At 64.3% G+C, this 56,591-nt stretch carries 50 protein-coding genes and 2 pseudogenes (1 of these 52 running past the window's edge); 29 read left to right on the top strand and 23 right to left on the bottom strand.

What is annotated here, in order from left to right:
* Positions 1-114: 114 nt before the first annotated feature.
* Positions 115-513 (bottom strand): ERF family protein, encoded by a 399-nt coding sequence (locus QRQ56_RS00005; protein WP_438736600.1) that lies wholly within the window; start codon positions 511-513, stop codon positions 115-117.
* 148 nt (positions 514-661) lie between these two features.
* The gene (locus QRQ56_RS00010) at positions 662-1,480 is read right to left on the bottom strand and encodes a YqaJ viral recombinase family protein (RefSeq protein ID WP_438740022.1); all 819 of its coding nucleotides are present in this window, start codon (positions 1,478-1,480) and stop codon (positions 662-664) included.
* Positions 1,481-1,844: 364 nt separating this feature from the next.
* Between QRQ56_RS00010 and QRQ56_RS00015 the strand changes: the two genes are divergently transcribed.
* Both QRQ56_RS00015 and QRQ56_RS00020 read left to right on the top strand, forming a co-directional pair.
* On the top strand, positions 1,845-2,057 hold the full coding sequence (locus QRQ56_RS00015) for a hypothetical protein (protein WP_438736602.1): 213 nt from the start codon (positions 1,845-1,847) through the stop codon (positions 2,055-2,057).
* A complete protein-coding gene (locus tag QRQ56_RS00020) occupies positions 2,054-2,422 on the top strand; it encodes an HAD-IIIA family hydrolase (protein WP_438736604.1) in 369 nt (122 codons plus the stop codon). Before QRQ56_RS00015 ends, QRQ56_RS00020 begins: the two co-directional genes overlap by 4 nt.
* Before the next feature lie 1,185 nt (positions 2,423-3,607).
* Here QRQ56_RS00020 and QRQ56_RS00025 read toward each other — a convergent pair.
* From QRQ56_RS00025 to QRQ56_RS00040, 4 genes and pseudogenes are all read right to left on the bottom strand, one after another.
* Positions 3,608-3,805: pseudogene (locus tag QRQ56_RS00025) on the bottom strand (AMP-binding protein); the annotation flags it as partial.
* Positions 3,806-3,870: 65 nt separating this feature from the next.
* Entirely contained in the window at positions 3,871-4,077 is a 207-nt protein-coding gene (locus QRQ56_RS00030) for a hypothetical protein (RefSeq protein WP_438736606.1), read from the bottom strand.
* Between the two features lie 1,275 nt (positions 4,078-5,352).
* A pseudogene (locus tag QRQ56_RS00035) lies at positions 5,353-5,682 on the bottom strand (recombinase family protein); the annotation flags it as partial.
* A 202-nt stretch (positions 5,683-5,884) separates the two neighbouring features.
* The gene (locus tag QRQ56_RS00040) at positions 5,885-7,108 is read right to left on the bottom strand and encodes a phenylacetate--CoA ligase family protein (RefSeq protein WP_438736607.1); all 1,224 of its coding nucleotides are present in this window, start codon (positions 7,106-7,108) and stop codon (positions 5,885-5,887) included.
* An 86-nt stretch (positions 7,109-7,194) separates the two neighbouring features.
* Between QRQ56_RS00040 and QRQ56_RS00045 the strand changes: the two genes are divergently transcribed.
* Entirely contained in the window at positions 7,195-8,346 is a 1,152-nt protein-coding gene (locus tag QRQ56_RS00045) for an AGE family epimerase/isomerase (RefSeq protein WP_438736609.1), read from the top strand.
* A gap of 60 nt (positions 8,347-8,406) precedes the next feature.
* On the opposite strand, the gene QRQ56_RS00050 is transcribed toward QRQ56_RS00045, so the two are convergent.
* The 7 genes from QRQ56_RS00050 to QRQ56_RS00080 form a co-directional block, all read right to left on the bottom strand.
* Entirely contained in the window at positions 8,407-9,246 is an 840-nt protein-coding gene (locus QRQ56_RS00050; RefSeq protein WP_438736611.1) for an ABC transporter ATP-binding protein, read from the bottom strand.
* A gap of 131 nt (positions 9,247-9,377) precedes the next feature.
* Complete coding sequence (locus QRQ56_RS00055) at positions 9,378-10,661, bottom strand: ABC transporter substrate-binding protein (protein WP_438736613.1); 1,284 nt, start codon at positions 10,659-10,661, stop codon at positions 9,378-9,380.
* Positions 10,662-10,704: 43 nt separating this feature from the next.
* Positions 10,705-11,778: a branched-chain amino acid ABC transporter permease gene (locus QRQ56_RS00060; RefSeq protein WP_438736615.1), complete on the bottom strand. Its 1,074-nt coding sequence runs from the start codon at positions 11,776-11,778 to the stop codon at positions 10,705-10,707.
* Positions 11,779-11,781: 3 nt separating this feature from the next.
* Positions 11,782-12,675 (bottom strand): branched-chain amino acid ABC transporter permease, encoded by an 894-nt coding sequence (locus QRQ56_RS00065; protein ID WP_438736617.1) that lies wholly within the window; start codon positions 12,673-12,675, stop codon positions 11,782-11,784.
* A complete protein-coding gene (locus QRQ56_RS00070) occupies positions 12,672-12,788 on the bottom strand; it encodes an ABC transporter (protein ID WP_438736619.1) in 117 nt (38 codons plus the stop codon). The genes QRQ56_RS00065 and QRQ56_RS00070 overlap by 4 nt, the downstream gene beginning before the upstream one ends.
* A 5-nt stretch (positions 12,789-12,793) precedes the next feature.
* The gene (locus QRQ56_RS00075; RefSeq protein WP_438736621.1) at positions 12,794-14,725 is read right to left on the bottom strand and encodes a long-chain fatty acid--CoA ligase; all 1,932 of its coding nucleotides are present in this window, start codon (positions 14,723-14,725) and stop codon (positions 12,794-12,796) included.
* Entirely contained in the window at positions 14,722-15,543 is an 822-nt protein-coding gene (locus QRQ56_RS00080; RefSeq protein ID WP_438736623.1) for an ABC transporter ATP-binding protein, read from the bottom strand. Before QRQ56_RS00080 ends, QRQ56_RS00075 begins: the two co-directional genes overlap by 4 nt.
* A 336-nt stretch (positions 15,544-15,879) precedes the next feature.
* Between QRQ56_RS00080 and QRQ56_RS00085 the strand changes: the two genes are divergently transcribed.
* On the top strand, positions 15,880-16,554 hold the full coding sequence (locus QRQ56_RS00085; protein ID WP_438736625.1) for a Crp/Fnr family transcriptional regulator: 675 nt from the start codon (positions 15,880-15,882) through the stop codon (positions 16,552-16,554).
* Between the two features lie 9 nt (positions 16,555-16,563).
* On the opposite strand, the gene QRQ56_RS00090 is transcribed toward QRQ56_RS00085, so the two are convergent.
* The gene (locus tag QRQ56_RS00090) at positions 16,564-17,826 is read right to left on the bottom strand and encodes an MFS transporter (protein ID WP_438736627.1); all 1,263 of its coding nucleotides are present in this window, start codon (positions 17,824-17,826) and stop codon (positions 16,564-16,566) included.
* Positions 17,827-18,201: 375 nt separating this feature from the next.
* Here QRQ56_RS00090 and QRQ56_RS00095 point away from each other — a divergent pair, with 375 nt between their 5' ends.
* Positions 18,202-21,333, top strand: coding sequence for a tetratricopeptide repeat protein (locus tag QRQ56_RS00095; RefSeq protein ID WP_438736629.1), 3,132 nt, complete (start codon positions 18,202-18,204; stop codon positions 21,331-21,333).
* A 12-nt stretch (positions 21,334-21,345) separates the two neighbouring features.
* Here the strand turns inward: QRQ56_RS00095 and QRQ56_RS00100 are convergent, their stop codons facing one another.
* Positions 21,346-22,185: a uroporphyrinogen-III synthase gene (locus tag QRQ56_RS00100; protein WP_438736631.1), complete on the bottom strand. Its 840-nt coding sequence runs from the start codon at positions 22,183-22,185 to the stop codon at positions 21,346-21,348.
* Positions 22,186-22,332: 147 nt separating this feature from the next.
* Between QRQ56_RS00100 and purU the strand changes: the two genes are divergently transcribed.
* Complete coding sequence (gene purU / locus QRQ56_RS00105) at positions 22,333-23,196, top strand: formyltetrahydrofolate deformylase (protein ID WP_438736633.1); 864 nt, start codon at positions 22,333-22,335, stop codon at positions 23,194-23,196.
* 40 nt (positions 23,197-23,236) lie between these two features.
* Here purU and QRQ56_RS00110 read toward each other — a convergent pair whose 3' ends face one another.
* Positions 23,237-23,521 (bottom strand): hypothetical protein, encoded by a 285-nt coding sequence (locus tag QRQ56_RS00110; RefSeq protein ID WP_438736635.1) that lies wholly within the window; start codon positions 23,519-23,521, stop codon positions 23,237-23,239.
* 529 nt (positions 23,522-24,050) lie between these two features.
* Here QRQ56_RS00110 and QRQ56_RS00115 point away from each other — a divergent pair.
* From QRQ56_RS00115 to QRQ56_RS00140, 6 genes are all read left to right on the top strand, one after another.
* The gene (locus QRQ56_RS00115) at positions 24,051-25,229 is read left to right on the top strand and encodes an ABC transporter substrate-binding protein (protein WP_438736637.1); all 1,179 of its coding nucleotides are present in this window, start codon (positions 24,051-24,053) and stop codon (positions 25,227-25,229) included.
* Positions 25,230-25,393: 164 nt separating this feature from the next.
* Positions 25,394-26,263, top strand: coding sequence for a branched-chain amino acid ABC transporter permease (locus QRQ56_RS00120; protein WP_438736638.1), 870 nt, complete (start codon positions 25,394-25,396; stop codon positions 26,261-26,263).
* Positions 26,264-26,271: 8 nt separating this feature from the next.
* Positions 26,272-27,300 (top strand): branched-chain amino acid ABC transporter permease, encoded by a 1,029-nt coding sequence (locus tag QRQ56_RS00125; protein ID WP_438736640.1) that lies wholly within the window; start codon positions 26,272-26,274, stop codon positions 27,298-27,300.
* Positions 27,297-28,052: an ABC transporter ATP-binding protein gene (locus QRQ56_RS00130; protein ID WP_438736642.1), complete on the top strand. Its 756-nt coding sequence runs from the start codon at positions 27,297-27,299 to the stop codon at positions 28,050-28,052. Before QRQ56_RS00125 ends, QRQ56_RS00130 begins: the two co-directional genes overlap by 4 nt.
* On the top strand, positions 28,045-28,761 hold the full coding sequence (locus QRQ56_RS00135; RefSeq protein ID WP_438736644.1) for an ABC transporter ATP-binding protein: 717 nt from the start codon (positions 28,045-28,047) through the stop codon (positions 28,759-28,761). Before QRQ56_RS00130 ends, QRQ56_RS00135 begins: the two co-directional genes overlap by 8 nt.
* Positions 28,762-28,781: 20 nt before the next feature.
* The gene (locus tag QRQ56_RS00140; protein ID WP_438736646.1) at positions 28,782-29,900 is read left to right on the top strand and encodes a cobalamin-independent methionine synthase II family protein; all 1,119 of its coding nucleotides are present in this window, start codon (positions 28,782-28,784) and stop codon (positions 29,898-29,900) included.
* A 181-nt stretch (positions 29,901-30,081) separates the two neighbouring features.
* Here the strand turns inward: QRQ56_RS00140 and QRQ56_RS00145 are convergent, their stop codons facing one another.
* The gene (locus QRQ56_RS00145; RefSeq protein WP_438736648.1) at positions 30,082-31,800 is read right to left on the bottom strand and encodes a caspase family protein; all 1,719 of its coding nucleotides are present in this window, start codon (positions 31,798-31,800) and stop codon (positions 30,082-30,084) included.
* 171 nt (positions 31,801-31,971) lie between these two features.
* On the opposite strand from QRQ56_RS00145, the gene QRQ56_RS00150 reads away from it, so the two are divergent.
* The 7 genes from QRQ56_RS00150 to QRQ56_RS00180 all read left to right on the top strand — a co-directional run bounded on the left by QRQ56_RS00150 (position 31,972) and on the right by QRQ56_RS00180 (position 39,590).
* On the top strand, positions 31,972-33,327 hold the full coding sequence (locus tag QRQ56_RS00150) for a hypothetical protein (protein WP_438736650.1): 1,356 nt from the start codon (positions 31,972-31,974) through the stop codon (positions 33,325-33,327).
* 61 nt (positions 33,328-33,388) lie between these two features.
* A complete protein-coding gene (metK, locus tag QRQ56_RS00155; protein WP_028143345.1) occupies positions 33,389-34,585 on the top strand; it encodes a methionine adenosyltransferase in 1,197 nt (398 codons plus the stop codon).
* A gap of 123 nt (positions 34,586-34,708) precedes the next feature.
* A complete protein-coding gene (gene ahcY / locus QRQ56_RS00160) occupies positions 34,709-36,130 on the top strand; it encodes an adenosylhomocysteinase (protein WP_438736652.1) in 1,422 nt (473 codons plus the stop codon).
* A gap of 165 nt (positions 36,131-36,295) precedes the next feature.
* A complete protein-coding gene (locus QRQ56_RS00165; RefSeq protein ID WP_438736653.1) occupies positions 36,296-36,712 on the top strand; it encodes a nuclear transport factor 2 family protein in 417 nt (138 codons plus the stop codon).
* Between the two features lie 53 nt (positions 36,713-36,765).
* A complete protein-coding gene (locus QRQ56_RS00170; protein WP_438736655.1) occupies positions 36,766-38,232 on the top strand; it encodes a flavin-containing monooxygenase in 1,467 nt (488 codons plus the stop codon).
* Between the two features lie 136 nt (positions 38,233-38,368).
* Entirely contained in the window at positions 38,369-38,524 is a 156-nt protein-coding gene (locus QRQ56_RS00175) for a hypothetical protein (protein ID WP_438736657.1), read from the top strand.
* 136 nt (positions 38,525-38,660) lie between these two features.
* Entirely contained in the window at positions 38,661-39,590 is a 930-nt protein-coding gene (locus QRQ56_RS00180) for an aspartyl/asparaginyl beta-hydroxylase domain-containing protein (protein WP_438736659.1), read from the top strand.
* 119 nt (positions 39,591-39,709) lie between these two features.
* On the opposite strand, the gene QRQ56_RS00185 is transcribed toward QRQ56_RS00180, so the two are convergent.
* Positions 39,710-40,258: a Spy/CpxP family protein refolding chaperone gene (locus QRQ56_RS00185; RefSeq protein ID WP_438736661.1), complete on the bottom strand. Its 549-nt coding sequence runs from the start codon at positions 40,256-40,258 to the stop codon at positions 39,710-39,712.
* A gap of 163 nt (positions 40,259-40,421) precedes the next feature.
* Here QRQ56_RS00185 and QRQ56_RS00190 point away from each other — a divergent pair, with 163 nt between their 5' ends.
* A complete protein-coding gene (locus tag QRQ56_RS00190; protein ID WP_438736663.1) occupies positions 40,422-40,880 on the top strand; it encodes a YybH family protein in 459 nt (152 codons plus the stop codon).
* 119 nt (positions 40,881-40,999) lie between these two features.
* Here the strand turns inward: QRQ56_RS00190 and QRQ56_RS00195 are convergent, their stop codons facing one another.
* The 3 genes from QRQ56_RS00195 to galE all read right to left on the bottom strand — a co-directional run bounded on the left by QRQ56_RS00195 (position 41,000) and on the right by galE (position 44,671).
* Complete coding sequence (locus tag QRQ56_RS00195) at positions 41,000-41,701, bottom strand: fumarylacetoacetate hydrolase family protein (RefSeq protein WP_438736664.1); 702 nt, start codon at positions 41,699-41,701, stop codon at positions 41,000-41,002.
* A 35-nt stretch (positions 41,702-41,736) separates the two neighbouring features.
* A complete protein-coding gene (locus tag QRQ56_RS00200; protein ID WP_438736666.1) occupies positions 41,737-43,539 on the bottom strand; it encodes an ABC transporter ATP-binding protein in 1,803 nt (600 codons plus the stop codon).
* Between the two features lie 118 nt (positions 43,540-43,657).
* Positions 43,658-44,671, bottom strand: a complete 1,014-nt coding sequence (galE, locus tag QRQ56_RS00205) for a UDP-glucose 4-epimerase GalE (protein ID WP_438736668.1) — start codon at positions 44,669-44,671, stop codon at positions 43,658-43,660.
* A gap of 126 nt (positions 44,672-44,797) precedes the next feature.
* Here galE and QRQ56_RS00210 point away from each other — a divergent pair, with 126 nt between their 5' ends.
* The 3 genes from QRQ56_RS00210 (at position 44,798) to QRQ56_RS00220 (ending at position 46,690) form a co-directional block, all read left to right on the top strand.
* Positions 44,798-45,835: a glycosyltransferase family 4 protein gene (locus tag QRQ56_RS00210; RefSeq protein WP_438736670.1), complete on the top strand. Its 1,038-nt coding sequence runs from the start codon at positions 44,798-44,800 to the stop codon at positions 45,833-45,835.
* 175 nt (positions 45,836-46,010) lie between these two features.
* Positions 46,011-46,307, top strand: coding sequence for a type II toxin-antitoxin system HigB family toxin (locus tag QRQ56_RS00215; RefSeq protein WP_438736672.1), 297 nt, complete (start codon positions 46,011-46,013; stop codon positions 46,305-46,307).
* On the top strand, positions 46,307-46,690 hold the full coding sequence (locus QRQ56_RS00220) for a helix-turn-helix domain-containing protein (RefSeq protein WP_438736674.1): 384 nt from the start codon (positions 46,307-46,309) through the stop codon (positions 46,688-46,690). The genes QRQ56_RS00215 and QRQ56_RS00220 overlap by 1 nt, the downstream gene beginning before the upstream one ends.
* A 33-nt stretch (positions 46,691-46,723) precedes the next feature.
* On the opposite strand, the gene waaF is transcribed toward QRQ56_RS00220, so the two are convergent.
* Positions 46,724-47,824 carry a lipopolysaccharide heptosyltransferase II gene (gene waaF / locus QRQ56_RS00225; RefSeq protein WP_438736676.1) on the bottom strand — a complete coding sequence of 367 codons (1,101 nt, stop codon included), beginning with the start codon at positions 47,822-47,824 and terminating at the stop codon, positions 46,724-46,726.
* Between the two features lie 160 nt (positions 47,825-47,984).
* On the opposite strand from waaF, the gene rfaD reads away from it, so the two are divergent.
* From rfaD to QRQ56_RS00255, 6 genes are all read left to right on the top strand, one after another.
* Positions 47,985-48,965 carry an ADP-glyceromanno-heptose 6-epimerase gene (gene rfaD / locus QRQ56_RS00230; protein ID WP_438736678.1) on the top strand — a complete coding sequence of 327 codons (981 nt, stop codon included), beginning with the start codon at positions 47,985-47,987 and terminating at the stop codon, positions 48,963-48,965.
* 24 nt (positions 48,966-48,989) lie between these two features.
* Positions 48,990-50,462 (top strand): D-glycero-beta-D-manno-heptose-7-phosphate kinase, encoded by a 1,473-nt coding sequence (rfaE1, locus tag QRQ56_RS00235; protein ID WP_438740024.1) that lies wholly within the window; start codon positions 48,990-48,992, stop codon positions 50,460-50,462.
* Positions 50,459-51,745: an O-antigen ligase family protein gene (locus QRQ56_RS00240; protein WP_438736680.1), complete on the top strand. Its 1,287-nt coding sequence runs from the start codon at positions 50,459-50,461 to the stop codon at positions 51,743-51,745. Before rfaE1 ends, QRQ56_RS00240 begins: the two co-directional genes overlap by 4 nt.
* Before the next feature lie 84 nt (positions 51,746-51,829).
* Complete coding sequence (locus tag QRQ56_RS00245; RefSeq protein WP_438736682.1) at positions 51,830-53,743, top strand: SDR family NAD(P)-dependent oxidoreductase; 1,914 nt, start codon at positions 51,830-51,832, stop codon at positions 53,741-53,743.
* Between the two features lie 2 nt (positions 53,744-53,745).
* Entirely contained in the window at positions 53,746-54,978 is a 1,233-nt protein-coding gene (locus tag QRQ56_RS00250) for a glycosyltransferase family 4 protein (protein WP_438736684.1), read from the top strand.
* Positions 54,975-55,922: an NAD-dependent epimerase/dehydratase family protein gene (locus QRQ56_RS00255; protein ID WP_438736685.1), complete on the top strand. Its 948-nt coding sequence runs from the start codon at positions 54,975-54,977 to the stop codon at positions 55,920-55,922. Before QRQ56_RS00250 ends, QRQ56_RS00255 begins: the two co-directional genes overlap by 4 nt.
* On the opposite strand, the gene QRQ56_RS00260 is transcribed toward QRQ56_RS00255, so the two are convergent.
* A protein-coding gene (locus QRQ56_RS00260; protein ID WP_438740026.1) for an MraY family glycosyltransferase crosses the window boundary here: on the bottom strand, positions 55,910-56,591 show its 3' portion. It continues 296 nt past the right edge of the window; 682 of the gene's 978 nt are visible here — the last part of the coding sequence; its start codon lies beyond the right edge, outside the window; its stop codon occupies positions 55,910-55,912. The two genes, QRQ56_RS00255 and QRQ56_RS00260, sit on opposite strands and share 13 nt — an antisense overlap.

Raw genomic sequence — 56,591 nt, forward strand, 5'->3', positions numbered from 1 at the left:
CGACCGGGACAAGCAAGCAAATCAGGCTGCCTGAGTGACCGCTACGCGGTCCTCACCGGATGCTTACGCTGATCCTGGCACAGGTGAGCAGCTCATCGTTGTCCTCCTGGGCGGCTAGCTGGCCCAGGAGCCGGTCCAAGAGTTCGGCGGAGCCGTCGGGCGGCAAGACCAAGGTCTGTTCAGTACGCCGCCAGACGTCCTTTTTTTCGGTCGTGACGCAGCCTGCGGCTGGGTCGCCGCGGGAGGCTCGGTGGCGACATCGGGCGCGTCCAATTCATCCTCTCCGGCGATCCCGACCAGGGCGAACAGGGCATACCGGCGGGCATACGTCAGCGCGGAGCCAATCCGGTGCGGCGCCTCGACCTCCTTGGTGCCGCAGACCGGAAGGTCGGAGGAGATCCATTCCCCGGAGGCGTGGGCGAGCGGGGTGGTGAAATGGATCTGACCTGTGACCTGCTCGATCCGGGTAGTCTGTATGGTGGCGATCTCCCGCTGGCTCAGCGTCTTTCGCACGCTGTCCAGGCGCTCGCGAGGGAGGCGTAGCGGAAGGCCCGATCATCCTCCCGCGGGAAGCGTGACGTGATGATGGCCGTCAGGGTCTTTTCGGGTCGCCAGTTCAGCCTGGGCCCGGGCGAAGGCGGCTGCGATGGTCCCGATGTGCTCACTGGACTGATGCATGAGAGCCCTCAGCCAGCCGAGCCTCGAAGCTGATCGTGCCTGATTTCGAACGTTTGGCTTTGATGCCGTGGCCGGTGGCCTCCTTGGGATCCTCAGGCATGAGCTTCTTCAGATCCGCTTTGGCCGTCTCGTGCTCGCCGTGGGCCTCTCGGGTCCGCAGGTAGATCGCCGCCAGTTCAGCCCATTGATTGGACGTGGACATATCGACGACTTTGACCGCCTCCAGTCTCGGGCGGGGCGCCTCGATATTGAAGAGGATAGGCCGTTCGCCGCTTTGGACGCAGCGCCAGAACTTCTTCTCGGCCGTGAGCAGGAGGTGCTGGTACAGCGGATCAGCGTGGAGCTTGATCTCAACCCATTTGCCACCGGCGGTGATGATGGAGAGGACAGCGCTGCGGGATGCGGTGACCCACATGTTGTGTTGCAACTGGGCCATGTGTTTCTCGGCCGCAGCTTCCTCAGTGAAGGCCCAGGGCAGCATGAACTTTGCTTCGAAGACCGCGCCGGTCTGCTCGACCGTTCCGTCCAGCGTTGCCGCCATCCATTTGCGCACGGGGTGCCGAACACGCTTCTGGATGTCCTTGACGGTGTGACCGCTGGCGCGTTGGTACCAGGCGCGGTTCAAGACCTCTGTCACGGTCCCGAGCTGGACGATCAGATCGTCCGAGAGATCCTGCGGTTCGATTTCGCCGCGCTTTTCCCGCCACAGGCGGATGAGGTTCTCCTGGTCGTGTCCCATGATGATGCGGGCATCCGAGCCGCCGATGAAATGGCGGCGGTCGTTCGGGGTGAACCTGATGATTTAATTTGGCACGTCTGCGCCATTCGTTTGAACCGTTGTCACCGATATCTCCCAAGCAAGATCAAGCGGCTTACTTGCCGCACTGCTTGAAGCCCCGCGTCCGCGAGGCGAGATACTGGCGCGATGATTGGCGTTGGCGCCCGGTCGATCAGTAACGCTCCAATCGCCGTCCAGCGCCAGTCCTTTCTGCAGCAATATCATTGCTCGGTTTAGCGGCAGGAATGGCTCTTGTTCTCCCGCGCTAAGGACGAGGGCGACCGGAGGCTGACCAGCACTAAGCGACAAAACGAAGCCGTTTTACGTTTCAAGGGCAAATCGCTGGATGCAAAGGCACGGCGCATACAAGGATCTGTCTACGCGCGATATGTTGAAAAAAGCAGTGATTGTCGGAAGATCGGTCGTATCCCTTCCAGCGTGGGCAAGACAGCTTATGCGTCCCGCAGTCTTCTTTGATCGTGGCGGCGTCCTCAACGAGGACGACGGCTATGCTTTTGATCCGGACAAGATCCGGTGGGTGGAAGGCGCCCAGCAGGCCGTAAGAGCAGTCAATGACGCAGGTATTTTGCGTTTGTGGTGACGAACCAATCAGGAATTGCGAGGAAGTTTTACGAGGAGCGGCATGTTCGCAATTTGCACGAACGGATGTCGCGCGAGCTTAAAGGCTTTGGCGCGCATATCAATGCGTTCGAATTTTGCCCGCATCATCCCGATGGTCTGATTGAGCGTTACCGCGCCCTCTGCAACTGTCGTAAGCCACAGCCGGGGATGATCAGGGCCCTTCTTGAGCGGTACCCAGTTGATATCGATGCCAGGTTCATGATCGGCGACAAGCAGAGTGATCTTGATGCGGCGCAAGCGGCCGGCATGCCGGCCTATCTGTCGATGGGGGTAAACCTTCATTCGTTCATCGTCCGGCTATTAATGGACCGGTCTCCGGCCTGAAATACTGTCGCACCGCGGAGGTGCGGGAAGGAGGATTAATGCCGTCGATTCACAATCGACGGATCGATCGCTGGCTAGTAAAATCCGGGAGGGAAGTTTGGCGTCAAAGCGACAAATCGAAGCCAATCGCGCAAACGCAGCGAAGAGTACCGGCGCAAACCAGCGCTGGGAAAGCAATAGCTGGCCGCAACGCTTATCGGCATGGATTATCTCGTTGGGACGAAGCCGCTAGTTCGGGTTTCAATGGATTGGACGCAGTGCTTGCGGAGGAGCTTAAAGGCAGGAATGTTGAAGATGCGTTTCAAGATTTGGTCCAAGCTAGGAGTCGACAGGCTCGCCTGCGGGCTCTGAGACTCGGTCTAATCCTGACCGTGGTTGAGGACGCCTAACCAAAGCAAATGAGATTTCTGTGGAGCTTGGAGCGCTATGAGAAGGCTGCGCTTTCACGGCAGCGTCGGGGGCTCAAACGCTTGAAGCGGCACAACGTGTGACGATCACAAGCGGGTCGAAACCATAGAACTCAAGGCGCGTTTTAGGAGGGAGCACCAACCGACTGGACGGTTTGCGTTCATCTGCTATTATTTCGAGGTATGGGAGGCCCTATGAACTACATTTTCCCACTGTTGGCCCTCGCCATCACCATCGGCCTTTTTGTAGGCTACGCGATGGTGCGGCAAGACTTTCGCCGATCGAGGTCTTCAGATGGAGTTCCGCGCTGGCCTGATTCCGGTCTGAGGCGAGCCCGCCCACTTATATCGGCATTGCGCTAGCAACCGAGCTATCGGGAATGCGGCGTAAACCATCGTACATCGAAAAAACCGAAAATCCGCTTGCGCCGTCGGGCAAAACAGGGGCTTATGAGGTGCTGGTCCAGCCGTAAATGGAGCCCAGCCTGTGTCCGACGAATACAAGGCTTTGTCCGATCTGCCTGAAATAGCTAAGCTTAACGGAGAATTCCGAAGGAACTACGGGAAGCTTCTTGCAGCTTTTTTGTATCTGCATTCGATCAACGCAGCCCGTGGACGCCTCTGGTTCTTGGCTGCCTTGCTGTCGGCGGTTTGCTCCGCGGCAATCGCGTGGCTGGGGAGGCAGGGCATCTCGCTATGAGCTGCGGCCGAGAGGCTGAAGACGATTGGCTAATCGAGGTACGGGATTTATAGGGGATTTCCAGCGTCGACGTAAATCAAAGGCCGCGGCGAGCGCATCGACCCGCTCGGCGAATTCTCGCCAGGTCCATCTGACGCCGTGGCTGGGCGAGACGAGCGCCTCGCGATCTCCCCAGGGCTGCACCGCGTGATCGAGGCTGCGGCCGATGGTGTCGCCGAGCAGCGGCGTGTCCAAGATGCCGCAAACGGGGGCGTGCGACTCGCGACAAAGCGGCAGCCTTTCTCCAGCCGCTGCGTTGAGCTCTCACCTGTAAGCGCGAACGCGAGCAGCCGAGGGGCCGCTCAAACTACCCCGCCGAAATCGATGCCTTCTTTGGCGAGCTGTTCAGCTTCCTCAGCCGATGCGGCAGGCTTCGTATCCAGATAGGGATGCTCAGAGGCCGGCAGGATGGTGCGGATGTTCTGGCCATCCGCCCGCGTGATGCGGGCAATCCAACCTCTTTGGCCGTGCTCAACTTGCTCGATGTGGTACTGCTTGTACGTAATCATGACTCTCAAACGCAACTGACGCTGACGCGGATCGTATTTACTATCTATATGAGCCGGCGCCACCTCACAACCGGGGTTAAAGCCCAGTTAACGCCCGCCAACCCGATGATTGGTCATAAGCTGATCGAAAAACCCGCCGGCTTGGGGCCGGCGGGAGTTAACTGAGATTGCGACCGCGCTAGTGGTCACCTGCGGACCGTAGCACGGGAACTTGCCAGCGTTAGGGGGACTCGTGCCCATTTTGTAGCCCGTCAACAGTCTGCGGCAGAAGACGGGGCTCGCGGTTACAGCGCCTACAGCTGAGTTGTCGATCCGCTAGCAGCCAGCCCAGCGACTTTTGGCCTCTCACCCCTGGCGTGATTATTGCTCTGCAACTTGCCCGCGGAAGTCGAGCCGGCTCAAGGCTTCCCAACACTTTTGATACTTGCGTGGCGCGTGTTGAAGTGTTGCAGCGGGAGATCACGAGAAGGTTAGTCGCATTCGCGGCTCTCGGAAGCGAAGTCACGTGCAGCAAGCTCAAATTTAAAATTCGTGATCCGCTCGAAGATGGGAGTCGCAATCCTGTCCGATTCCTGGATGGTGAGCGACCGAATGCCGATCGACGTGAGTTCGTCTCTGAGGATGTTTGCAACTATCGATATGACGCCCATACGACTACGTCCTGGAGCAGCTGTCGAATGTCAACCAGAGGCTAGCACGAGATCTCAGTTTATCTCAATCGGAGTTGTCTGTGACTTCGTCTGGTTTTGGATAGATCCGTTTTCTGTCGGCTGGTGCGCGCTGGCCTGGTTTGGCAGATAGCCCGCGTTCCTACTAGGCGCCGAGTGACCGCTTTGAATAAGACCCATACCCCGTCGCCCGCACACCGCTTCCGAGAAGCGAATAGTGCGCTTCACTATACCATCGGTCGGCAACAAAACGTAGTCGAGGACCGCCCTGTTGTGTTCGGCCAGCCGGATAGCAGCTATCCAACCGTCAGGAAGGCACGCCTCGCGCTCGATGCTCTAGTGCGGTGCGTGCGTCGGCTTTTGGCCGCGAGTCCAGCGAGCAGCCCTCACTTAAAGACAGGTCTTTCCATTTATGCGGAGGCAGTTGCTCGCGCCGCCAGAACTTATGCGTCCGCCTGCCGCTTTGATCGCGGTCTCAGCCTGATCGACAAGCCTCGACCTTAGCTCGGACCAGACAGGACGCGAGTCAAGAAATTCGTAATTTCTCTTCGGGGTGTAACCGAGCAGCCGATATAGATTTGAAGACTGCCGAAATGGGTTTGGCAGGTCATAGAGCAGGCAGCCCCGGCGTTCGGTCGATAATAGCCGGCGTCAAGCGCCCTTCTTTGAGCAGAGTCTTGCGTAGCCGTAGGAGAATCTCCTCCTCGGATATGTCAACACGACGCTCCACAATAATCTTCGTGACTTTGAAGAAGACCTCGTGATCGATGATGGGTTCGATGCAGCCCTCGGTTCTGATCCATTGTTCAGGCGGACTCTTCACGGCGGATTGCCGGAGCTTTTGGGACTTCCGGTTGAAGATGAGGTTTCCGATATAGTTCTCGTTTCTAAGGACAGTACCGACTGCCGCGCGAGTCCATGATGCGCCTGTGCTCGATACGAGCCCTTCTGGTTAGCTTCCCTGCTTCGGCTCGACATATTCGCTGTTATTTGGGGAAGAATTCGCTGAATTCCCTGTTATTTTCCATCCTGCCTCTCGCAGTCGCGCACAAGCCCCTGAAATTTCGGGATTTTTCGTAGTTCTACGGCCAAATCGGGCTAGCTTTTTGCAAATATTCGCTGTTATTAAGCCGGGTCAGCTACCGCTCGTCCGCGATCACCTTGCCGTCGTTGGGCAGCGCGCCAGGGCTGACCAGCTCGACGGCTCCGCCGAGCTTCGTCACGGTGCGCAAGGTGCCGGCGATCTCTTCGCGCAACGCCTCGCTCGCGGCCGTCGTCTCCGCCTTCAGCGTCATCGCGTCGGTCTCGCCCTGTCGGGTGACGACGAGGCGGAGTTTTCCCAGCGCGGAATGACGCTTGCCGATCTCGGCGACCTGCTCGGGGCGGACGAACATGCCCTTGACCTTCGTGGTCTGGTCGGCGCGGCCCATCCAGCCCTTGATGCGCATGTTGGTGCGACCGCAGGCACTCGTGCCTGGTAGGGCTGCGGTGAGGTCGCCGAGGGCGAGCCGGATCCAGGGATGATGCGGGTCGAGCGAGGTCACCACGATCTCACCGACCTCGCCGGGCGCCACGGGATCTTCGGTGCCGGGCCTGACAATCTCCAGGATCAGGTCTTCGTTCACGACCATGCCCTGGCGCGCCTCGGTCTCGAAGGCGATGAGGCCGAGATCGGCGGTGCCGAAGGCCTGGTAGGCATCGATGCCGCGCGCCTTGATCTCGGCCTGCAGCGAGGGCGGAAAGGCTGCGCCGGAGACCAGCGCTCGCTTGATCGAGGAGACGTCGCGGCCCGAACTCGCCGCTGCATCGAGCAGGATCTTCAGGAAGTCCGGGGTGCCGCTGTAGCCGACCGGGTGGTAGGCCTCGATCAGCTCGAATTGCTGTTCGTTATTGCCGGGCCCGGCCGGGATCACGGCGCAGCCGAGCGCCCGGGCCGAGGCATCGAAGATGAAGCCGCCGGGGGTGAGATGGTAGCTGAAAGTGTTGAGGACGATGTCGTCGGGGCGGAACCCGGCCGCGAACAGAGCTCTCGCGCCCCGCCAGGGATCGGACTGGCGTCCCTCGGGCTCGAAGATCGGGCCGGGGGAGGTGAAGAGGCGGGCGAATGAGCCGGGGGCGGCCGCCACGAAGCCTCCGAAGGGCGCAGAGGCCTTGTGCAGGGCGGGCAGTTCCGACTTGCGCAGAACCGGCAGGCCCGCCAGCGCCGCCCGGGAGGTCACGGCAGCGGGATCGATGCCCTTCAGCCGCTCGGCATAGGCGGGGGCGGCCATCGCGGCTCGCAATACCTCCGGCAGGCGGGAGAACAGATCGGCCTCGCGCGTTGCCGGCTCACGCGTCTCGCGGGCGTCGTAATGGGCGGTCATGGCTGTTCTTTCCGTGTTGGCATCCGTTGCGCGTCGCCACCGGCATGGGTATCAGACCGCCATTGGCGAGGCTTGGAGACGACCCGATGGCGGACGTAGGAAATATTGCGGCGGAAGATGCCGCTGACGTCGTCGCGCGCCTGAAGCGCCGCATGATCGACGAGGCGCTGCCGCTGTGGTCGACCGTCGGCTGGGATCGGTCGACGGGCGGCTTCATCGACCGGCTGCACCGCGACTGCACGGCGGATGTCGCTGCGCCGCGGCGCGTGTTCGTGCAGGCCCGCCAGATCTATTGCTACGCCAAGGCGGCGCAGATGGGCTGGTATCCCGAGGGGCGCGCCATCGCGCTGAAGGGGCTGGAGCACCTGCTCGCGAAGGCGAAATCGCCTGACGGCCGGCCGGGCTATGTGCACCGGCTGACGCCGGAAGGAACGGTGCTGGATGGCCGGCGCGATGCCTACGATCACGCCTTCATCCTGTTTGCGCTCGCAACCGTCTACGCGCTCGACCAGGACGCGCAGGTCCGCGCCGAGATCGACGCGTTGCTCGCCTTCCTCGACGGCCATCTCCGCTCGCCGCACGGGGGCGTGCACGAAGGCCTTCCGATCACGCTGCCGCGCCGGCAGAATCCGCACATGCATCTGTTCGAGGCGATGATCGCGTGCTTCGAGGCGACCCACGATCTGTCGTTCCAGAACCGGGCCGGCGAGTTCTTCGCGCTGTTCCTCGCCAACCTCTACGACAAGCGGAAGTGTGTGCTCGGCGAATATTTCGAGGAGGACTGGTCGAAGATCGAGCCGGTCAGCATCGAGCCCGGTCATCAGGCAGAATGGGTCTGGCTCCTGAAGGGGTTCGAACGCATCACGGGCTGTCCGACCGGACAGCGGCGCGCCGAACTCCTGGCGAGCGCGCTGCGCTACCGCGACGAGGTCACGGGATGCCTGGCCGACGAGGGGGACGACAGCGGCAACATCCGCCGCAGCACGCGCCGGCTGTGGCCGCAGACCGAGATCGCGAAGGCGTGGATCGCGCAGGCCGAATCCGGCGAGGCGGGCGCGGCCGACGAGGCGCGCGCGGCGCTGGTGCGGCTCGAACAGCATTATCTCAGCCATCCCGTGAGGGGCGGCTGGTACGACCAGTTCGATCGCGACGGCAAGTCGCTGATCGACACCATTCCCGCGTCGTCGTTCTATCATGTTCTCTGCGCAATCACGGAAGCGGAGCAGGTGTTGAGTTAGTGCCATCTTGTTCTGACGCGTTGTCGTCACGCGACCCGGTTTCCGCGTCGCCTGAAAACGCTACAGCCAGCGCTTGCGCCGCTTGAAGCTCTTGAGGTTCTTGAAGCTCTTGCGCTGGTCGCCGGCGCCGCCGAGGTAGAATTCCTTGACGTCCTCGTTGTCGCGCAATTCGTCGGCGGTGCCGTCGAGCACCACCTTGCCCTGCTCCATGATGTAGCCATGGCTCGCCACCGACAGCGCGGCGCGGGCGTTCTGCTCCACCAGGAGAATGGTGACGCCGAGATCGCGGTTGATCTTCTGGATGATCGAGAACACCTCTTTCACCAGCAGCGGCGACAGGCCCATCGACGGCTCGTCCATCAGGATCATCTTCGGGCGCGCCATCAGCGCACGGCCGATCGCAAGCATCTGCTGCTCGCCGCCGGAGAGGTAGCCGGCAAGGCCGGTGCGCTCCTTCAGGCGCGGGAAATAATTGAAGACCATGTCGAGATCGGCATCGACCTCGCGGTCCCTGCGGGTGAAGGCGCCAAGCCTGAGGTTCTCCAGCGACGTCATGTCGGCGACGATGCGGCGGCCTTCCATCACCTGGAAGATGCCGCGGCGGACGATCTTGTCGGGATCGATGCCGGCGATGGATGAGCCCTCGAACAGGATCTCGCCGCGCGTGACCTCGCCATCCTCGGTCTTGAGCAGCCCGGAGATCGCCTTCAGCGTCGTCGACTTGCCGGCGCCATTGGCGCCCAGCAGCGCCACGATCGCGCCCTTGGGCACGTCGAGGCTGAGCCCGCGCAGCACCAGGATGACGTCGTCATAGACGACCTCGATGTTGCGCACGGCGAGGAGGGGCGCGGGGGCGACGGCTGTTGGTTTGGCGCGGGATGCTTCGAGGGTGTCGGTCATTCGTCTTCATTCTCCGCTGTCGTCACAGCTTCTTCCGTCATTCCGGGGCGGTCCGCAGGACCGAACCCGGAATCTCGAGGTTCCGGGTTCGATGCTTCGCATCGCCCCGGAACGACGAACGGACTAGGGGCTCACCAGCCCAGCAGCTCCGGCTTGCGCGGCAGTTCGACGGTCTTGACCTTCTCGAGCTTGATCGCGCCCTTGGCCATGAGATCGTTGAGCTCGCCGTCGGTCGCACCAGTGATCTTGGTGCGATAGAGGTCGACCTTCAGCGTGCCGCGGTGGTCCTTGTCGGTCCATGTCGAAGGATTGCAGACGCCTTCCATGCCGGCCGGGACCCAGTCCTTCTTCTGATAGAATCCCTTGCGGACGTTCTCGCCGGTGGCGCCGCCGTTCTTGGCGGCCCAGTCGAGTGCTTCCTTCATGTAGAGCGCCGAACAGACGGCCGCGATGTAGTGCACCGGGCGATAGACCTTCCCGGTGGGATCGGACATCTTGGAGATTTCCATCACCGTCTTCATGCCGGGCGCATCGCCGCCCCAGCTCACGGCGGTGCGCAGCGGGAAGATCACGCCGTTGGCGGCATCTCCTGCCGTCTTGGCGGCGTTCTCGTCCATGCCCCAGACATTGCCCATGAACTGGATCTCGACGCCTGCGGTCTTGCACGCCTTCATCACCGAGATGTTGGAGGCCGCGGTATTGCCGAGATAGGCGTAGTTGGCGCCCGACGATTTCAGGCTCAGGCACTGCGCGCTGTAGTCGCCCGGCGCGAGCGCAAACACCAGCGGCGGCAGCACCTCGAAGCCGAGCTCCTGCGCCATCGCTTCACCGGCAGCCTTCGGCGCGTTCGGATAGGGATGGTTGGCCCCCATGTGGACGAACTTGGGCTTGCTGGACTTGCCCTTGCTCTTCCAGTCCTCGGCGGCCCAGATCAGCATCGCGCGCAGCGAGTCCGAATAGCTCGGACCGTAGAAGAAATTGTAAGGAGCAGGCTTGGCCTTGCCGCTGACGCCTTCGGGATCGGTGAGGGCGGCGGCATAGGAGCCGGACATGTCGGGAATTTTGTCCTGGGCGAGGAAGCCGGTCAGCGCCTCGGTGTCGGCGGTGCCCCAGCCCATGATCGCGGCGACCTTGCTGTCCGGCGCCGACCACTTCTTATACAGCGCGATCGCCTTCGGGACCTGATAGCCGTAGTCGTTGGTGTCGACATTGAGCTGCTTGCCGCCGACGCCGCCGTTCTTGTTGACCCAGGCGAAGGTGTCGGCGACGGCCTGGCCGTAGGGCGTGCCGACGTCGGAGGTACCACCGGAGCGATCCTCCAGATGACCGAGTGCGATTTGCGCCTGCGCGCTGGCCGAAAAGGCCGCAATCGAGAGCGCAAGTGACGCCGTGCCCAAAAGGGATTTCATTCTCATAGGTCGGTTCCTCCTGTTTATTGTTTAAGTGAAGCAGCCGCGCTCAGTGCGAGAACGGGTAGAGTTTCCAATAGGCCTTGATCTGCCGCCAGCGATGCGCGAGTCCGTCGGGCTCGAACATCAGGAATGCGATGATGATCACCCCGATCGCGATCTCGCGCAGGAACGTGAGGTTGTTGTTGAGACCCAGGGCCTTGTCGATCGCGCCGCCCTTCAGATGAGCGCTCAGAAGTTCCATCGACTCGGGTAGCAGCACGACGAACGCGGTGCCCATCAGTGTGCCCATGATCGAGCCGGTGCCGCCGATGATGATCATGGCGAGGAACAGGATCGAGCGCTCGATGCCGAAACCTTCCTGCGACACCACGAGCTGATAATGCGCATAGAGCGCGCCGGCGATGCCTGCGAAGAAGGCGGCCAGCCCGAACGACAACGTGCGGTATTTGGTCAGGTTGATGCCCATGATCTCGGCGGAGAGATAATGGTCGCGGATCGCCACCAGCGCGCGGCCGTCGCGGGTGCGCATCAGATTGGTGACGAGGATGTAGCTCGCCAGCACATAGGCCAGCACGACGTAGAAATATTGTTTGTCGCCGCGCAGCGTGTAGCCGAAGATCGAGAACGGGTTTGCGCTCGCCGGCACTGAGCCGCCGGAGAACCATTCGGCGCGGGAGAAGAAGTCGAGCAGGATATATTGCGCGGCGAGCGTTGCGATGACGAGGTAGAGCCCTTTCAGTCGCGCCGCCGGAATGCCGAAGATCAGCCCGACCAGCGCGGTGACGATTCCGGCGAGAGGGATCGCGAAGAACACCGGGATCGGCGCGTTGTTGGAGATGTAGGCCGAGGTGAAGGCGCCGAGCAGGAAGAAGGCGGCGTGCCCGATCGAGATCTGGCCGGTGAAGCCGACCAGGATGTTGAGGCCGAGCGCCGCGATCGAGAAGATGCCGATCTGGATCAGGATGCTGAGCCAGTAGCCGCCAAGGAACTGCGGCACCAGGCACAGCGCGAGCACGCCGGCGATCGCGAAGTTGCGGCTCGTCGTCGTCGGGAAGATCGTGGTGTCTGCCGCATAGGAGGTGCGGAAATCACCAGCAGGAATGAGGGCAGGGCCGGCCATGGGTCAGATCCGCTCGATGTCGTGGGTGCCGAACAGGCCGTAGGGCTTGATCATCAGCACGATGATGAGGACGTAGAACGGCGCGATCTCGTAGAGATTGCCCCAGTGGAGGTACTCGCTGTCGACATATTGCGCGACGTTCTCGAGCAGGCCGATGATGATGCCGCCGAGCACGGCGCCGCCGACGGAGTCGAGCCCGCCGAGGATCGCGGCCGGAAACACCTTGATGCCGTAGGCGGCAAGGCCCGAGGACACGCCGTTCACGACCGCGACGACGACGCCCGCGACTGCCGACACGGTGGCCGAGATCGCCCAGGCCATCGCGAACACGCTCTTGACGGAAATGCCGAGCGATTGCGCCACCTGCTGGTTGAACGCGGTGGCGCGCATCGCAAGTCCGTATTTGGACGCACGGAAGAACCAGGCCATGCCGATCATCATGGCGACCGAGACCACGAGGCTCATGACATAGACGGTCTGGATCTGCAGGCCGAGCAGGCTGACCGACTGGCTCTCGAACACGCGCGGGAACGGCTGCGGATTGACGCCGAACATCCACTTCAGGCTCGCCTGCAGCACGGTGGAGAGGCCGATCGTCACCATGATGACTGAAATGATGGGCTCGCCGATCATCGGCCGCAGGATGAGCACCTGGACCGCGATGCCGAACACGAACATGAACACCAGCGTCATCGGCATGCCGATCCAGAACGGGACCTGGTATTTGGCAAGCAGCGCCCAGCACACCCATGCGCCGACCAACAACAGCTCGCCTTGCGCGAAATTGACGACCTGCGTCGCCTTGTAGATCAGCACGAACGACATCGCGACCACGCCATAGAGCGTGCCGACCACGAGGCCGTTGACCAGGAGCTGAATGAGGAGGGCGGTGTTCATGTGACTTGACCCAGCTCGTCATTGCCGGGCTTGACCCGGCAATCCATCGATGCGGAAAGAAGCTTGTTCGGAAGGGGATGGATGCGCGGGTCGAGCCCGCGCATGACGACCATTTGTGTCACTCCGCAGCCTCCGCCATGTGCCCAGGCATCCCCAGATCGACCACGCGCAACGTCGTGCGGACGCGCTGCGTGGTGCCGTCCTGGAAGCGAATCACGGTGTCGACGGGGATGTCGGCATCGCCGCGGTAGATCGCGTCGATGATGCCTTCGTACTTCTCGTTGATGACGCCGCGGCGCACTTTTCGCGTGCGGGTGAGCTCGCCGTCGTCGGCGTCGAGCTCCTTGTAGAGCAGCAGGAAGCGCGAGATGCGCTGGGCCGGCGGCAATGTTGCGTTGACGGTCTCGACCTCTTTCTGCAGCAGCTTGTAGACCTCAGGCCGCGAGGCGAGGTCGCTGTAGGTCGTGAAGGAGAGGCGGTTCTTCTCCGCCCATTTCGAGATGATGGAGTAGCGGATGCAGATCATCGCCGCGAGCGCGTCGCGGCCGGCGCCCAGCACCACGGTTTCGGCGATATAGGGCGAGAACTTCAGCTTGTTCTCGATGAATTGCGGCGAGAAGCGCTCGCCGCGCGAGGTCTCGGCGAGATCCTTGATGCGGTCGATGACGACGAGCTGCTGGTTTGCGTTGAAATAGCCGGCGTCGCCCGAGAGCATCCAGCCGTCCCTGATGTCGGCGACGCTCGCCTCCGGGTTCTTGTAGTAGCCCAGGAACATGTTGGGATGCCGCACCACGATCTCGCCGACGCCGTGGACGTCGGGATTGTCGATGCGGATCTCGACATTGTCGGCCATCGGCACGCCGGTGGTATCAGGATCGACCTTGCCCTCGGGGTGCAGCGTGTAGGCCCCGAGCAGTTCCGTCTGGCCGTAGAGTGTGCGCAGCGGCACGCCCATGGCCTGGAAGAACTTGAAGGTGTCGGGGCCGAGCGCCGCGCCGCCGGTCGCGGCGGAGCGCAGGCGGGTGAAGCCGAGGCGATCGCGCAGCGCGCGGAACAGGATCGCGTCGGCATAGCCCGAGCGTTTGCCCTGTTCGAGCGCGGCGAGGCCGGTCTTCATACCGACGTCGAACAGGCGCTGCTTGAAGGGCGTGGCGTCCATCACCTTGGCGCGGACGTCGGCGGCGATGGATTCCCAGACGCGGGGTGCGAACAACACGAACGTCGGCGCGATTTCGCGCAGATCGTTCATCATCGTATCCGGCTCTTCGACGAAGTTGATCTTCATCCGGCAGAGCAGGCCTTTGCCGAGCACGTAGACCTGCTCCATGATCCACGGCAGCGGCAGCACGGAGACGTATTCGTCGTCCGGTCCCTTGGGGTCGAAGGCAAGATAGGTCGCGCAATGGCCGAGCACGCGGCCGGCGGCGAGCATCGCAAGCTTCGGATGCGACGTGGTGCCCGACGTGGTGCAGAGGATCGCGACGTCCTCTCCCTTGGTGGCATCGACGAGCCTGTCGTAAAGCTCCGGCTCGCGCGCGGCGCGGGCGCGGCCGAGCTCGGCGAATTTCTCCGCCGACATCAGCCTGGGATCCTCGTATTTCCGCATCCCGCGCGGGTCGGAATAGATGATGTGCTTCAGCTTCGGCGCGCGCTCGGCCAGCGCCAGCAGCTTGTCGACCTGCTCCTCGTCCTCGGCGAAGACGAGCTGCGCCTCGCCGTAATTGAGCAGATAGGAGGCCTCTTCATCCAGCACGTCGCGATAGAGCCCGAGACTCAATCCGCCGATCGCATGCGTCGCCACTTCCGCCGCGACCCAGTCCGGCCGGTTGTCGCCGATGATGCCGACGACGTCGCCGCGGCCGAGGCCCATCTCGAGGAGACCGAGCGCAAAGTCGCGCACGCGTGTCTGGTAGTCGTTCCAGGTGAACACGCGCCAGAGCCCGAGATCCTTTTCGCGCAATGCGATCTCGCTGCCATACTCCCGGGCATTGAGCCGGAGCATCTTGGGATAGGTGTCGGCCTGGGCGACGCGCCCTGCGTAATCCATCATGCCGCGCTCTCCTGCGCCGGAGGAGCATCGTCGGGATCGATTAGCACATCGTCTTCTTCGCCGAGATAGGCGCGCTTGACGTGGGGGTCGGCGAGCACCATCGCCGGATCGCCTTCGGCGATCTTCTTGCCGAAATCGAGCACCATGACGCGATGGGAGATGTCCATGACCACGCCCATGTCGTGCTCGATCATCACCACCGTCATCCCGAACTCCTCGTTGAGATCGACGATGTAGCGGGCCATGTCCTCCTTCTCCTCGAAGTTCATGCCGGCCATCGGTTCGTCGAGGAGGATGAGGCGCGGCTCCAGCGCCATGGCGCGGGCGAGCTCGACGCGCTTGCGCAGGCCGTAGGAGAGGGTGCCGGCTTGCGCTTTCCGCACCGACTGCAGGTCGAGGAAGTCGATGATCTCTTCGACCTTGCGGCGGTGCTCGAGTTCTTCCTTGCGCGCACCGGTGAGCCAGTACAGCGACCCCGTGAAGAAGTTGTTCTTCAACAGGTGATGGCGCCCGACCATGATGTTGTCGAGCACGCTCATGTGGTGGAACAAGGCGAGGTTCTGGAAGGTGCGGCCGATGCCGAGCGAGGCGCGGGCGTTCGGCGTCAGGCCGGTGATGTCGCGGCCCTGGTAGAACAGCTGGCCTTCGGTCGGCTTGTAGCGACCGGAAATACAGTTCACGATCGAGGTCTTGCCAGCGCCGTTGGGGCCGATGATCGAGAACAGCTCGCCGTCCCTGATGGCAAAGCCGACATCGGTCAGTGCTCGGACACCGCCGAATCGCAAGGACACGCCGCGCACTTCAAGACTGGTAGCCACCAAACGAATCCCTCCCGGTGATGGCGCTTTTTAGCGGCGCTCTTCGTCCGTTCCTGCCCGGCGATCCTAGTACGGCGTTGCCGGTGAGGCCATGCAGCAGATGGTCTCGACCGGAGCCGCGCCACTCTCGTCCCGGAAGGGATCAAAAGCCGCATCGCCCGAGGTGGTCCTCAATAGGGGAAAGCGCTATTTTGAAATGTCTCCCGGCTGACAATTCTGCGACAAAGTTTGCGGGGCGGCAGCGGCCTTCATCTTTCGTCGGATGGCGGTCGAAATCAACTTGCTGCAATGCAGCAGAATGCGGAGTGACGAAACGGTGCGGCTGGCCGCGAGATCATGATTTCAGAAGATCATCTGAAGCGCGTCGCCGCCTGGTCGCGCGAGCTCACGCAAGCGGAGATCGAGGTCGCGCGCGCCGGGATCACGGAGCGGTCCTACGGCACCGGTGAGACCGTTTTCATGCGCGGTGACACGTTCGCCTACTGGGCCGGAATGGTGGGCGGCCTTGCCCGCATGGGCGGGGTCTCGCGGGATGGCAAGGAGACCAGCCTTGCCGGGCTGACGGCAGGAGCCTGGTTCGGCGAGGGCAGCGTGCTCAAGAACGAGCCGCGCCGCTATGACGTGGTGGCGCTGCGCGACAGCCGCGTCGCGCTCATGGAACGCAGTGCCTTCATGTGGCTGTTCGAGAACAGCGTCGGCTTCAACCGCTTCCTGGTGCGCCAGCTCAACGAACGGCTCGGCCAGTTCATCGGCATGCTCGAGGTCAATCGCACGCTGGATGCGACCTCGCGCCTTGCCCGCAGCATCGCCTCGCTGTTCAACCCGATCCTCTATCCGGAATCGAGCGCGCATCTGGAGATCACCCAGGAGGAGATCGGCGCGCTTTCCGGCATGTCCCGCCAGAATGCCAATCGCGCGCTGAACCGGCTGGAGAAGGAGGGACTGCTGCGATTGGAATATGGTGGCGTCACCATCCTCGATATCGAGCGGCTGCGCGGCTACGGGGATTAGGAACAGCCGTCACCGCGCATTGGCAGGGGCGTGGACCGGCCAGAGATCCGCCCGCCAGCGGATCGCGATCGCCAGCATCGCGACGATGCCCGAGGCGGCATAGAGCGAACCGGTCGCGGAATAGCCGATCACGTCGATCAGGCTGCCGGCGGCGAGCAATCCGAGCGGCAGGCCATAGATCACCATCATGCGCACGCCCATGACGCGGCCGCGCAGATGCGCACTCGCCGTCCGCATCAGGATTACGGCGGCCGAGATCATCGACATGCTCTGCGCAATGCCGGCGAGAACGAGGCAGGACATCGCCACCGGCATGGTCCTGACCTCGACGAAGATCAGCAGCATGGCGTACCAGGCCAGGGTCGCGCCGATCAGCAGCCGGGCAATGCGCAGTCCGCTGACGAGGCTGAGCGTGATGGAGCCGATCAGCGAGCCGACGGCGAAGCTCGCCGAGAGATAGCCGAGGCCGGTCTGGTCGGTCTGAAAGATCTCCCGCGCGATGTAGGGTAGCAGTCCACCGGTGAAGGGAAACGCGGTGAGATTGGCCAGGAAGGCGACGCACAGCGCCGCGCGCATGCCGGGGCCGTTCCAGGCGTAGACGATGCCTTCCTTGAGGTCGCCGAACAGCCGCGAAATGGCATGGCTGTTGGCGGGAAGATCGCTGGTGGTGACGGTCCTTTTCGGCCGGGTCAGGCAAAGCATGAGAAGCGCAGCCGTGAAGTAAAGGCACGCGATCGCCACATAGACGAAGCCGATGCCGAGTAGGGCGAACAGCCCGGCGCCGGTCAGCGCCCCGGCAATGCGCGCGCTGTCCTGGGTGGTGCGCGCGACGCTGATGGCGCCCACCAGTTGCTCGGCCGGCATGATCTCGGCGAGCAGCGCGCCGCGGACGCCGAGATCCGAAGGGCGGATCAGGCCCATGACCGCGACGATGATCATGACGCTCAGCGGCGACAGATGACCGCTCAGCGCCAGAGCCATGATGGTCGACGACAGCACCGTATAGGCAAGACGCATCACGACCAGGAGATCGCGATGGCCCAACCGGTCGCCGATCATGCCGAACACCGGCGCGACCAGGGTCCCGACGAACTGCAGCGAGGCAAGCACGGTCAGCAGCAGCACCGAGCCGGTCTCGACCATGATGTACCAGCCGAGCACGAGCGTCTCGACCTCGAACGCCCAGGAGGTGAGCAGATCCGACGGCCATTGAAAGCGGTAATTGCGGATGCGGAACGGCGCGAGCGCAGAAGGTCGTAAGGCGGTGCTCAAGGCGCGATGGCTCGGGTCACGGCGATTCCTTTAGCCTTGTTCTTGTTCTTTCCAATCGTCACCGTAGCGCTGGCGGCTTCTGTGTCAATTGTAGCAGCCGCATGGCCGCATGCTCGACGCCGCACGATTCGCCGGGTGCCTGCCGCACTGTCCGCATCCCCTGGCTAAGCCCTGTTGTTCGGTCCGGAATTTGCCGGCGCGGTCACACAGTCTTCATTTTGCTGTGGCCCTAGCAGATGGCGGGGCGCGGGATGGAGCAATCGCGGCATGTTGGTATCGTGGCAGGGTTTGACGGCGCGCCTATTGGGTTCCTTGTTTCTCGTCAGCGTGGCCGTGTCGCCCTGCCGGGCGGGCCCGCAGGAGATGCTGACATTGATGCAGCGCATCACGTCGCTGGCGAAGGAGGGCCGTTATGGCGAGGCGGTCGGGCTGGCACGCAAGCTCGTCGGTGAGGCCGAGAAAACTTCGGGGCGGCAGTCGCCGCTGACGGCGACCACGCTGGTCGTGCTCGGCCAGGCGCTTCAGACCCAAGGCGAGACCACTGAAGCCGAAGCCGTGCTGCGGCGGGCGCTCGCGATTCGCGAGAAGAGCCTCGCGCCAAATCACCCCGATGTCGCCGCCGTGCTTGGCACGCTCGGCCAGATCGAACTCGGGCTGAACCGGCTGAGCGAGGCGGATCGGGACATGTCGCGCGCCGTCGCCATCGACGAGAGCGTGCTGGGCTCCGACCATCTCACGACGGCGCTGGCACGCATGCAACTCGGCAATCTGCGTCATCGTCAGATGAAGGAGGCGGAGGCGCTCGACCTGTTCAGCCGCGCCCTCGCCGTCCTCAGGAAGTCTCCGGGACAGGCCGATATCATGATCCCGGTGACGCTCAACAACATCGCGGAGGTCAATCGTGCACAAGGCCGGTTGCACGAAGCCGAGGCGAACTTTGCTGAAGCGCTCGCGCTCCAGGAGAAGCAGCACGGTCCGGACAGCATCTATCTCAGCGCGACGCTGAGCAATCTCGGCGAGTTGCGGCGCGCGCAGGGGCGGCTTCAGGACGCCGAGCAATTGGCCCGCCGGGCCCTCACCATCAGAGAGAAGGCGCTCGGGCCCGATCATCCGGACGTCGCCGCGAGCCTCAACAATCTCGCTTTGGTGTTTTCACGCCAGGGACGCGATGCCGAGGCCGAGGGACTGCTGACACGGGCGCTCGCCATTCAGGAGAAGTCCTTCGGAGCGGCGCATCCGAACGTGGCGACGGCGCTGAACAATCTCGCGGAGGCCCGGAGCCACCTCGATCGCAAGCTTCAGGCCGAGCAACTGTTGCGCAAATCGCTCGCCATTCGCGAGAAGGCCCTCGGTGCGGCTCATCTCGACGTCGCAATCGCTCTCGACAATCTGGTGACGCTGATGGGCGACGGCGACCGCTATACCGAGGCCGAACCGTTCGCGCGGCGGTCACTCGCCATACGCGAAGCCGCGCTCGGCCAATCTCACCCGCTGGTCGCCAATAGCCTCAACAACCTGGCTGTCATTCTTGACAGCACCGGCCGGGCGCAAGAGGCCGAGCCGCTGCTGAGGCGCGCGCTGGACATCCGCCTTCGTGCGCTCGGCGAGCAGCATCCTGATGTTGCGAGCAGCTTTGCCAATCTCGGTTCTTATTTCCTCGCGCTGAAGGATTGGCAGCCGGCGCGCGATGCGTTCGCGCGCGCAGTTGCGATCCAGAGCGGCCGCCGTGCCGCGGCGTTCGGCGAGGAAAGCCGTAGCGGCCTCGCGGCTCGTGAAGACACCAATCCATATCCGGGCCTGATCGCTGCCGCCTACAATCTCACGCGTGCCGCCAATGGCGAGCAGAGCGGCGCATTGCGATCGCAGGCGTTCGAGACGGCACAATGGATCGGTGACGAGCAGGCCGCGCGGGCGATCGCGGGGATGTCGGCCCGCATCGCCGATGGCCGTGGGGATCTCGCCGCCCGCGTCCGCGAGCGGCAGGATCTCGGCGCACAGGCGATGGCGACCGACAAGCTGCTGGTCGCGGCAATCTCGCAAGCCAATGCCGCGCGCGATGCGGCTGCAGAGCAGGCGCTTCGTGCCCGCGCCGCGGACATTGCAGGTCAGATCCGGGAATTGGATCGCATGATCGCCACCCAGTTTCCGGACTATGCGGCGCTGGTAACCAAGACGCCGCTCGCGATCGAGGACGTCCAGAAGCAGCTCCGTCCCAATGAGGCGATGGTGCTGTTCACGACGACGTCGCGGGCCACCTTCGTCTGGACGGTGACGCGCTCGGGTCTGCGCTGGCACGCAGCCGATCTCGGCGAAAAGCAGATCCAGGAGGCCGTCGGCGCGTTGCGCTGTGGTCTCGACGCGGAGGCATGGTTGGACAAGGCATCCACGTGCCCGCAGAAGCTCGGCCGCACGACACCGTTGGGCGCAGACGAGCCTCTGCCGTTCGATCAGGAGCGCGCCTTTGCGCTTTACCAGGCCTTGCTCGGGCCGGTCGCGCGCGACATCGACGGCAAGGAACTGATCCTGGTGCCGTCAGGCCCACTGGCGACGCTGCCTTTCCAGGTCCTGTTGACGGACAAGCCTGTCGCGGGTGGAGACCTCACCAAGGCTCCCTGGCTGGTCAAGCGATTTGCGACCACGGTCTTGCCCTCCGTTTCCAGCCTCAAGGCCCTGCGCGAGGTCGCGCGCAGAAGCGTCGCGTCGAAGCCGTTCCTCGGCGTCGGCAATCCCACGCTCGACGGCGATGGCCGCAGCGATCTTTCGATCGCGCGGGCCAGGCTGGCGCGCCAGATCCAGACCTGCGCCGTCATCCCGACGCAGGCCGCCAAGGTCGCGCATCGCAGCGTGCGTGCCGTCGACGCGCTATCAGGCGGCGCGGCGGACATTGCGCAGCTCAAGCGCCAGATGCCGCTGCCGGAAACCGCGCTCGAACTGTGTGCGGTGGCTGGCACCTTCGCGCCAGTCAAAGGCGACGTTGTGCTCGCCAACGACGCTTCCGAGACGAGGTTGAAGGCGCTCAGCCAGAGCGGCGATCTCGCGAAATATCGCATCCTGCACTTCGCGACGCATGGCGCGCTTGCGGGGCAGGTGCGCGGCTCGATCGAGCCCGGATTGATCCTGAGCCCGCCGGCGGCCGCGACGCCAGCCGATGACGGCTATCTCTCCTCGTCGGAGATTTCGGGCCTCAAGCTCGATGCCGAATGGGTGATCCTGTCGGCCTGCAACACCGCCGGAGGGCAGGCAGCCAATTCGGAGGCATTTTCAGGTCTCGCACGAGCCTTCTTCTATGCGGGCACGCGCGCGCTCTTGGTCTCGCACTGGGCGGTCAACTCGGATGCGGCGGTGGTCATCACGACAGGCACGATCGATGCCCTCAACGCACATCCCGACATCGGCCGCGCCGAGGCGCTGCGCCGCTCGATCTCGGCGCTGATCGCGAAGGGCGGCGCGAATGCGCAGCCGGGCATCTGGGCCCCGTTCGTGCTGGTGGGCAATGCCGCGATGTAGCGGCCCGCTGGATCAGCGCGTCGCGGCCGGCTTGCGCTCTGCGAGAGCTGCGGCCATCGCCGAGATCAGCGGGCGCATGAAATAGGCGTCTTCCGCCGGCGAGACGTCCGTGCGCAGGCCGTGTGCGGCGAGCTCGCCGGACACCGCCGGACCGACCGACGCAATCAGGGTCCGTTCGAGGCCGGCGCGCAGCTTGGCTTCGCTGCCATGCGTCTTCGCCGCCTCGATCAGGCGGCGGACCTGGCCCAGATTGGTGAGGGCGAGCGCGTCGATCCGCCCGGCGGCCATGTCGTCGACGGCGGCGACGATGTTGGCATCCGCAGCCGTGGCGTCGTAGGCATAGGGCAGCACCGTGTCGACCTCGGCGCCTTGCGCGGCGAGCGCGCCGGTCAGCGCACTGTGGTCCTTGTCCGGATAGAGCTGCAGGCCGAGGCGTCGGCCCTTCAGGTCGAGCTTGCCTAGCATCTCGATCACGCCCTCGGTGGTCGGCTTCTCGGTCGTCTGCTGTGCGTCCAGCCCGAGCTCGCGCAGCGCCTTGCCGGGCTTCGGGCCACGGATGAACTTCCGTGTCTTGGCAAGCGCCGCGACGAGGGCGGCGTCGAGGCCGCGGGCGCGGGCGAGCTTCATGATCCGCCGCAGCCCTTCACCGGTCATCAGCACGAGATCGTCGAGGGGCCTCTCGATGGTACGGCGGATCCAGGCCTCGACCGGGGCCGGGTCGGGCGCATCGTGAATGGTGAACATCGGGCACTGCACGACCTCGGCGCCTTGCTCGGCCAGAAGCTTGGAAAACTGCGCTTCCTCGCGCGTCTCCAGGATCAGGATGCGGTAGCCGTTCAGGCGGTCGGCCATGGGAATGCTCCGGTCATCAATTGCAATCGTCCGTTCATCCTGACTCTTCGTCCGGGATTGGCGCAAGGGCAGCGTCGGTGCTAGAGCAGGGCGCAAATCGCGGCGCGTTCCGCTGCACAATCATCAGAGCCAAGCCCGTTCATCAACATGCCCGATCATCAATATGTTCTGACCCTGTCCTGTCCGGATCGGCCCGGCATCGTCTCGGCGGTGTCGACGTTTCTCGCCCACAACGGACAGAACATCCTCGATGCCCAGCAGTTCGACGACATCGAGACCAAGAAGTTCTTCATGCGGGTGGTGTTCACCGCAGCCGATCTCGCCGTGGAACTGTCGGCGCTGCAGACCGGCTTTGCGGCGATCGCCGAGCGCTTCGGCATGGAGTGGCAGATGCGCGACCGCGCCGCGCATCTCAAGGTGATGCTGCTGGTGTCCAAGTCCGACCACTGCCTGGTCGACATCCTCTATCGCTGGCGCACCGGCGAATTGCCGATGACGCTGACCGGCATCGTCTCCAACCATCCGCGCGAGGTCTATTCCGGGCTCGATTTCGGCGACATCCCGTTCCATCACCTCCCGGTCACCAGGGAGACCAAGCGCGAGCAGGAAGCGCAGATCATGGACATCGTCGGCAAGACGAAGACCGATCTCGTCGTGCTTGCCCGCTACATGCAGATCCTGTCGGATGATCTGTCGGCCAAGCTCTCGGGCCGCTGCATCAACATCCATCACTCGTTCCTGCCGGGTTTCAAGGGCGCAAAACCCTATCACCAGGCGCATGAGCGCGGCGTCAAGCTGATCGGCGCCACCGCTCATTACGTCACGCGCGACCTCGACGAAGGCCCGATCATCGACCAGGACGTCGAGCGCATCAGCCATCGCGATACGCCCGAGGATCTCGTTCGCAAGGGCCGCGACATCGAGCGCCGCGTGCTCGCCCGCGCGATCCGCTACCATCTCGACGATCGCGTCATCCTGAACGGCCGCAAGACCGTGGTGTTCGTGGATTAGGCCTGTCATTCCCAGGCGCGCGAAGCGCGAACCCGGAACCTTACCGCACCGCGCCGGCCGACGTCGTCCCCGTCGCGCCCTTCTGCGCCTGCTCTTCCTTTTCGCGATCCGCTGCCGGCAGCAGCCGCTTGCGCTCACGCTCCTTCATATAGGCGTCGTATTGCGGTGTTCCCGGCCGCGGCGGGGCATCGGCCGGCAGGCCGCCGGCCCATTGCGGGATGGAGTCGCCCATGCCAGCGGAGAGCCTCTCGCTGACGGTTCCGCAGCCGGCCACTCCCGCGACAAGTGCAACGAGGACGACGGCGGAACGAAAGGTCTTGGACATTTTGGGAGCGTGCACGCGTTCGGTCATGGGACGCCGGCATGAGCCGGCGGAAATCAGGTTAGCCTTCAACAAGGTAAAATAGACTTATTCGAGGACAGGTAATTTATTACCGGGCAGAGGTCTATCGTTCTGCAGCGATGTCTGAATTCTGCAAGGGAAAGACGAAATCCTTCATCCACCCCATTACCGCCGTTTCTAGACTACGCCGCCCAGCTCGCGACAACATGGCGTGGTCGGCGGCAGGGGTTTTCGTTGACAAGTCCATTTTCTTTGTACATTCGTACAAATGAAGACGGGCGTGGGTGAACTGCTCGGGTTACTCCGACGTAACCGGTGGCGGCGCTTCGCTCGGCGGGCCATCGGAACGCACGGCTTGCGCTGAAGGGTCGCCGAACGTCCGATTGACAAGAAGGGCGCGAAAGACGCCCATGTGGCTCGCGAATTTCACTCGCGCGTGGGCTAAGTTGAGGCAAGGGCCGGGCACTCGGTCCAGGGCACAAGAGTCAGGAATGAAGGGGAGGGACATCTGATGTTCGAACGCAAGATATTTTCGCGGACCGCAGCGGCGGCCGCCATCGCAAGCCTCGCGGCTGTCGCGCCCGCCAAGGCCGAGGACAGTGTCAAGATCGGCCTGATCCTGCCGATGACCGGCGGCCAGGCCTCGACCGGCAAGCAGATCGAGAACGCGATCAAGCTCTACATGCAGCAGAAGGGCGACACCGTCGCCGGCAAGAAGGTCGAGATCATCCTCAAGGACGACGGCGCGGTGCCGGACAAGACCAAGACGGCCGCGCAGGAACTCATCGTCAACGACAAGGTCAACTTCATCGCCGGCTTCGGCGTGACGCCGGCGGCGCTCGCAGCCGCGCCGCTTGCCACCCAGGCCAAGATCCCTGAAGTTGTGATGGCGGCGGGAACCTCGATCATCACCGAGCGCTCGCCCTACATCGTTCGCACCAGCTTCACGCTGGCGCAGTCCTCGACCATCATCGGCGACTGGGCGGTGAAGAACGGCATCAAGAAGGTGGCGACGCTGACCTCGGACTATGCGCCGGGCAATGATGCGCTGAACTTCTTCAAGCAGCACTTCACCGCGGGTGGCGGCGAGGTTGTCGAAGAGGTCAAGACGCCGCTCGCCAATCCCGATTTCGCGCCGTTCCTGCAGCGCATGAAGGACGCCAAGCCCGACGCGATCTTCGTGTTCGTGCCGGCCGGTCAGGGCGGCAACTTCATGAAGCAGTATGCCGAGCGTGGCCTGGACAAGGCCGGCATCAAGGTGATCGGACCGGGCGACGTCACCGACGACGACCTGCTTAACAACATGGGCGACGCCGTGCTCGGCACGGTCACCGCGCATCTCTACTCCGCGGCGCACCCCTCGCAGATGAACAAGGATTTCGTCGCCGCCTACAAGAAGGCGTACGGCAACCGTCCCGGCTTCATGGCGGTCAGCGGCTATGACGGCATCCATTTGATCTACGAAGCGCTGAAGAAGACCAATGGCGACACCAACGGCGACAAGCTGATCGAGGCGATGAAGGGCCAGAAGTGGGAAAGCCCGCGCGGCCCGATCTCGATCGACCCCGAGACGCGTGACATCGTTCAGAACATCTACATCCGCAAGGTCGAGAAGGTTGACGGCGAGCTCTACAACGTCGAGTTCGCGACCTTCGAAGCCGTCAAGGATCTCGGCAAGACGAAGAAGTGACCCGCGAAAGCGGGGCATCCCGGGGCGCGCATTAGCGCGAACCCGGGATCTCGCCCACCACTCTCGTCATGCCCGGGCTTGACCCGGGCATCCACGCGGGCGTTGGACAAGAACGTGGATGGCCGGGACAAGCCCGGCCATGACGCCCTAACCAAGCTGAGACGATGACCGCAATCCTCACCAACCTGTTCGATGGCGTTGCCTACGGCATGCTGCTGTTCGTCCTCGCCTGCGGGCTTGCGGTCACGCTCGGCCTGATGAACTTCGTCAATCTCGCCCACGGCGCCTTTGCCATGGCCGGCGGCTATGTCTGCATGGTCTTGGTCAACCGGATGGGCTGGCCGTTCTTCGCCGCGCTGCCGCTCGCCTTCGTTTCGTCGGCCGCGATCGGCATAGCGCTCGAGCGTACGCTTTACCGTCACCTCTATTCGCGCAGCCATCTCGACCAGGTGCTGTTCACCATCGGTCTGACCTTCATGTCGGTCGCGGCCGTCGACTATATCCAGGGCTCCTCGCGCGTCTTCATCAACCTGCCGGCGGCGCTTCAGGGCCAGTTCGACGTGTTCGGCGTCGGTATCGGCCGCTACCGGTTGATGATCATCGTGATCTGCGGCCTGCTCACCATCGGCCTGCAGATGGTGCTGGCCAAGACCCGGTTCGGCAGCCGCCTGCGCGCCGCGGTCGACGATCCCCGTGCCGCGAGCGGCCTCGGCATCAACGTGCCGCAGGTGTTCGCCTTCACCTTTGCTTTCGGTTGCGGGCTCGCCGGCCTCGGTGGCGCGCTCAGCGCCGAGATCCTCGGCCTCGACCCGTACTTCCCGCTGAAATTCATGATCTACTTCCTGATCGTGGTCACCGTCGGCGGTTCCTCCTCGATCACGGGCCCGTTTCTGGCCTCGCTCCTGCTCGGCATCGGCGACGTCGCCGGCAAGTATTACGTCCCCAAGATGGGACCCTTCGTGATCTACACCATGATGATCGTCATCCTGATCTGGCGTCCGAACGGCCTGTTCGGCCGCACGGCCGCGCGTTGAGTTCGCCGATGAACGCTGCCTCCGACGTCGGATTTCACGCCCAGCGCCAGGCGCGCTGGCATTACGGCGAAATCGCCTTCTGGCTCATCGTGCTGGCCTGCGGCTTCGCATTTCCCTCGCGTTACCTGATCATGACCGACATCCTGCGGCTCGCGCTGTTCACGATGTCGCTCGATCTCATCCTCGGCTATGCCGGCATCGTCTCGCTTGGCCATGCCGCCTTCTTCGGTGTTGGCGCCTATGCGGCGGGACTGCTCGCGCTTCACGGCATCATCAATGAGCCCGTGCTGGCGCTGGTCGTCGCGGGGCTTGCCGCGATGGTGCTCGGTTTCGCCACCAGCTTCCTGGTGATCCGCGGCGTCGACCTGACCCGCCTGATGGTGACGCTCGGCATCGCGCTGCTGCTGGAGGCGCTGGCCGAACGCTTTTCCAACGTCACGGGCGGCACTGACGGCCTGCAAGGCATCGAGATGCAGCCGATCTTCGGCCAGATCCCGTTCGACATGTTCGGCAAGACCGGCTTCTTCTATTCGCTCGCCGTGCTGTTCCTGCTGTTCCTGTTCGCCCGCCGCGTCGTGCATTCGCCGTTCGGCCTGTCGCTGCGCGCGATCAAGAACAATCCGCTGCGCGCGGCCGCCATCGGCATTCCGGTCAACCGCCGCCTGATCGCCATCTACACGCTGGCGGCGTTCTATGCCGGCGTTGCCGGCGCGCTGTTCACCCAGACCACCGCGATCGCCTCGCTCGACGTGTTCGCCTTCGAGCGCTCGGCTGATCTCATGCTGGTGCTCGTCATCGGCGGCACCGGCTATCTCTATGGCGGGCTGATCGGCGCGGTGATCTTCCGCATGCTGCAGGAATTCTTCTCCACCATGACCCCGCAATATTGGCAGTTCTGGATCGGCCTCGTGCTGGTTGTGATCGTGCTGATCGGCCGGCAGCGCCTGCATCGCTGGGTGCTCTATGTGCCGAACCTGGTCATCAGGCAGGTCGCAGGCCGTAAGGCGGCCGTCGCTGTGCCGGAGAGCGACGCATGACCATCGCGCTCGAAACCCAGAACCTCGAAAAGCAGTTCGGCGGCCTGCGCGTCACCCGCGATCTCTCGCTGAAGATCGAGCAGGGCGCCCGCCACGCGCTGATCGGCCCGAACGGCGCCGGCAAGACCACTGTCATCAATCAGCTCACCGGTGTGCTGAAGCCGAACTCGGGCCGCATCCTGCTGGAAGGCCAGGACATCACCGATCTGCCGGTGCACAAGCGCGTGCTGCGCGGCCTGTCGCGCACCTTCCAGATCAACCAGCTCTATCCGGATCTGACGCCGCTCGAGACCATCGGCCTTGCCGTGTCCGAGCGCCTCGGCCATGGCGGCGACTGGTGGCGGCGGATGGGGACGCGCAGCGACGTCAATGGCGAGATTGCCGATCTGCTGACTCGCTTTCATCTGCTCGACGCCATGAACGAGCAGACCGTGACGCTGCCTTACGGCAAGCAACGCCTGCTCGAGATTGCGGTTGCGATCGCCGGTAAGCCGCGCGTGCTGCTGCTCGACGAGCCCGCCGCCGGCGTGCCCGAAAGCGAGCGCCACGACATCCTGGCCGTGGTAGGCGCCCTGCCGCGCGACGTCACGGTGCTCTTGATCGAGCACGACATGGACCTCGTCTTCTCCTTTGCCGACCGCATCTCGGTGCTGGTCTCCGGTGCGCTGCTGACGGAAGGTCCGCCCGAGCAGGTCGCGCGCGATCCGCAGGTGAAGGCGGTCTATCTCGGCGAGGAGGCGGTCAATGTCTGACCTGCTCGCGATCGATGCGCTTCGTGCCGGCTATGGCGAGGCGGTGGTGCTGCCGAAGATGAGCCTGCGCCTCGCCGAGGGGCAGGTGCTGGCGCTCTTGGGCCGCAACGGCACCGGCAAGACCACGCTGATCAACTCCATCGTCGGCGTCACCCGCCGCTTCGCCGGCACAGTCGCGCTCGCCGGTACCGACGTGACGAGCCTGCGGCCCGACCAGCGGGCTCGCGCCGGCATCGGCTGGGTGCCGCAGGAGCGCAACATCTTCCGCTCGCTGACCGTCGAGGAGAACATGACCGCGGTGGCCCAGCCAGGCCCGTGGACGGTCGAGAAGGTCTACGAGATGTTCCCGCGGCTGAAGGAGCGCCGCAGCAACTTCGGCAACCAGCTCTCCGGCGGCGAGCAGCAGATGCTGGCGATCGGCCGCGCACTGACCCTCAATCCGAAGGTCCTGCTGCTGGACGAGCCGACCGAGGGTCTTGCCCCCATCATCGTCGAGGAGCTCCTCAGGGCGATCGGGACCATCACCCGGGCGGGCGGCATCTGCTCCATCATCGTCGAGCAGAATGCCCAAAAGATTCTCGGGCTTGCCGACCGCGTTGTGATATTGGAGCGCGGAACGATCGTCCACGACGCCCCGAGCGCCGCGCTGAAGGCCGACCCATCGGTCCTGGAGCGCCACCTCGGGGTGGCAGGGGCGGCGGCCCACTAAGAAATCTTCGGGAGTACGATATGCAGCGAACCAAAGCCCCCTTCCGCGCCGACGAGGTCGGCAGCCTTCTGCGTCCCGCCAAGATCAAGGAAGCCCGCAGCCGGCTGGAGAAGGGTGAGATCTCGCTCGACGATCTGCGCAAGATCGAGGACATGGAGATCGAGAAGGTCGTGCACAAGCAGGCCTCGGTCGGCCTGAAGCTTGCGACTGACGGCGAATTCCGCCGCTCCTGGTGGCATTTTGACTTCCTGGCCAAGCTCACCGGCTGCGAGCTCTTCCATCCGGACGCCGGCATCCAGTTCGCGGGCGTGCAGACCCGTCACGATGCGGTGCGGGTCATCGACAAGCTCGACTTCCCCGCCGATCACCCGATGCTCGACCACTTCCGGTTCCTGAAGAAGATCGCCGACCAGGCCCACGTCACCGCCAAGATGACGATCCCGTCGCCGGCCGTGCTGCACTTCCGCGGCGGACGCAAGGCGATCTCCAAGGACGTCTATCCCGACCTCGACGCGTTCTACGAAGACCTCGGCAAGACCTATCGCAAGGCGGTGAAGGCGTTCTACGACGCCGGCTGCCGCTATCTCCAGTTCGACGACACGGTCTGGGCCTATCTCTGCTCGCAGGACGAATTGCAGAAGGCGCGCGAGCGCGGCGACAATCCGGATGGCCTGCAGCAGATCTATGCGCGCGTCATCAACTACGCACTGGCCGAGAAGCCCGCCGACATGGTGGTCACGACCCACGTCTGCCGCGGCAATTTCCGCTCGACCTGGATCTCCTCGGGCGGCTACGAGCCGGTCGCCGAGACCATGCTCGCTGGCACCAATTACGACGGCTATTTCCTCGAATACGATAGCGACCGCGCCGGCGGCTTCGAGCCGCTGCGTTTCCTGCCCAGGGGCAACAAGGTCGTCGTGGTCGGCGTCATCACCTCGAAGTTCGGCGAGCTCGAGAAGAAGGACGACATCAAGCGCCGCCTGGAAGAGGCCTCGAAGTTCGCCCCGCTGGAGCAGCTCGCGCTGTCCCCGCAATGCGGCTTCGCCTCGACCGAGGAAGGCAACATCCTCTCCGAGGAAGAGCAGTGGGCCAAGCTCGGCCTCGCGGTCGAGATCGCGAAGGAAGTTTGGGGCAACTGAGCCCCGCTCTGTGTGAGCGACGGCAAGGCCTCGCCACATGCCCGGTGTCATTCCCCGCGAAAGCGGGGAATCCAGTACGTCGCGGCTTTTCGGTGAAGCACTGACGTCTCTCGAATACTGGATCGCCCGGTCAAGCCGGGCGATGACAGCGAGTGCGGGCTACGGCATTTGCGCTAAAGCTTCACTTCTCCGCCAGATAAACCTCGCCCAGCAGCGACGAGTTCGACCACGGCACCTGCTTGTTCTTCGTGCTCGATACCACTTCCGCCCGCACCCGCGTCAGCATCTGCTGCACCTCCAGCCCCGGCGTGCCGAGGTGGCGCGACAGCGCGGCAGAGAAGGGCGAGTTGGCGCCTTCGCCGTCGAGCGCGACCTGGCCCGGCGCGGTCGCGAAGGCGATCAATGTGCCGGCGCCCAGCGTCGCACCGCTGCCGAGGCTCGTCGGTGCGGCAAGCCCTGATGCGCCCTCGATGGCGCGGTTGGTGCCGGCGCTCGCCACCTGCTGCGCCATCGGATTGTTGCGGCAGGCATCGAAGATCAGGATGTTGGTGCGGACCTGGTCGTCGAGGCCGGCCAGGATCGTGTCCATGTCGATCATCGAAGCCGTCATGGCCGTGCCCGGCTTGAGCTCGGCGTCGACGGGAATGAGATAGTTGCGGCCGTCCACCTGCACGCCATGGCCGGCATAATAGACCACCGCCACCTGCGCCCGGGCCGCCGCGCGCAGGAAGTCGCGCGTCATCTTCTGCATCGCGGCGCGATCGAGGTCGACGCCTTCCGAAACGGTGAAGCCGATGTCGCGCAGGCTCTTCGCGACGGCACGCGCGTCGTTGGCCGGATTGGGCAGCGCCTTGACATGCGCATAGGCGCCGTTGCCGATGATCAGCGCCATGCGTGCGCCGCGAACGGCCGGAGCGGCTGAGGGAGCCGGTGCCGCGCCGGTCTGCTGCGGGGCAGGGCTGGTCGCTGGCTGCGTCGTGGGTGAGGGCGCATCGCGCGGGATCGGTGCGAGCGCATCCGTCACCAGCGACAGCCGTACCTTTGCGGTGGCTTGGTTGGCCTTGCTGCCGGCATCGGACGCCACGATCCCCAGCGTCGCATTGTAGTCCTCGCGTGCGCGGGCGTAGTCGCCCTTGGCCTCATAGGCCAGCGCGCGATGGGTGTAGCCGGAGATCAGCACGCTGTTCGGCGGCGTCATGATGTTGGCCGGCGGTTTTTCCCTGGCGAGCCGGATCGCCTCGCTGCCGTCGGCGATGGCGCGGTCGAGGTCGCCCTTGGCGCGCCAGATCGCGGTGCGGTTGATCAGCGGCTGCGGCAGCGTGGGATCAAGCCGGATCGCCTGGTTGATGTCGGCGAGCGCGCCGTCGAGATCGCCGAGCGCCTGTTTCGAGATGCCGCGGTTCTGGAACGAGAAGGCGGATGTCGGATCGGCCTTGATCGCCATGTCGTAGTCGGCGATGGCCTTGTTGTAATCGTGCTTGCCGCGCCAGGCGTTGCCCCGATTGTGGAAGATGGTGCCGCTCGGTGGGCCGAGCTTCAGCGCGTCGTCAAAATCGCTGATCGCAATCTCGTAGTCGCCCTTGTCGTAATAGGCCGATCCCCTGAGATTGTAGGCCGCCTGGCTCGGTTGCAGCCGGATCGCTTCGGTCGCATCGGCGATGACCTTCGAGTAATCGCCCTTCTTGTTCCAGCCGACGGCGCGCCAGAAGTGGATGGTCGCAAGCTGCTCGCCCCGAAACACCTTCAACGCGATGATCTTGTTGCAGGCATCGATCATCTTGTCCGCCGGCGTCGTGTCGGTGGTACAGAGCGGCCCAAGCTGGTTGCGCGCCTGCGCGGCCGCGGGCGCGGACCACAGGGCTGCGGCAAGCAGGCTGAGCACGACGAGCAGGCGGCGCATGGCAATGGTCCCATCAGAGCAGAAGCGCCTGTTTGTTGCCTGGCGTGGCGCCGGGGTTCACGACCCGCAGGGGTGCGAGCGGTGCGGGAGAAGCCGAGATCCGCTATTTCATTGGTGGGCAGATTTTGCTAAGAGGTGAATCCCACTCGTCCTGCCCACCATATCCCACCCATGAAAAACGACGAAATCCTGAGCCAGATCACGGAGTTCTGCCGTCAGTCGGACATGGCGGAATCGACGTTTGGCCGGCGTGCGGTCAACGATGGGAAGCTGGTGCACCGCCTGCGCGAGGGCAAGCGCATCACCATCGACACGCTGGAGCGGATCCAGGCCTATATGGCGGCCTCGATGGCCGGCGGGGTGCCGCCGCCGCGAGGGCTTCAGGTGCCCCCCGAGAAGCGCGACCCGCGCGGCAATTTCCGCTTCTTCGAGAACCGCCAGAAATACCTGCTGTTCGTCCACACCTGCAGCGAGAAGCGGGTGGTTGCGGACAGGGTCGCGCTGGAGCTCGCCTCGATCCATCCGCGCCCGCCGGCCCTGCGCATCTTCGACGCCGGCGTCGGCGACGGCACGGTGCTGGCGCGGGTGTTGCGCGCCACGCACCAGCGCTATCCCCATATGCCGTTTTATGTCGCCGGCAAGGAGCTCAGCCTCGAGGACCTGCGCCTGACGCTGGAGAAGGTGCCGGACCGCATTTTCGAGCACCCGGCCTCGGTGTTCGTGTTCACCAACATGTTCTACTCGGAGGCGCCCTGGCTGACGCCGGCATCGCCCGCGGCGGCGGCTGCGACCGTCTGGCACGAGGTCCCCTTGCGGGGGGGCTCGTCGGGCGAGTTCGAGCAGCAGATCGCCGAGCTTCGGCCGTTTTTGGAGCAGAACTGGCGCGCCGCGATCAGCCCGCGCACCGCCATGCCGCTCTATGAGCGGCCCGTGGTGCTGGTGCTGTATCGCGAGGATCACAGGTTCCTGCTGGATGCGACCATCCCGCGGCCGGGCCAGACCGAGGCCAATTTCGACCTCGTCATCGCCTCCCAGCCCTACCGGGCCCTGTCCTCGGTCAATTTTCGCGCCAAGCGGATCATCGCCCCCCTGGCGCGGGCGCTTCGGCCGGGCGGGCGGCTGATCGGTATCCACTCCCATGGCCAGGATCCGGGCATGGAAATCATCCAGGCGATCTGGCCCGGAGAAAATCCTTTCGCCGTGAGCCGTCATGAGCTATTGCGCGCCGTTAAGTATGAACTCGGATCGTTGGGCCGCGACTTAAATTTTAATGCTTACGCGGATAACCGCTCGATCTTCAGGTATGATATGGAAGCGCTGCCCAACGAGGTCACCGGTACGATCGGAACCTCGACGGCCTTTGCAGCGTGGAATGCGGCGGTGTATGTCGCTCAGATTGAGGACGACCGATTGACAGAAATGACTCAAAACGGCCGCACTCTGGATGCCGCCAGGGACGTGCTGCGTAAGTACAATGGGCTCTGGTTTCTCGACGAATCCTACGTCATCTCGCGCCGGCGTGATTGACATCTCCACAGGTAAACATCGCAAACGCCCGCCGGCTTAGCGGCGGAACAAGGGGTTACTGATGCGCGCGTCCTATCTCTTCACCAGCGAGTCCGTGTCCGAAGGTCATCCGGACAAGGTCTGCGACCGCATTTCCGACGAGATCGTCGATCTGTTCTACCGCGAAGGGCCCAAGGCCGGCATCGACCCCTGGCAGATCCGCGCCGCCTGCGAGACGCTCGCGACCACCAACAAGGTGGTGATCGCCGGCGAGACCCGCGGTCCGAAGTCGGTGACCAACGAGCAGATCGAAGGCGTCGTCCGCGGCGCGATCAAGGACATCGGCTACGAGCAGGAAGGCTTCCACTGGAAGACCTGCGACATCGAGATCCTGCTGCATCCGCAGTCGGCCGACATCGCCCAGGGCGTCGATGCGCTGCAGCCGGGCGAAGTCAAGGAAGAGGGCGCTGGCGACCAGGGCATCATGTTCGGTTACGCCACCAACGAGACGCCCGATCTGATGCCGGCGCCGATCTTCTACGCCCACAAGATCCTGCGCCTGATCTCCGAAGCCCGTCACTCCGGCAAGGAGAAGGTGCTCGGTCCCGATTCCAAGAGCCAGGTCACCGTGCAATACGAGAACGGCAAGCCGGTCGGCGTGCGCGAGATCGTGGTTTCGCACCAGCATCTGGTCGAGGACATCTCGTCCAAGCAGATCCGCGACATCGTCGAGCCCTATGTGCGCGAAGCGCTGCCGAAGGACTGGATCACGCCGAAGACGATCTGGCACATCAACCCGACCGGCAAGTTCTTCATCGGCGGCCCCGACGGCGATTCCGGCCTGACCGGCCGCAAGATCATCGTCGACACCTACGGCGGCGCGGCCCCGCATGGCGGCGGCGCGTTCTCCGGCAAGGATCCGACCAAGGTCGACCGTTCGGCGGCCTATGCCGCGCGTTACGTCGCCAAGAACATCGTTGCCGCCGGTCTTGCCGACCGCTGCACGCTGCAGCTCGCCTACGCCATCGGCGTGGCGCGTCCGCTCTCGATCTACATCGACACCCACGGCACCGGTAAGGTTCCGGAGGAGCAGCTCGAGAAGGCGGCGGCGCAGGCGATGGATCTGACGCCCCGCGGCATCCGCAGCCATCTCGACCTCAACCGTCCGATCTACGCGCGCACCTCGGCCTACGGCCATTTCGGCCGCACGCCCGACAACGAGGGCGGCTTCTCCTGGGAGAAGACCGATCTCGTCGAGCAGCTCAAGCGCGCGCTCTAAGTCACTTGCGTCATTCCGGGGCGCCGCAACAGCGGCGAGCCCGGAATCTCGAAACGCTGGTTTCCGGGTTCGCTCGTTTAACGAGCGTCCCGGAATGACGAGCCAAACAAACAGGAACCCACTATGAACGCGAAGCCCGGCTTCACCGATTACATCGTCAAGGATATCTCGCTCGCCGATTTCGGCCGCAAGGAGCTTTCGCTCGCCGAGACCGAAATGCCCGGCCTGATGGCCACCCGCGAGGAGTACGGCCCGAAGCAGCCGCTGAAGGGCGCGCGCATCGCCGGCTCGCTGCACATGACGATCCAGACCGGCGTGCTGATCGAGACGCTGGCAGCCCTCGGCGCCGACATCCGCTGGGTCTCCTGCAACATCTATTCGACGCAGGACCACGCCGCTGCCGCGATCGCGGCCGCCGGCATTCCCGTCTTCGCCGTCAAGGGCGAGACGCTGGCGGAGTACTGGGACTACACCGCAAAGCTGTTCGACTGGCACGGCGGCGGTCACCCGAACATGATCCTCGACGACGGCGGTGACGCCACCATGTACGTCCATCTCGGCCTGCGCGCCGAGAAGGGCGATACCGCCTTCCTCGACAAGCCCGGTTCGGAAGAAGAGGAAGTCTTCTTCGCGCTGCTGAAGAAGCAGCTCAAGGAGAAGCCGAAGGGCTACTTCGCCGCGATTGCCGAGAGCATCAAGGGCGTCTCCGAAGAGACCACCACGGGCGTGCATCGTCTCTACGACATGCAGAAGGCCGGCACGCTGCTGTGGCCCGCCATCAACGTCAACGACAGCGTCACCAAGTCGAAGTTCGACAACCTCTATGGCTGCCGTGAATCGCTGGTCGACGGCATCCGCCGCGGCACCGACGTGATGATGTCGGGCAAGGTCGCGATGGTCGCCGGCTTCGGCGACGTCGGCAAGGGCTCGGCGGCTTCGCTGCGCCAGGCCGGCTGCCGCGTGATGGTGTCGGAAGTCGATCCGATCTGCGCGCTGCAGGCCGCGATGGAAGGCTACGAGGTCGTGACGATGGAAGACGCCGCGCCCCGCGCCGACATCTTCGTCACCGCGACCGGCAACAAGGACATCATCACCATCGAGCACATGCGCGCGATGAAGGATCGCGCCATCGTCTGCAACATCGGTCACTTCGACAACGAGATCCAGATCGCGGGTCTGCGTAACCTGAAGTGGACCAACGTCAAGCCGCAGGTCGACGAGATCGAATTCCCCGACAAGCACCGCATCATCATGCTGTCGGAAGGCCGCCTCGTGAACCTCGGCAACGCGATGGGCCATCCGTCCTTCGTGATGTCGGCGTCCTTCACCAACCAGACGCTGGCGCAGATCGAGCTCTACGCCAACAACAAGGACGGCAAGTACAAGAAGGAAGTCTACGTGCTGCCGAAGTCGCTCGACGAGAAGGTCGCGCGCCTGCACCTCGCCAAGATCGGCGTGAAGCTCACCGAGCTGCGCAAGGACCAGGCCGACTATATCGGCGTCAAGCAGGAAGGTCCGTACAAGTCGGATCATTACCGCTACTGAGCCGCACGCAGTCGCGACACGAAGGCCCCGGAGCGATCCGGGGCCTTTTTTTGTTGGGCTCGTCTATGATACGCTTTCAGGTAGAGCCGAAACAAGCCTGCCACTTTCGGAGCGGGCGGCCGCTTTTCCCGAATTCATTGTCCAAATGCATATGGAGGGAATGCGATGTCCAGCGAAGCCAATGTCCAGTTGTTGAAGGAAGCCTATCGTCGGTGGAACGACACGAAGGGCGGGAGCGTCGACTATTGGTTCGACAGCGTCATCGGCCCGCAAATCAGCTTCGGCTCGGTCCCACGTGGCGCGCAGCCGCTTGCGTTCGCGACGGATTACGATGACCGCGCAAAGCTCCGCGGCTACTTTCATGGATTGCTGGCCGATTGGGCCATGCAGCACTACACGGTGGACGAATACATCGCGCAAGGAGATGTCGTGATCGCGCGTGGCTCCACGGCCTGGACCTGCAAGAAAACCGGCAAGGCCGCCGAGACGCCCAAGATGGACTTCTGGCGCTTCAAGGACGGAAAGGCCGTGGAATTTTACGAGTATTTCGACACCAATTGTATGGTCGAAGCGACCAGGTGAAAGGAGTTGCAATTCGGTTTCGCTCTGCCTGATACTTCACGGGGGAGAACGCCATGACCGAAGCCAGAGAACATTTCGACGTGCTCATCGTCGGTGCCGGTCTGTCCGGCATCGGCGCCGGCTATCATTTGCAGACGAAGTGCCCGGGCAAGAGCTACGTCATCCTGGAGGGGCGTGACTGCATCGGCGGCACCTGGGATCTGTTTCGCTATCCCGGCATCCGCTCCGACAGCGACATGTTCACGCTCGGCTATTCCTTCAAGCCGTGGACCGACCCGAAGGCAATCGCGGACGGGCCGCAGATCCTGAACTATGTGCGCGAGACCGCCACCGAGAACGGCATCGAGAAGCACATCCGCTTCCGCCACCGCGTCAAGCGTGCGTCCTGGTCGACAAGCGAGGCGCGCTGGACCATCGAGGCCGAGCGCATCACGGGCGAGGGTGCCAGCGAACTCGTGCGCTTCACCTGCAATTTCCTGTTCATGTGCTCGGGCTATTACAAATACGAGGCGGGCTACACGCCGGAGTTCAAGGGCGCCGCGGATTTCGCCGGCCGCATCGTGCATCCGCAGAAATGGACCGAGGACATCGACTACGCGGGCAAGCGCGTGGTCGTGATCGGGTCGGGCGCGACCGCGGTGACTCTGGTGCCGGAGCTCGCCAAGACGGCGGCGCAGGTCACCATGCTGCAGCGCTCGCCGACCTATGTGGTATCGCGGCCCGCGCAGGATCCCGTCGCCAACAAGATCCGCCGCAATCTGCCGACGCGGCTTGCCTATCATGTCATCCGCTGGCGCAACGTGATGTGGGGGATGTTCTTCTTCCAGCTCAGCCGGCGCAGGCCCGCGAAGGTCAAGGACCTCATTCTCAAGGGCGTGCAAATGGCGCTCGGCCCCGACTACGACGTCGCGACCCATTTCACCCCGCGCTACAATCCCTGGGATCAACGGCTTTGCCTGGTGCCGGATGGCGACCTGTTCAAGGCGATCCGCGAGCAGCGCGCCAGCGTCGTCACCAGCGAGATCGACACGTTCACCCATGACGGCATCCGTCTGAAGGACGGCCGCGAGCTTGCCGCTGATATCATCGTGACGGCGACCGGGCTGGTGCTGCAGGTCGTCGGCGGCCTCGAAGTCAGCGTCGACGGCCGCATCGTGGATTTCGCCAGTACGCTGACCTACAAGGGCATGATGTATGCCGACGTGCCGAACATGGCCTCGGCCTTCGGCTACACCAACGCGTCCTGGACGCTGAAATGCGATCTAACCTGCGAATATGTCTGCCGACTGATCAACTACATGGACCGGCACAATTTCCGCCAATGCGTGGCGCACAACGACGACCCCGAGATCACCGCCCAGCCGTCACTGGACTTCACCTCGGGCTATGTGCAGCGCTCCGTGGCCAAGATGCCGAAGCAGGGCTCGAAGCAGCCCTGGCGCCTCTACCAGAACTATGCGCTCGACATCGTCTCCTTGCGCTTCGGCCGGATCGACGACGGCGTGATGCGGTATTCCTGACGGAAGCCCATGCGTCGTTTTACGTATTCGGCGGCGCGGCTAAATAGGCCATGCTGCTCGAACGGTTAACGCCGGATTAGGAGATCAGTCCTAGCCTGTCTCGGCCGGGGTTACTCGCAAGGCCGAGGTAAGCCCAATGGAAGCCCAGAGAATTGCAGTCGACGCCGTCGTCGCGCTGACCGATTGCGACCGCAACGCCGTCATCGCCTTTATCCGCCAGCTCTATCTGGCCGGCGTCACGGACCCCAAGCGCCTGACCTTCAAGGGCCTGCAGGCGCTGTCACGGACGTAATTTGGCCGATCGATCGCCGCCTGGGTCCCTCGTTTGCTCTCCCCAGTGTGAACGCAACCTGCCGCTGAGTGTCTTGTCGCACCGGTTCGGCAGGAGTAGATGACGTCCCCGGCTGGGTTCACGGGGGAACGGGGAAATGCTGAAACAGCTTTTTGCGCCGCAACTTGTCATTCTCTATGTGCTGGCGGCCTCGACGCTTTACATTCACTTCCGCGGCAAACAGCGCCTGCGTTTCGCGCGCCAGCTCGGCGATCACTCCACCTATCTCGCGCCCTATAACGTGCTGATGTATGCGGGCTCGGCGGTGCCGAACAAGCCGGTGATCTCGGTCGAGCAGTTTCCGGAGCTGAAGCCGCTCAGCGAGAACTGGGAGACCATTCGCGACGAGGCCGTGCGCCTGTTCGACGAAGGCTTTATCCGCGCGGCCGCCAAGAACAACGACTGGGGCTTCTACTCGTTTTTCAAGAGCGGCTGGAAGCGCTTTTACCTGAAATGGTACGACGACTTCTTGCCGTCGGCCAACACTCTGTGCCCGAAGACGGTGGAGCTGCTCAAGTCGATCCCGAGCGTGCACGGCGCGATGTTCGCGATGCTGCCGCCGGGCGGCAAGCTCGGCGCGCACCGCGATCCCTTCGCCGGCTCGCTGCGCTATCACCTCGGCCTGGTCACGCCGAACTCGAACAAATGCCGCATCCTGGTCGACGGCGTCGAATGCGTCTGGCGCGACGGCGAGGCCTTCATGTTCGACGAGACCTTCATCCACAGCGCCGAGAATGCGACCGACGTCAACCGCATCATTCTGTTCTGCGACGTCGAGCGCCCGATGAAGTACGGCTTCATGACCGCGATCAACCGCTGGGTCAGCCATCACATCGTCAAGGCGTCGGCGACCCAGAACGTGGAGGGCGAGAATGTCGGCGTCCTCAACAAGGTGTTCGGCAAGCTCTACGAGATCCACCTCGGCAGCCGCAAGGTCAAGGAGTGGAATCGCAACGTCTACTACACGCTGAAATATTCGCTGACGGCGCCGATTCTCGGGCTGATCGTGTGGTCGGCGGTGAGTTGAATCTGAAAGCGCCGGGAGGCCATTGAATATGGTCCGCCTTGCGTGATCTCGTAAGGGGGATTGCGAGTCTGCAGTGATCGTCCGATCCTGTCGACGCCGGACCAGGCGGCAGGCCCCGCCTAGTGATGGTGCTTGTGACCTGCGGGGGTGTCGGGGCTCTGGTTCTGATAGCCGCGTAGTTCCGCGTATCGCTGCATCTGGCCCTGATCGAGTAGGGCAGCGGTCGACAGATGATATTTGAGGTGGCTCTCGCGGAGCTGCGCCTGCGTTTCGGCAATGGCCGCAATACTCGTCTTGAGCGCTTCCGATGTGATCGCGCGGGAGGAGAAAAGATCTTCCAGCGCTCTCTCTTGTTCGACGAGCTTGTGACCCAGCGGAACGGTTTCCTGTTTCATGGCATCGAACAGCCGCCGGACCTCGACGCGCTGATCGGCGGTCAAGTCGAGACGATCACCAAGCTCGAGCACGTGGCTGGGACCCGGATATCCATTGAGCTCCGCAGCGAGAGCCAAGCCCATCCCGCGCCCGGCGCGAAGATCGTCGATCTGCTGCTGCGACAGCGTCTTGATGGGGCGCCCTTCAAGCCCAGCATAGGGTTGGCCGGATTGTGCGCTGGCTGCGCTAAAGGTGAGGAAGAGGGAGGCCGCAAGCAGAAGGAGGCGGTTCATGAATCTGGCTCCATCAAGTCGCGCCAGCCGATGTCGAAGCATCGGACCCGGCTGCGAGTTATCCCTATCGCGATCGAGTGATCCCGGAGTGCAAATCTTGCTGGATGGTCCGGCTCATGGCAACAAAGATCGCCGTGATGAATTGCCCAATTTGGAGCAGGTGATGGCCTCCTTGCCAGCCGCGAATGCCGAGATCGCCAAGTTCTTCCTAGCCTGGCTCGACACCTTCGCGGGCTATGTCCGCGACGTCGACTACGCCTCGGCGCGGCCGCTCTTCCACCCCGACGTGCTGGCCTTCGGCACGCATAACGACGTCATCCCCGGTCTCGACCAGTGGGTCACGACGCAATGGGACAATGTCTGGCCGAAGACGGCCGACTTCCGCTTCGTGCTCGATCAGGCCTCGATCCTGGCATCCCCCGACGGCACGATGGCGACGGTGATCGCGCCGTGGACGAGCACGGGCTATCATCCCGATGGCAGCACGTTCGCGCGTCCGGGGCGAGCGACGATGGTGTTTTCGAAGAGCGGCGATAGCTGGCTGTGCGTGCATTCGCACATGTCGCTCAATCGCGGTGTGCCGCAGGCGTCTCACGCCAATCGGCCGGTGAAGGCCTGGTAGCTTGTAGGGCGGATTAGCGAAGCGTAATCCGCCGTACTGCTTGAGCAACAATCGACATCGCCGATTGCCGCGCGAAGGTGGCGGATTACGCTTTCGCTAATCCGCCATACGCTTCGAACCTATTCCGGCTGGCCGATGCTGACCTTCAGCGTGCCGACGCCATCGATGCCGCATTCGAGCTTGTCGCCGGGCTGGAGCTGCGACACGCCGGCGGGGGTGCCGGTCATGATGATGTCGCCGGCGGCGAGCTTCACCTGCTGGGAGAGCTGCCAGATGATCTCGGGCACATTCCAGATCAGCTCGGTGAGGTCGCCCTTCTGGGCTTCCTTGCCGTTGACGGTGAGCCAGATCTTGCCCTTGGCGGGATGGCCGATCTTGGAGGCCGGCTGCACCGCGGAGCAGGGGGCCGAGCCGTCGAACGACTTGCCGATCTCCCAGGGGCGCTCCTTCTTGCGAGAGGCGATCTGGAGGTCGCGGCGGGTGAGGTCGATGCCGACGGCGTAGCCGTAGACGTGGTCGAGCGCCTTGTCGGCGGAGATGTTGAGCCCGCCGCTCTTCATCGCGACGATCAGCTCGACCTCGTGATGCAGATCCTTGGTCAGCGGCGGATAGGGAATGGTGGCGCCGTCGGGCACCAGCATGTCGGCGTGCTTGGCGAAGAAGAACGGCGGGGCACGCTCGTCATTGCCCATCTCGCGGATGTGCTCGAGATAGTTGCGGCCGACGCACCAGATGCGGCGCACCGGAAAGCGGCCGCTTTCTCCGACGACGGGAAGCGAAGCCTGGGGCGGAAGCGGGATGACGTAGGAGGCGGCGTTCATGCGGGTCTCGCGGCTCTTGAGGTTGACGAGGAACTCTAGGCGGTTGCGCTGATCGGCGCCAGAGCGCCGGAAACATGGTGTTGCAGGCGGAAGAACGAGGCATAGCGCCCGCCGCGGCGCAGCAGATCGTCGTGCCGGCCCTGCTCGACGATCTCGCCGCCCTCGACCACCAGGATGCTGTCCGCGTGCATGATGGTGTGCAGGCGATGCGCGATCACGATGGTGGTGCGATTCTGGCAGAGATGCTCGATCGCTTCCTGCACCTGCCGCTCGGACTCCGAGTCCAGTGCGGCGGTGGCTTCGTCCAGCAGGATGACCGGTGCGTTCTTGATCAGCGCGCGCGCCACCGCAATGCGCTGGCGCTGGCCGCCGGAGAGCTGCGTGCCATGCTCGCCGACCGGCGTGTCATAGCCGAGCGGGAAGCTCATGATGAAATCATGCGCGCAGGCCGCTTTCGCCGCCTCGATGATCTCGTTCTCGCTCGCGCCCGGCTTGCCGAATGCGATGTTGCTGCGGATGGTGTCGCGGAACAGATAGACGTCCTGGCCGACATAGGCGGTCTGCGACCGCAGCGATTTGCGCGAGACCGCGCCGATCGACTGGCCGTCGATCACGATGTCGCCCTGCGTCACCTCATGGAAACGCAACAGCAGGGCCAGCACGGTCGACTTGCCGCCGCCGGAGGGGCCCACCAGCGCGGTGACCTTGCCCGGTTCGGCCGTGAAGCTCATGCGGTTCAGCACGGTCTCGCCGGTGCGGTAGGAGAAGCTGACGTCGCGCAGCTCGATGCGCGCGTCGGTGAGCTTCAGCGCCGGCTTGTCGTCGTCGGAGTGCTCACTGGCCGGGCTGTCGATGATTTCGAGCAGCATGCGCGCGCCGACGAGCTGGCTGTTGAGGTCGATGTTGAGCCGGGCCAGCCGCTTGGCCGGCTCGGTCGCCATCAGGAACGCGGTCATGAACGAGAAGAACGCGCCGGGCGTGGCGTTCAGCGCGACCACGCTGTAGCCGCCATACATCAGGCAGCCTGCGACCGCGAAGCCGCCGAGCATCTCCATCAGCGGGTTGGAGCGGTTGGCGACGCGCGCCATCTTGTTGGCGTTGCGCTCGACGATCGCGATGTTCTCGTCGATGCGCTTCTGCATGGTCTCTTCCAGCGTGAACGCCTTGACCGTGCGGATGCCCTGCAGCGATTCCTGCATCGTCTCCATGATGTCGGCGGTGCCGGTGAACTGGTTGAAGGCAAGGCCCTTGATGCGCTTGACCAGCTTGCGCAGCACCAGCATCGCCGGCGGCACCGCGACGAGGCCGATGAACGACATCAGCGGATCCTGCCACACCATCACGCCGATCATGGCGAGCAGCATCAACAGGTCGCGCCCGATGGCGTTGACCAGCATGTTGAGCACGTCGGTGATCGACTTGGCGCCGGCCGTCAGCCGCGCGAGGAACTCAGACGAATGGCGCTCGGAGAAGAAGCCGACGCTCTCGCGCATCAGTTTCGCGAACAGCTGGCGCTGGTTGGTGGCGAGGATCGCGTTCGAGATCTTGGTCAGGATCACCATGTGGCCGTAGGTCGCCACGCCCTTGATGAAGAGCAGGAGCACCGTGATGCCCGAGAACATCGCGATGCCCGGGATGTTCTTGTCGACATAGGCCTGGTTGATAACCTGGCCGAGCACGTAGGTCGCGCCCGCGGTTGCGCCTGCGGCTGCCGCCATCAGCGCGAAGGCAACGAGGTAGCGCCGCCAGTAGACGACGCCCTGTTCCGTGACGAGGCGGCGAACCAGGGTCGCGGCCGCATAGGGATCGTCGGTGATTTTCTTTGGAAACTGAGCCATCCGGGGTCCATTGACGGCGCAGGACAAAGCCTGCCCGCGCGTCAGGGATCGATGGGCCTCTGTGCCCGCTCAGCTGCGGTTTTTCAAGCCCAATTAAGGGCTTGCGTCGGAAGGGAATCTAGGCCGAGGCGGCGTGGCGGAGCTCGCCATGGCGCTCGTGGAACAGCTTGTCCTCCCACGCCAGCGCGTGGGCGGCGATGGTCTCGAGGTCCTCGTATTGCGGCCGCCAGTCGAGCAGGCCGCGGATGCGGCTGGTGTCGGCGACCATGGTCATGATGTCGCCCGGCCGGCGCGGCGCGTATTGCACGGCGAAGCTGCGGCCCGAGACACGGCGCACGGCGTCGATGGTCTCGAGCACCGAATAGCCGCGGCCATAGCCGCAATTCAGCGTCGTCGAGGCGCCGCCATTACGCAAATAGGCGAGGGCCGAACGGTGCGCCTGCGAGAGGTCGGTGACGTGGATGAAGTCGCGGATGCAGCTGCCGTCGGGGGTCGGATAGTCGGTGCCGAACACGTCGATCTTGGCGCGCTGGCCGGTGGCGGCTTCCACCGCGATCTTGAGCAGATGCGTGGCGCCGACGGTGGCAAGCCCGATGCGCGCCTGCGGATCGGCGCCGGCCACGTTGAAATAGCGCAAGGTGACGTACTGCATGCCGTAGGCGGCGGCGACGTCGTGCAGCATGATCTCGGTCATCAGCTTCGACGAGCCGTACGGCGACAGCGGCCGCGTCGGCGCCTGCTCGGGCACCGGCACCATGTCCGGATTGCCGTAGACGGCGGCGGTCGAGGAGAAGATGAAGCGATTGATGCCGCGCTTGACCGCCACGTTGAGCAGGTTGCGCGCGGTCGTGAAATTGTTGCGGTAGTATCCGAGCGGATCTCGCATCGAGTCCGGCACGACGACCGAGCCCGCGAAATGGATGATGCTCTCGATGTTGTGCTGGGCGATCACGCCCTCGAGCAGATTCTCGTCGCCGGCGTCCCCGATGAACAGCGGCACGCCCTCGGGCAGATAGGCGGAGAAACCGGTCGAGAGATCGTCGATCACGACGACGTCCTCGCCGGCTTCCGCCAGCGCGAGAACCGTGTGACTTCCGATATAACCGGCGCCGCCGGTGACTAGCACAGTCATGATCTCACCCGTCTTCGATCAACGCGCAAAGCTAACGCTTGCGTGGTGAAGAGGGGGTATCGGCAGCCCTGAACTGGTCACTATGCTTAATGTTGCGTATAGGGGGCCTGTCAAACGGAGCGTGACGTGGCCAATTTCCCCGGCGATCTCGACGTGATCGTGCCAAATCTGCACAGGCGCTATTCCGGGGTCACAGCGACCAACCGGATGGTGGCGCCGCGGCTGGCGAAACTATATCGCGCCGCCTGGTTCGGCTCGGACGCGCCGGCGGGGATCGCGCGCCTGAGTGTTGCGGATTTGCTGAAGCTGTGGCGGCGCAAGGCGCCGCTGATCTGGCACGCGCGGCGCAACAACGAGATGATCGCGGGCGTCGTGCTGCGCGCGCTCGGCTGGCCGCTCAAGCTGGTGTTCACCTCGGCGGCTCAGCGGCATCACTCATGGATCACGCGCTGGCTGATCCGGCGCATGGACGCGATCATCGCGACGTCGGATCTCTCGGCCTCGTTCCTGAAGGTGAAGGCAACCGTGATCCCGCATGGCGTCGACACCGATGTCTATGCGTCGCCGATAGATCGCGCCGCTGCGTTCGCGGAAGCCGCGCTGCCCGGCCGCTACGCCATCGGCTGTTTCGGCCGCGTGCGTGCGCAGAAGGGCACCGATGTGTTCGTCGATGCGATGTGCCGCCTGTTGCCGCGCCATCCGGATTTCACCGCTGTCATCGTCGGACAGGTCACCGCCGAGCAGACGCCGTTTGCCAACGATCTGAAAAAGCGGATCGAGGCCGCCGGCCTGCAATCGCGCATCGTCATCACCGGCGAGCTGGAAATCGAAGCGGTGCAGCGCTGGTATCAGCGCCTGACGATCTATGCCTTCACCTCACGCAACGAGGGCTTTGGCCTCACGCTGATCGAGGCGATGGCGGCGGGCAGTGCCCTCGTTGCCTCACGCGCCGGCGCAGCCGAGCTCGTGGTCGAGGATGGCGTGACGGGTGTGCTGATCCCGACGGGCGATGCCGATGCGCTGGCGGCTGCATTGGAGCCGCTGATGCGCGACGTCGCCGCCGCAACGGCGATGGGCGAGAGGGGGCGGGCGCGGGTGCTGGAAAAATTCAGTCTCGATGCCGAAGCGGCGCGGATCGGCGAGGCTTATCGGCCCTTGCTCTGAGCCCGTCGTCGCTCGGGCGGATTAAAGATCGCAAAACAACCCCATGCAAAGTAGCCGGGCTCAACGAAATCAACGGCTTGGCGACGAGGGGATCGGCTGCAGACCTCTTGAAGTCATTCGACTTGTTCCCGGCACGGGAATTATATTGATCCCATTATGGGAGCATGTTATGACAATGAACGTCATCGCCAGAAAGGCCCTGAAGCTGTTCTGGGAGCGCTACCCCAAGGCGCGGACCCCTTTGGGGACTTGGTATGAAATCGTGTCCAAGGGCGATTGGAACGGCCCGGCTGATCTTAAAAAGGCGTTCGGCAACAACGTGGACTTCGTCGGCGACAACAGAGCCATCTTCGACATAGGCGGCAACAAGTATCGCCTCGTGGTTCATTTCTCCTACACGTTCAAAACAGCTCTGATCAAGTTTGTCGGTACGCACGAAGAGTATGACGGAATAGACGCGGAGACCGTGTGATGATGGACGTAAGGCCTCTTCGCAATGAACAGGATTACGATTGGGCGATCGGCGAAGTGTCCCGCTATTTCGAGGCTGAGCCGGCGCTTGGCACGCCTGATGGTGATCGCTTCGAAGTCTTGTCGTCACTCATCAAGGAATACGAAGACAATCACTTCGCGACCAGGAGTGGCGATCCAGTCGACGTTCTCCATTTTGCAATCGAGTCGATGGGACGGTCGCAGTCGGAATTGGCGGCTCTGATTGGTCGCAACCGGGCGTCCGAGATTTTGAATCGCGTCCGTCCACTGACTCTCGAGATGATCCGGATCATCAGCAGGGAATGGGGCATTCCCATCGATGCCCTGACGGCTCGCTATGAGCTGACGCGCGCCCACGCTTGACTCCATCGGCTCCGCCTTCCGCGGAGCACGCGCTCACGTCGTCGCCCGCGCTTCCTCCAGCACGCGCCGCGCGATCCCCACCACCTCGCTCGCCGTGATGTTCCGCATGCAGCGGTGGTCGTTCATCTTGCAGATCGTGCTCTGGCAGGGCTGGCAGGACAGCTTTTCCTTGTCCTGCACCACGGTCGCGGCGAGGCCGTTGAGCGGGGCCCAGAGATAGGGGCTGGTCGGGCCGAAGATGCCCATGGTGGGCGTGCCGAGGGCGGCTGCGATGTGCATCAGTCCGGAATCGTTGGAGATCGCGACGCCGGCCGCGGCCATGGCCAGCACGCCGTTGCGCAAATCGTTGCCGGTGAGGTCACGCACCCCAGGGCCGCCAGCGGTCCCCGGCCCGCCAGCGGTCCCCGGGCCGCCGGCGGCGACGATCTCCTGGGCAAGGCCCTTTTCGCCGGGGCCGCCGACCACCCAGACTTCGAGCCCGCGCTCGACCAGCAGGCGGGCTGCCTCCGGATAGGACGTCCAGCGCTTGGAGACGCCGACCGAGCCGGGGGCGAGCGCCACCGCGGCTCCCGCGCCGAGGCCGTTGGCCTGGCGCCAGCGGACGATGTCCTCGGGCTGAACGCGCAATTGCGGCACCGGCCATTCCGGGGGCAGGGGAGCGCCGTCGGGCTGGGCCAGGGCGGCGTTCTTGTCGATGAAGCGCGGCAGCTTCTTCTCGCCCCAGCGCCAGCGGTTGAGCAGGCCGAAACGGAACTCGCCGACAAAGCCGACCCGTTCGGGGATACCCGCCAGTGCGGGCGCGATGGCCGCCTTCCAGGTCCGCGGCAGCACCAGGGCCGTGCCGTAGTTCCCCTTCCGCAGGAGCTTCGCCAAGGCCAGCTGGCGGCCAACGGCTAGCCGGCCGCGCGGCAGGTCCCAGACGATGGCCTGACGCACGCCCGGCATGTAATCCACCAGCGGGGCGCAGAGGGAGGTGGTCAGGAGATCGACGGGCCGGTTGGGCCAGCGCTCCTTCAGGACCCGGACCACTGTGTGATTCCGGACGAAGTCGCCGATCCACATGTAGGGAATGATCAGAATCGGGCGCGTGTCGCTCCGCTCTGCATCTCCGCTAAGTGTCGAATCTCGGTTCATTCGTTAAATGGGGCCGGGCGATCTGATTGAGGCGGTTCGGTAGCCGCTCCGGGCCGGCAGGTAAAGCCGGCAGACCGCCCAATCCCAAAACCGCTTACACTTTGGCGGCTCATGCGCTACGGCAGGACCGGGTCGCAAAAAATCGGGCAGGGATTTCGGAATGTTGCTGGTGACCGGCGGGGCCGGTTTTATCGGGTCGAATGTCGTGGCCGCGCTCAATGACGCCGGCCGCAGCGACGTCGTCGTTTGCGATTTTCTCGGCAACGAGGGCAAGTGGCGGAATCTCGCCAAGCGCCAGCTTGTGGACATCGTCCCGCCGGCCGAGCTGATGGACTGGCTGAAGGACCGCAAGCTGGACGCCGTGATCCATCTCGGTGCGATTTCGGCGACCACCGCGACCGACGGCGACCTCGTGTTCGAGACCAATTTCCGCCTGTCGACGCGCCTGCTCGACTGGTGCACGGCGAGCGCCGTGCCGTTCATCTATGCCTCCTCGGCGGCGACCTATGGCGATGGCGAGACCGGTTTCGACGACGACGCCTCGCTTGCCGCATTGAAGAAGCTTCGGCCGATGAATCTCTACGGCTGGAGCAAGCACATGTTCGACCTTGCGGTCGCCGGGCGCCTCGCGAACGGCGATCCGTTGCCGCCGCAATGTGTGGGCCTGAAATTCTTCAACGTGTTCGGCCCCAACGAATACCACAAGGGCTCGATGATGAGCGTGCTGGCGCGCCGCTTCGACGACGTCAAGGCCGGCCGCGTCGTGCAATTGTTCAAGTCGCATCGCGAGGGCATCGCCGACGGCGACCAGCGTCGCGATTTCATCTATGTCGACGACGTCGTGCGCGTGATCATGTGGCTGCTGGCGACGCCGTCGGTGTCTGGCCTTTTCAATGTCGGGACCGGCAAGGCGCGCAGCTTCAGGGATCTGATGCTGGCGGCCTATGCGGCGCTCGGCGCCAGGCCCAACATCGAATATATCGACATGCCCGAGCAGATCCGCGGGGCCTACCAATACTTTACCCAGAGCGAGGTCGATCGCCTCCACCGCGCCGGTTATAACGGCGGCTTCACGACGCTCGAGGATGCCGTGAAAGCCTATGTCGGGGACTATCTCGACCGGCCTGACCGTTTCCGCTGAGGCCCCTTGACCATGCCGACGCCCATTCTCGATTTCGACGCCCTCGCGAAAGCCATCTCAGGCCGCACGGTGCTGTGCATCGGCGACATCATGCTGGACGAGTTCGTCTATGGCGAGGTGTCGCGGATCTCGCCGGAAGCGCCGACGCCGGTCATCGCCGCGCAGCGCAGCGAGATCCATATCGGCGGCGCCGGCAACGTCGCGCGCAATGTCGCCTCTCTCGGCGCGCGCTGCATCTTCGTCGGCCTCGTCGGCGATGACGATGCGGGCAAGCGGCTCGCCTCGGCGCTTGGCGAGCAGGCCGGAATAGAAAGCGTGCTGGTGTGCGATCCGTCGCGGCCGACCACGCGAAAGGTCCGTTTCGTCTCCGAGCATTTTTCAACGCACATGCTGCGCGCGGATTGGGAGCAGGCGGCGCCTGCATCGGACGACATCGAGACCAGGCTGATCGAGGCGATCCTGCCGCAGATCGCGCGCGCCGACATCGTGCTGCTGTCGGACTACGCCAAGGGCGTGCTGACGGCGCGCGTCATCCGCCACACCATCGACGCCGCGAAAAAGCTCGGCAAGCCCGTGATCGTCGACCCCAAGAGCCTGAACTGGGCGATCTATCGCGGCGCCACGCTGCTCACGCCCAACCGCAAGGAATTCTCGGAAGCGACGCGCAGCCGCGCCGACACGCCGCAGAGCATCGTCGATGCCAGCGAGGACGTGATGCGGCTCGCCGACTGCGAGGCGATCCTGGTCACGCAGGGCGAGCACGGCATGACGCTGGTGCCGCGGGGCGGCGAGGCCGTTCACGTTCCGGCAGTCCCGGTGAAGGTGCGCGATGTCTCCGGCGCCGGTGACACCGTCGCCGCCGCGCTCGCGGTCTCGCTTGCGACCGGCGCAGACTGGAACACGGCGCTGCGCATCGCCAACGCCGCTGCCGCCGTCGCCGTCGGCAAGCAAGGCACCGCCAACGTGAGCGCGGCCGAGCTGCGCCGAAAGATCCTGCCGCATGCCACGCTCGCGGCCGAAGAGAAGATCGTGCTCGATCCGGCCGCGCTCGACGCGCAGCTCGCCGATTGGAGAAGGCAGGACCTGCGCGTCGGCTTCACTAATGGCTGTTTCGACATCCTGCATCCCGGCCACGTCAAGGTGCTGACCGCGGCGCGCGCCGCCTGCGACCGCCTGATCGTGGGGCTCAACAGCGACGGCTCGGTGCGGCGGCTGAAGGGCGCCGAGCGGCCGGTCCAGGACGAACGGGCGCGAGCCGAGGTGCTCGCCGCGCTCGAGGCCGTCGATCTCGTCGTCATCTTCGAAGAGGACACGCCGATCGACCTGATCAGGCGCGTCAAGCCCGGCGTGCTGGTGAAGGGCGGCGACTATACCCGCGAGCAAGTGGTCGGCCACGAGATCGTCGAGGAGGCGGGCGGGGTGGTCGTGCTGGTCGACATCCTCCAGGGCTTCAGCACGACGGCGCTGGTGCACCGCGCCCGGGGGGGCGGCAAGTGACGGCGCTCGCACGCGAGACGACCGGCCAAATGTTGCTTCGCCGTCTGCGCAGCCCGGCCGCCTGGAGCGAGACCGTCGATATCTTCGCGGTTCTGACCGCGGCCTCGCTGCCCTGGTCGACCTCGCTTGCAGGGATATTCAACGCGCTGATGCTGCTCTGCATGGTGCCGTTCCTCGACGTCCGTGCCTTCCTGCAATCCTTGAAACGTCCAATCTGTCTGGCTCCGATTGCACTGGTCGTGCTCGCGCTGGTGGGAACGCTCTGGTCGGACGCGCCTTGGGGCGCGCGCTCCTACGCGATCAATCCGACCATCAAGCTGCTGGTGCTGCCGGTCCTGCTCTATCATTTCGAGCGGTCGCCGCGCGGCCGCTGGATCTTCATCGCCTTCCTGGTGTCCTGCGCCCTGTTGTCGGTGATGTCGTGGCTGGTCGCATTCTACCCGAACCTCGCGCTCAAGACCGATCCGGCCGAACGCGGCATTTTCGTCAAGAACTACATCGACCAGAGCCAGGAATTCGCGCTCTGCGCGGTCGCGCTCGCCTATCCGATCGTGACGCTGCTGCGCGAGAAGCGATACTGGTTCGCCACCCTGCTGACGGCGCTGGCGCTCGGCTTCTTCGTCAACATGACGTTCGTGGTGGTGTCGCGCACCGCGCTCGTCACCGTTCCGATCATGTTCGGCGTGTTCGCGCTGGTTCATCTGAAATGGCGCAGCATCGCGCTCATCACGGCCGGTTTGCTCGCCGTCGCCGTTCTCGCCTGGCAGGCCTCGCCGCATTTGCGGCATACGGCCGAGAGGTTCTCCGACGACTACACGCGCTATGTCGAAAGGGGCGAGCCGACCTCGCTCGGCCTGCGGCTCGAATTCTGGCGGAAGTCGCTCGGCTTCTTCGCGCAGGCGCCGATCATAGGGCATGGCACCGGTTCGACGCGTGGATTGTTCGAACGCGTCGCGACGCCCGGGGGGCAGTACCAGGCGTCCGCCGAGGTGATCGGCAACCCGCACAACCAGACGCTCAACGTCGCCGTACAATGGGGCGCGGTCGGCGTCGCCGTTCTCTACGCCATCTGGATTCTGCATCTGCTGCTATTTCGCGGCGAGGGGCTCGCGAACTGGATCGGGCTCCTGGTGGTGGTGCAGAACGTCTTCACCTCGCTGTTCAATTCCCATCTGTTCGATTTCCACGAGGGCTGGATGTACGTCATCGGCGTCGGCGTCGCCGGCGGCATGGTGCTCCGGGCACAACAGCCGCGGGCGAAGATGGGGGAAGCCGGTTCCTGAGCGGCCGCGCGGCTGGCAAGTCTGGTCCAGATGGGCTATCAGCGCGGTCAGGTTGCACCTAACTGGGTTTTCATCGGTCGGCGGATGACGCGTCTTTCGCATCTCAACTTGCGCAATTTCCTGATCGCGCTCCACGACCTGCTGGCGACCACGGCGGCGCTTTTTGCCGCCTTCTATCTGCGATTCGAGGGTGGCGACGGCTTCTTCGACCGCTTGCCGCTGCTGTTCCAGATCCTGCCCTACTTCCTCGCCTTCAGCGTGGTCGTGTTCTTCATCTTCAATCTGACCACGACGAAGTGGCGCTTCATCTCGCTGCCTGACGCGCTGAACATCATCCGCGTCGCGACCGTGCTGACGGTCGCCCTGCTCGTGCTCGACTACATCTTCGTCGCCCCCAACGTCCGCGGTGCCTTCTTTCTCGGCAAGGTGACGATCGTCCTCTACTGGTTCCTCGAGATCTCCTTCCTCAGCGCGCTGCGCATGGCCTACCGCTACTTCCGCTATACGCGGGTGCGGCGTCACGCGAGGGGCGGGGATGCCGCGCCGACGCTGCTGATCGGCCGCGCCGCGGATGCCGAGGTGCTGCTGCGCGGCATCGAGAGCGGGGCGATCAAGCGCATCTGGCCGGTCGGCGTGCTGTCGCCATCGAGCTCGGACCGCGGCCAGTTCATCCGCAACGTGCCGGTGCTGGGCGGCATCGACGACATCGAGGACGTCATCGCCGACTTCGCCAAACGCAACAAGGCGATCGCGCGCCTCGTCATGACGCCGTCGGCGTTCGATCCGGAGGCGCATCCGGAATCGATCCTGATGCGGGCGCGCAAATTGGGCGTGATCGTCAACCGCATGCCGTCGCTGGAAAGCGGCGACACGCCGCGGCTCACGGCCGTCGCGGTCGAGGACCTGCTGCTGCGGCCGAGCGAGACGATCGACTATGCCCGCCTGGAAGCCCTGATCAACGGCAAGGCGGTGATCGTCACCGGCGGCGGCGGCTCGATCGGTTCCGAGATTTGCGAGCGCGTCGTCGCCTTCGGCGCCGCGCGGCTTCTGATCGTGGAGAATTCCGAGCCGGCGCTCTACGCGATCACCGAGGCGCTCGCCGCGCGGGACACGGCGGCCGCGATCGAGGGGCGGATTGCCGACATTCGCGACCGCGAGCGCATCACCCGCCTGATGAACGAATTCAAGCCGGACATCGTGTTCCACGCCGCCGCGCTCAAGCACGTGCCGATCCTCGAGCGCGACTGGAGCGAGGGCGTCAAGACCAACATCTTCGGCTCCATCAACGTGGCGGATGCCGCGGTTGCCGCCGGCGCCGAAGCCATGGTGATGATTTCGACCGACAAGGCGATCGAGCCGGTGTCGATGCTCGGCCTGACCAAGCGCTTTGCCGAGATGTACTGCCAGGCGCTGGATCACGACCTCACCTGCGGGCCGCACGGAGCCAGGCCGCCGATGCGCCTGATCTCGGTCCGGTTCGGCAACGTTCTCGCCTCGAACGGGTCGGTGGTCCCGAAATTCAAGGCGCAGATCGAGGCCGGCGGTCCGGTGACGGTGACGCATCCCGACATGGTCCGCTACTTCATGACCATTCGCGAGGCCTGCGATCTCGTCATCACCGCGGCGACGCATGCGCTTGGAACGCAGCGTCCCGATGTTGCGGTCTATGTGCTCAACATGGGCCAGCCGGTGAAGATCGTCGATCTCGCCGAGCGCATGATCCGCCTCTCGGGCCTGCAGCCCGGCCACGACATCGAGATCGTCTTCACCGGGATGCGGCCCGGCGAGCGCCTGCACGAGATCCTGTTCGCCTCCGAGGAGCCGACCCGCGAGATCGGCGTTGCCGGCATCATGGCGGCGCAGCCGAACGAGCCGCCGATGCAGACGCTGCGCAAATGGATCACGGCGCTGGAGCAGGCGGTCGCGCGCGACGATCGCGCCACCATCAGGACCATCCTGAAGGATGCGGTGCCCGAATTCGGGTCGACCGCGGCCTGACCATGCAGCCCCAAGACAGGATCGCCGGCAAGATCGTCGTCGCGAGCCAGCATTATCCGCCGGACAGCAGCACGACGGCGGCGATCATGGCCGAAATCGCCTGCCGTCTCGCCAGCGAGCACGAGGTGGTGGTGCTCTCGGGCTGGCCGGGTGCGTTGCCTCCCTCGCAGACCGGTCCCGGCAAGCCGCGCGTGGTTGCGATCAGGAACCACATGTCGGGCAAGGCGGCGCTGGTGCGGCGCGCGATGTCCGAGCTGCTGTTCGCGGCGCGCACGTTCTTCGCCTTGATGCGGCAATTGAGGCGGGGAGACGTCGTGCTCACGGTCACCGCGCCGTTCATGCTGCCTTACGCGGTGGCGGCGGCGGCGAGGCTGAGGGGCGCGCGCTCGGCGCTGATCATGCACGACCTCTTCCCCGACGTGCTGGTGATGGCGGGCCTGCTGAAGCCTCGCTCGCTCGTGACGCGGACGATGCGGGCGGCCAACAGCCTGATGTTCCGCGCGCTCAATGCCGTCATCACCATCGGCCGCGACGCGGAGCGGCCGCTGCTGAGCTATTCCGGCATGACGCGGAGCAAGATCCGCTTCATCCCGAACTGGGCAACGCTCGTGCCCGCGCCGCGGCCGGTTGCGCCGGACAATCCGTTCCGCAAGAATGTCTCCGCGCGCTACATCGTCGGCCTCTCGGGCAATCTCGGCTTCACCCATGATCCCGAGATCGTGTTCGAGGCGGCTCGCTTGCTGAAGGACGACACGGACATTCACTTCCTGCTGTCGGGCTGGGGCATCGGTTTCGAACGGCTGAAGCAATTGCAGGCGGCGGCGAACCTTTCCAATGTCTCCTTTGTCGGGCGGGTCGAGGATTTCGAGCTCGAGGCGTTTCTGGCATCGGCTGATCTGTGGATCATTCCGTACCGCAAGGACGTTGCGGGGGTGTCGGTGCCGAGCCGGTTCTACAATCTGCTGGCGGTCGGCCGCCCCGTGGTGCTGGTGTCCGAGCAGGAGGCCGAGGCGGCGCTGACCGTGGTGGAGCACGGGCTCGGCTGGGTGGTGGCGCCGGGCCGCGCCGACGAGCTCGCGGCGACGATCCGCGCGGCATCGCGTTGCGACGACGGCAGCCTCGCGGCCCGCGCCGTGAAGACCGCGGCGCGGTTCGACAGGACGACCGCCATGAACGCCTATGCGGCGCTGGTCGACGAATTGTTGCACAACCCGGACCTGGCGGAGCAACGATGAGCGAGAAGAAACCGGTCGTGCTGGTGACGGGAGCGAGCGGCTTCGTCGGCCGCCATGTCGTGCCCGCGCTCGTGCGCGCGGGCTGGTCGGTCCGCCGCGCGGTCCGCACGCCGCAAGGCGTCGGCGACGAGGTCGTGATCGAGACGATCGGTCCCGAGACCGATTGGCGCGCCGCGCTGGAGGGGGTGGACGCCGTCGTCCATCTTGCCGCGCGCGTCCACCACAAGAACGAGGAGCATGCGGTCCAGCTCTACCGCAACGTCAACATCGCCGGCACGCTGCAACTGGCACGCAGTGCCGCCGCCGCCGGCGTGCGCCAGTTCATCTTCGTCAGCACCGTGCTCGTGCACGGCCGCAGCAACGAGGGCCGCGTCGCGTTCAGCGAGAACGACATCCTGACGCCGCGCGGCCTTTACGGCATGTCCAAGGCCGCGGCCGAGGCCGGCTTGAGAACGCTGGCGCGCGACAACGGCATGAAGATCTCGGTGATCCGGCCGCCGCTGGTCTATGGCGCGGGCGCCAAGGGCAATTTCGCGCTGCTGACGCGCGCGGTCAGTCTGGGGCTGCCCCTGCCTCTGGGCTCGATCCGCAACCACCGCGCATTCCTTGCCGTGCAGAACCTCGCGTCGTTCATCCTGCATCGGCTCGGTCACCCCGATCCCGTCAGCAATTTCGAGATCTTCCTCGTGGCCGACAGGGAGCAGGTGTCGACGCCGGAATTCATCGAGCGGCTCGCCGGGGCATCCGGCAAGAAGCTGCATTTGTTCGGCGTGCCGCCGGGCCTGCTCGGTACGCTGCTCGGCGCGATGGGCCGGCAGGATACGCAGGACAGCCTGATCGGCTCGCTCGAGCTCGACATCTCCAAGGCGATCGCCACCGGTTGGCAGCCGCAGGTTTCCCTCGACGAGGGATTGCGCCTGGCGCTGTCGGATCAGCAGGACTGAGCGCGGGAGAAGCGCCGCAGCACGAAGGCGACGGCGACAGCGCCGGCCAGCAGGGCCAGGATCGTGATCGTCGTCGAGCCGGCGCGAACGGTGACGATGGCCAGCAGGGCCAGCACGAGATTGAGCATGAACACGTCGCCGATCACGCGCGGGACCGCGAAGCCGTTGTCGGTGGCGCGTTGATAGAAGTGCGTGCGGTGTGCCGACCAGAACGGCTCGCGCCTGATGATGCGCCGACACAGCGTGATGGTGGAATCCGCAAGGTAATAGGCCGGCAGCAGCAGCGCCGCGGCGGGATGTCCGTGCCAGGCGAGTTCGAGCAGGCACCAGCCGAGCAGAAGGCCGATCGGCAGGCTGCCGACATCGCCGAGGAAGACCATCGCGCGCGGACGGTTGAACGGGGCAAAGCCGAGCATGGCACCGCACAGCGCCGTGGCGAGCAGCCCGGCGGACGGCGATAGCTCGCCGAGCCAGCCGAGCACACCGAGCGCGGCCGTCACCGGCACCACCTCCGCCGCCGTCATCAGGTCGAGCCCGTCCATGAAGTTGACGAGGTTCACGAACCAGATTCCGGCGAGCAGGATGAGGCCGCGCTCCAGCGCAAGCGGCAGCGCCGGCACGATGCGCGCGCTCTCGGGTGCCGTGAAGACGACGGCGGCGACGGCTGCC

This window comes from Bradyrhizobium sp. U531, from assembly GCF_051710265.1.
Lineage (GTDB): Bacteria > Pseudomonadota > Alphaproteobacteria > Rhizobiales > Xanthobacteraceae > Bradyrhizobium.

What these genes read in the sequence shown, in the direction of transcription:
- QRQ56_RS00015 (WP_438736602.1), top strand. Translation starts at nt 1,845, where the DNA reads ATGTTGAAAAAAGCAGTGATTGTCGGAAGATCGGTCGTATCCCTTCCA.
- QRQ56_RS00030 (WP_438736606.1), bottom strand. Translation starts at nt 4,077, where the DNA reads ATGATTACGTACAAGCAGTACCACATCGAGCAAGTTGAGCACGGCCAA.
- QRQ56_RS00040 (WP_438736607.1), bottom strand. Translation starts at nt 7,108, where the DNA reads ATGACCGCCCATTACGACGCCCGCGAGACGCGTGAGCCGGCAACGCGC.
- QRQ56_RS00045 (WP_438736609.1), top strand. Translation starts at nt 7,195, where the DNA reads ATGGCGGACGTAGGAAATATTGCGGCGGAAGATGCCGCTGACGTCGTC.
- QRQ56_RS00050 (WP_438736611.1), bottom strand. Translation starts at nt 9,246, where the DNA reads ATGACCGACACCCTCGAAGCATCCCGCGCCAAACCAACAGCCGTCGCC.
- QRQ56_RS00055 (WP_438736613.1), bottom strand. Translation starts at nt 10,661, where the DNA reads ATGAGAATGAAATCCCTTTTGGGCACGGCGTCACTTGCGCTCTCGATT.
- QRQ56_RS00060 (WP_438736615.1), bottom strand. Translation starts at nt 11,778, where the DNA reads ATGGCCGGCCCTGCCCTCATTCCTGCTGGTGATTTCCGCACCTCCTAT.
- QRQ56_RS00065 (WP_438736617.1), bottom strand. Translation starts at nt 12,675, where the DNA reads ATGAACACCGCCCTCCTCATTCAGCTCCTGGTCAACGGCCTCGTGGTC.
- QRQ56_RS00070 (WP_438736619.1), bottom strand. Translation starts at nt 12,788, where the DNA reads ATGGTCGTCATGCGCGGGCTCGACCCGCGCATCCATCCCCTTCCGAAC.
- QRQ56_RS00075 (WP_438736621.1), bottom strand. Translation starts at nt 14,725, where the DNA reads ATGATGGATTACGCAGGGCGCGTCGCCCAGGCCGACACCTATCCCAAG.
- QRQ56_RS00085 (WP_438736625.1), top strand. Translation starts at nt 15,880, where the DNA reads ATGATTTCAGAAGATCATCTGAAGCGCGTCGCCGCCTGGTCGCGCGAG.
- QRQ56_RS00095 (WP_438736629.1), top strand. Translation starts at nt 18,202, where the DNA reads ATGCAGCGCATCACGTCGCTGGCGAAGGAGGGCCGTTATGGCGAGGCG.
- QRQ56_RS00100 (WP_438736631.1), bottom strand. Translation starts at nt 22,185, where the DNA reads ATGGCCGACCGCCTGAACGGCTACCGCATCCTGATCCTGGAGACGCGC.
- purU (WP_438736633.1), top strand. Translation starts at nt 22,333, where the DNA reads ATGCCCGATCATCAATATGTTCTGACCCTGTCCTGTCCGGATCGGCCC.
- QRQ56_RS00110 (WP_438736635.1), bottom strand. Translation starts at nt 23,521, where the DNA reads ATGTCCAAGACCTTTCGTTCCGCCGTCGTCCTCGTTGCACTTGTCGCG.
- QRQ56_RS00115 (WP_438736637.1), top strand. Translation starts at nt 24,051, where the DNA reads ATGTTCGAACGCAAGATATTTTCGCGGACCGCAGCGGCGGCCGCCATC.
- QRQ56_RS00120 (WP_438736638.1), top strand. Translation starts at nt 25,394, where the DNA reads ATGACCGCAATCCTCACCAACCTGTTCGATGGCGTTGCCTACGGCATG.
- QRQ56_RS00125 (WP_438736640.1), top strand. Translation starts at nt 26,272, where the DNA reads ATGAACGCTGCCTCCGACGTCGGATTTCACGCCCAGCGCCAGGCGCGC.
- QRQ56_RS00130 (WP_438736642.1), top strand. Translation starts at nt 27,297, where the DNA reads ATGACCATCGCGCTCGAAACCCAGAACCTCGAAAAGCAGTTCGGCGGC.
- QRQ56_RS00135 (WP_438736644.1), top strand. Translation starts at nt 28,045, where the DNA reads ATGTCTGACCTGCTCGCGATCGATGCGCTTCGTGCCGGCTATGGCGAG.
- QRQ56_RS00140 (WP_438736646.1), top strand. Translation starts at nt 28,782, where the DNA reads ATGCAGCGAACCAAAGCCCCCTTCCGCGCCGACGAGGTCGGCAGCCTT.
- QRQ56_RS00145 (WP_438736648.1), bottom strand. Translation starts at nt 31,800, where the DNA reads ATGCGCCGCCTGCTCGTCGTGCTCAGCCTGCTTGCCGCAGCCCTGTGG.
- QRQ56_RS00150 (WP_438736650.1), top strand. Translation starts at nt 31,972, where the DNA reads ATGAAAAACGACGAAATCCTGAGCCAGATCACGGAGTTCTGCCGTCAG.
- metK (WP_028143345.1), top strand. Translation starts at nt 33,389, where the DNA reads ATGCGCGCGTCCTATCTCTTCACCAGCGAGTCCGTGTCCGAAGGTCAT.
- ahcY (WP_438736652.1), top strand. Translation starts at nt 34,709, where the DNA reads ATGAACGCGAAGCCCGGCTTCACCGATTACATCGTCAAGGATATCTCG.
- QRQ56_RS00165 (WP_438736653.1), top strand. Translation starts at nt 36,296, where the DNA reads ATGTCCAGCGAAGCCAATGTCCAGTTGTTGAAGGAAGCCTATCGTCGG.
- QRQ56_RS00170 (WP_438736655.1), top strand. Translation starts at nt 36,766, where the DNA reads ATGACCGAAGCCAGAGAACATTTCGACGTGCTCATCGTCGGTGCCGGT.
- QRQ56_RS00175 (WP_438736657.1), top strand. Translation starts at nt 38,369, where the DNA reads ATGGAAGCCCAGAGAATTGCAGTCGACGCCGTCGTCGCGCTGACCGAT.
- QRQ56_RS00180 (WP_438736659.1), top strand. Translation starts at nt 38,661, where the DNA reads ATGCTGAAACAGCTTTTTGCGCCGCAACTTGTCATTCTCTATGTGCTG.
- QRQ56_RS00185 (WP_438736661.1), bottom strand. Translation starts at nt 40,258, where the DNA reads ATGAACCGCCTCCTTCTGCTTGCGGCCTCCCTCTTCCTCACCTTTAGC.
- QRQ56_RS00190 (WP_438736663.1), top strand. Translation starts at nt 40,422, where the DNA reads ATGGCCTCCTTGCCAGCCGCGAATGCCGAGATCGCCAAGTTCTTCCTA.
- QRQ56_RS00195 (WP_438736664.1), bottom strand. Translation starts at nt 41,701, where the DNA reads ATGAACGCCGCCTCCTACGTCATCCCGCTTCCGCCCCAGGCTTCGCTT.
- QRQ56_RS00200 (WP_438736666.1), bottom strand. Translation starts at nt 43,539, where the DNA reads ATGGCTCAGTTTCCAAAGAAAATCACCGACGATCCCTATGCGGCCGCG.
- galE (WP_438736668.1), bottom strand. Translation starts at nt 44,671, where the DNA reads ATGACTGTGCTAGTCACCGGCGGCGCCGGTTATATCGGAAGTCACACG.
- QRQ56_RS00215 (WP_438736672.1), top strand. Translation starts at nt 46,011, where the DNA reads ATGAACGTCATCGCCAGAAAGGCCCTGAAGCTGTTCTGGGAGCGCTAC.
- QRQ56_RS00220 (WP_438736674.1), top strand. Translation starts at nt 46,307, where the DNA reads ATGATGGACGTAAGGCCTCTTCGCAATGAACAGGATTACGATTGGGCG.
- waaF (WP_438736676.1), bottom strand. Translation starts at nt 47,824, where the DNA reads ATGAACCGAGATTCGACACTTAGCGGAGATGCAGAGCGGAGCGACACG.
- rfaD (WP_438736678.1), top strand. Translation starts at nt 47,985, where the DNA reads ATGTTGCTGGTGACCGGCGGGGCCGGTTTTATCGGGTCGAATGTCGTG.
- QRQ56_RS00245 (WP_438736682.1), top strand. Translation starts at nt 51,830, where the DNA reads ATGACGCGTCTTTCGCATCTCAACTTGCGCAATTTCCTGATCGCGCTC.
- QRQ56_RS00250 (WP_438736684.1), top strand. Translation starts at nt 53,746, where the DNA reads ATGCAGCCCCAAGACAGGATCGCCGGCAAGATCGTCGTCGCGAGCCAG.
- QRQ56_RS00255 (WP_438736685.1), top strand. Translation starts at nt 54,975, where the DNA reads ATGAGCGAGAAGAAACCGGTCGTGCTGGTGACGGGAGCGAGCGGCTTC.